Origin of the sequence: Streptomyces sp. NPDC048291 (assembly GCF_043201715.1) — a bacterium.
GTDB lineage: Bacteria > Actinomycetota > Actinomycetes > Streptomycetales > Streptomycetaceae > Streptomyces.
Genome location: NZ_JBICZC010000028.1, coordinates 12,516 through 68,932 on the forward strand (window position 1 = coordinate 12,516; position 56,417 = coordinate 68,932).

Annotated in this window: 49 protein-coding genes; 3 read left to right on the plus strand and 46 right to left on the minus strand. The window is 71.7% G+C overall.

What is annotated here, in order from left to right:
* Positions 1-1,996: tetratricopeptide repeat protein (locus ACGF5O_RS47620; protein ID WP_393816207.1), on the plus strand; the 1,996-nt coding region annotated here is incomplete at its 5' end.
* Positions 1,997-2,070: 74 nt separating this feature from the next.
* Here ACGF5O_RS47620 and ACGF5O_RS47625 read toward each other — a convergent pair.
* The 22 genes from ACGF5O_RS47625 to ACGF5O_RS47730 all read right to left on the minus strand — a co-directional run bounded on the left by ACGF5O_RS47625 (position 2,071) and on the right by ACGF5O_RS47730 (position 27,309).
* On the minus strand, positions 2,071-5,565 hold the full coding sequence (locus ACGF5O_RS47625) for a hypothetical protein (protein ID WP_393816208.1): 3,495 nt from the start codon (positions 5,563-5,565) through the stop codon (positions 2,071-2,073).
* Positions 5,565-6,017 (minus strand): TadE/TadG family type IV pilus assembly protein, encoded by a 453-nt coding sequence (locus ACGF5O_RS47630; RefSeq protein ID WP_393816209.1) that lies wholly within the window; start codon positions 6,015-6,017, stop codon positions 5,565-5,567. Before ACGF5O_RS47630 ends, ACGF5O_RS47625 begins: the two co-directional genes overlap by 1 nt.
* Complete coding sequence (locus ACGF5O_RS47635) at positions 6,017-6,469, minus strand: TadE/TadG family type IV pilus assembly protein (protein ID WP_393816210.1); 453 nt, start codon at positions 6,467-6,469, stop codon at positions 6,017-6,019. The genes ACGF5O_RS47630 and ACGF5O_RS47635 overlap by 1 nt, the downstream gene beginning before the upstream one ends.
* 5 nt (positions 6,470-6,474) lie before the next feature.
* Positions 6,475-6,900 carry a TadE/TadG family type IV pilus assembly protein gene (locus ACGF5O_RS47640; protein WP_393816211.1) on the minus strand — a complete coding sequence of 142 codons (426 nt, stop codon included), beginning with the start codon at positions 6,898-6,900 and terminating at the stop codon, positions 6,475-6,477.
* Complete coding sequence (locus ACGF5O_RS47645) at positions 6,900-7,139, minus strand: hypothetical protein (RefSeq protein WP_393816212.1); 240 nt, start codon at positions 7,137-7,139, stop codon at positions 6,900-6,902. Before ACGF5O_RS47645 ends, ACGF5O_RS47640 begins: the two co-directional genes overlap by 1 nt.
* A gap of 42 nt (positions 7,140-7,181) precedes the next feature.
* Complete coding sequence (locus ACGF5O_RS47650) at positions 7,182-8,066, minus strand: type II secretion system F family protein (RefSeq protein WP_362657779.1); 885 nt, start codon at positions 8,064-8,066, stop codon at positions 7,182-7,184.
* Entirely contained in the window at positions 8,063-9,016 is a 954-nt protein-coding gene (locus ACGF5O_RS47655) for a type II secretion system F family protein (RefSeq protein WP_393816213.1), read from the minus strand. The genes ACGF5O_RS47650 and ACGF5O_RS47655 overlap by 4 nt, the downstream gene beginning before the upstream one ends.
* Positions 9,013-10,485, minus strand: coding sequence for a CpaF family protein (locus ACGF5O_RS47660; protein ID WP_393816214.1), 1,473 nt, complete (start codon positions 10,483-10,485; stop codon positions 9,013-9,015). The genes ACGF5O_RS47655 and ACGF5O_RS47660 overlap by 4 nt, the downstream gene beginning before the upstream one ends.
* Complete coding sequence (locus ACGF5O_RS47665; RefSeq protein ID WP_393816215.1) at positions 10,475-11,302, minus strand: hypothetical protein; 828 nt, start codon at positions 11,300-11,302, stop codon at positions 10,475-10,477. Before ACGF5O_RS47665 ends, ACGF5O_RS47660 begins: the two co-directional genes overlap by 11 nt.
* Complete coding sequence (locus tag ACGF5O_RS47670; RefSeq protein ID WP_393816216.1) at positions 11,302-11,934, minus strand: SAF domain-containing protein; 633 nt, start codon at positions 11,932-11,934, stop codon at positions 11,302-11,304. Before ACGF5O_RS47670 ends, ACGF5O_RS47665 begins: the two co-directional genes overlap by 1 nt.
* A gap of 96 nt (positions 11,935-12,030) precedes the next feature.
* Positions 12,031-12,921 carry an ATP/GTP-binding protein gene (locus tag ACGF5O_RS47675; RefSeq protein ID WP_393816217.1) on the minus strand — a complete coding sequence of 297 codons (891 nt, stop codon included), beginning with the start codon at positions 12,919-12,921 and terminating at the stop codon, positions 12,031-12,033.
* Positions 12,867-13,466, minus strand: a complete 600-nt coding sequence (locus tag ACGF5O_RS47680; protein WP_393816218.1) for a hypothetical protein — start codon at positions 13,464-13,466, stop codon at positions 12,867-12,869. The genes ACGF5O_RS47675 and ACGF5O_RS47680 overlap by 55 nt, the downstream gene beginning before the upstream one ends.
* Positions 13,467-14,248: 782 nt before the next feature.
* On the minus strand, positions 14,249-15,163 hold the full coding sequence (locus ACGF5O_RS47685) for a replication-relaxation family protein (protein WP_362657800.1): 915 nt from the start codon (positions 15,161-15,163) through the stop codon (positions 14,249-14,251).
* Positions 15,154-17,781 carry an ATP/GTP-binding protein gene (locus ACGF5O_RS47690; RefSeq protein ID WP_393816219.1) on the minus strand — a complete coding sequence of 876 codons (2,628 nt, stop codon included), beginning with the start codon at positions 17,779-17,781 and terminating at the stop codon, positions 15,154-15,156. Before ACGF5O_RS47690 ends, ACGF5O_RS47685 begins: the two co-directional genes overlap by 10 nt.
* Positions 17,757-18,407 (minus strand): hypothetical protein, encoded by a 651-nt coding sequence (locus tag ACGF5O_RS47695; RefSeq protein WP_393816220.1) that lies wholly within the window; start codon positions 18,405-18,407, stop codon positions 17,757-17,759. Before ACGF5O_RS47695 ends, ACGF5O_RS47690 begins: the two co-directional genes overlap by 25 nt.
* Positions 18,404-19,552, minus strand: coding sequence for a C40 family peptidase (locus tag ACGF5O_RS47700; protein WP_393816221.1), 1,149 nt, complete (start codon positions 19,550-19,552; stop codon positions 18,404-18,406). Before ACGF5O_RS47700 ends, ACGF5O_RS47695 begins: the two co-directional genes overlap by 4 nt.
* On the minus strand, positions 19,549-22,428 hold the full coding sequence (locus tag ACGF5O_RS47705; RefSeq protein ID WP_393816222.1) for a hypothetical protein: 2,880 nt from the start codon (positions 22,426-22,428) through the stop codon (positions 19,549-19,551). The genes ACGF5O_RS47700 and ACGF5O_RS47705 overlap by 4 nt, the downstream gene beginning before the upstream one ends.
* Position 22,429: 1 nt before the next feature.
* Positions 22,430-22,783: a hypothetical protein gene (locus ACGF5O_RS47710; RefSeq protein ID WP_393816223.1), complete on the minus strand. Its 354-nt coding sequence runs from the start codon at positions 22,781-22,783 to the stop codon at positions 22,430-22,432.
* Positions 22,780-25,473, minus strand: coding sequence for an ATP-binding protein (locus ACGF5O_RS47715; protein WP_393816224.1), 2,694 nt, complete (start codon positions 25,471-25,473; stop codon positions 22,780-22,782). Before ACGF5O_RS47715 ends, ACGF5O_RS47710 begins: the two co-directional genes overlap by 4 nt.
* Entirely contained in the window at positions 25,470-26,045 is a 576-nt protein-coding gene (locus tag ACGF5O_RS47720) for a hypothetical protein (protein WP_393816225.1), read from the minus strand. Before ACGF5O_RS47720 ends, ACGF5O_RS47715 begins: the two co-directional genes overlap by 4 nt.
* Entirely contained in the window at positions 26,042-26,383 is a 342-nt protein-coding gene (locus ACGF5O_RS47725; protein WP_393816226.1) for a hypothetical protein, read from the minus strand. Before ACGF5O_RS47725 ends, ACGF5O_RS47720 begins: the two co-directional genes overlap by 4 nt.
* Complete coding sequence (locus ACGF5O_RS47730) at positions 26,380-27,309, minus strand: conjugal transfer protein (RefSeq protein WP_393816227.1); 930 nt, start codon at positions 27,307-27,309, stop codon at positions 26,380-26,382. The genes ACGF5O_RS47725 and ACGF5O_RS47730 overlap by 4 nt, the downstream gene beginning before the upstream one ends.
* A gap of 702 nt (positions 27,310-28,011) precedes the next feature.
* Here ACGF5O_RS47730 and ACGF5O_RS47735 point away from each other — a divergent pair.
* Together ACGF5O_RS47735 and ACGF5O_RS47740 are read left to right on the plus strand one after the other, a co-directional pair.
* Entirely contained in the window at positions 28,012-29,451 is a 1,440-nt protein-coding gene (locus tag ACGF5O_RS47735; RefSeq protein ID WP_393816228.1) for a hypothetical protein, read from the plus strand.
* Positions 29,448-30,902: a hypothetical protein gene (locus ACGF5O_RS47740; protein WP_393816229.1), complete on the plus strand. Its 1,455-nt coding sequence runs from the start codon at positions 29,448-29,450 to the stop codon at positions 30,900-30,902. The genes ACGF5O_RS47735 and ACGF5O_RS47740 overlap by 4 nt, the downstream gene beginning before the upstream one ends.
* A gap of 145 nt (positions 30,903-31,047) precedes the next feature.
* On the opposite strand, the gene ACGF5O_RS47745 is transcribed toward ACGF5O_RS47740, so the two are convergent.
* The 24 genes from ACGF5O_RS47745 to ACGF5O_RS47860 form a co-directional block, all read right to left on the minus strand.
* Positions 31,048-32,301, minus strand: coding sequence for a DNA cytosine methyltransferase (locus tag ACGF5O_RS47745; RefSeq protein WP_393816230.1), 1,254 nt, complete (start codon positions 32,299-32,301; stop codon positions 31,048-31,050).
* Between the two features lies 1 nt (position 32,302).
* On the minus strand, positions 32,303-33,400 hold the full coding sequence (locus tag ACGF5O_RS47750; protein WP_393816231.1) for a phosphoadenosine phosphosulfate reductase: 1,098 nt from the start codon (positions 33,398-33,400) through the stop codon (positions 32,303-32,305).
* A gap of 83 nt (positions 33,401-33,483) precedes the next feature.
* Entirely contained in the window at positions 33,484-34,326 is an 843-nt protein-coding gene (locus tag ACGF5O_RS47755) for a hypothetical protein (RefSeq protein ID WP_393816232.1), read from the minus strand.
* A gap of 159 nt (positions 34,327-34,485) precedes the next feature.
* On the minus strand, positions 34,486-35,199 hold the full coding sequence (locus ACGF5O_RS47760) for a hypothetical protein (protein WP_393816233.1): 714 nt from the start codon (positions 35,197-35,199) through the stop codon (positions 34,486-34,488).
* A gap of 71 nt (positions 35,200-35,270) precedes the next feature.
* Entirely contained in the window at positions 35,271-35,525 is a 255-nt protein-coding gene (locus ACGF5O_RS47765) for a hypothetical protein (RefSeq protein ID WP_362657847.1), read from the minus strand.
* 29 nt (positions 35,526-35,554) lie between these two features.
* Positions 35,555-36,484 (minus strand): hypothetical protein, encoded by a 930-nt coding sequence (locus tag ACGF5O_RS47770; RefSeq protein WP_393816234.1) that lies wholly within the window; start codon positions 36,482-36,484, stop codon positions 35,555-35,557.
* A gap of 248 nt (positions 36,485-36,732) precedes the next feature.
* Positions 36,733-37,917 carry a hypothetical protein gene (locus ACGF5O_RS47775; RefSeq protein WP_393816235.1) on the minus strand — a complete coding sequence of 395 codons (1,185 nt, stop codon included), beginning with the start codon at positions 37,915-37,917 and terminating at the stop codon, positions 36,733-36,735.
* On the minus strand, positions 37,914-38,786 hold the full coding sequence (locus tag ACGF5O_RS47780; RefSeq protein WP_393816236.1) for a hypothetical protein: 873 nt from the start codon (positions 38,784-38,786) through the stop codon (positions 37,914-37,916). Before ACGF5O_RS47780 ends, ACGF5O_RS47775 begins: the two co-directional genes overlap by 4 nt.
* 82 nt (positions 38,787-38,868) lie before the next feature.
* On the minus strand, positions 38,869-39,861 hold the full coding sequence (locus tag ACGF5O_RS47785) for a hypothetical protein (RefSeq protein WP_393816237.1): 993 nt from the start codon (positions 39,859-39,861) through the stop codon (positions 38,869-38,871).
* 112 nt (positions 39,862-39,973) lie between these two features.
* Complete coding sequence (locus ACGF5O_RS47790) at positions 39,974-41,458, minus strand: hypothetical protein (protein ID WP_393816238.1); 1,485 nt, start codon at positions 41,456-41,458, stop codon at positions 39,974-39,976.
* Positions 41,459-41,496: 38 nt separating this feature from the next.
* Positions 41,497-42,120: a hypothetical protein gene (locus ACGF5O_RS47795; RefSeq protein ID WP_393816239.1), complete on the minus strand. Its 624-nt coding sequence runs from the start codon at positions 42,118-42,120 to the stop codon at positions 41,497-41,499.
* Between the two features lie 82 nt (positions 42,121-42,202).
* A complete protein-coding gene (locus ACGF5O_RS47800) occupies positions 42,203-43,753 on the minus strand; it encodes a ParB/RepB/Spo0J family partition protein (protein ID WP_393816240.1) in 1,551 nt (516 codons plus the stop codon).
* Positions 43,754-43,924: 171 nt separating this feature from the next.
* Positions 43,925-44,539 carry a hypothetical protein gene (locus tag ACGF5O_RS47805; RefSeq protein WP_393816241.1) on the minus strand — a complete coding sequence of 205 codons (615 nt, stop codon included), beginning with the start codon at positions 44,537-44,539 and terminating at the stop codon, positions 43,925-43,927.
* Positions 44,536-45,162, minus strand: a complete 627-nt coding sequence (locus ACGF5O_RS47810; protein ID WP_393816242.1) for a hypothetical protein — start codon at positions 45,160-45,162, stop codon at positions 44,536-44,538. The genes ACGF5O_RS47805 and ACGF5O_RS47810 overlap by 4 nt, the downstream gene beginning before the upstream one ends.
* A gap of 115 nt (positions 45,163-45,277) precedes the next feature.
* On the minus strand, positions 45,278-46,528 hold the full coding sequence (locus ACGF5O_RS47815) for a DUF6573 family protein (RefSeq protein ID WP_393816243.1): 1,251 nt from the start codon (positions 46,526-46,528) through the stop codon (positions 45,278-45,280).
* Positions 46,529-46,618: 90 nt separating this feature from the next.
* Positions 46,619-47,230: a hypothetical protein gene (locus ACGF5O_RS47820; protein ID WP_393816244.1), complete on the minus strand. Its 612-nt coding sequence runs from the start codon at positions 47,228-47,230 to the stop codon at positions 46,619-46,621.
* Positions 47,231-47,334: 104 nt separating this feature from the next.
* The gene (locus ACGF5O_RS47825; protein WP_393816245.1) at positions 47,335-48,228 is read right to left on the minus strand and encodes a methyltransferase; all 894 of its coding nucleotides are present in this window, start codon (positions 48,226-48,228) and stop codon (positions 47,335-47,337) included.
* A 130-nt stretch (positions 48,229-48,358) separates the two neighbouring features.
* Positions 48,359-49,531 (minus strand): hypothetical protein, encoded by a 1,173-nt coding sequence (locus ACGF5O_RS47830; protein WP_393816246.1) that lies wholly within the window; start codon positions 49,529-49,531, stop codon positions 48,359-48,361.
* 55 nt (positions 49,532-49,586) lie between these two features.
* Positions 49,587-50,393: an LPD29 domain-containing protein gene (locus tag ACGF5O_RS47835; RefSeq protein ID WP_393816247.1), complete on the minus strand. Its 807-nt coding sequence runs from the start codon at positions 50,391-50,393 to the stop codon at positions 49,587-49,589.
* Between the two features lie 80 nt (positions 50,394-50,473).
* Positions 50,474-50,731 carry a hypothetical protein gene (locus tag ACGF5O_RS47840; protein WP_393816248.1) on the minus strand — a complete coding sequence of 86 codons (258 nt, stop codon included), beginning with the start codon at positions 50,729-50,731 and terminating at the stop codon, positions 50,474-50,476.
* A gap of 92 nt (positions 50,732-50,823) precedes the next feature.
* A complete protein-coding gene (locus tag ACGF5O_RS47845; protein ID WP_393816249.1) occupies positions 50,824-54,852 on the minus strand; it encodes a DUF3560 domain-containing protein in 4,029 nt (1,342 codons plus the stop codon).
* A 122-nt stretch (positions 54,853-54,974) separates the two neighbouring features.
* Complete coding sequence (locus tag ACGF5O_RS47850; protein WP_393816250.1) at positions 54,975-55,610, minus strand: hypothetical protein; 636 nt, start codon at positions 55,608-55,610, stop codon at positions 54,975-54,977.
* A gap of 114 nt (positions 55,611-55,724) precedes the next feature.
* Positions 55,725-56,009: a hypothetical protein gene (locus tag ACGF5O_RS47855; protein WP_393816251.1), complete on the minus strand. Its 285-nt coding sequence runs from the start codon at positions 56,007-56,009 to the stop codon at positions 55,725-55,727.
* Between the two features lie 68 nt (positions 56,010-56,077).
* Positions 56,078-56,215, minus strand: a complete 138-nt coding sequence (locus tag ACGF5O_RS47860; protein ID WP_393816252.1) for a hypothetical protein — start codon at positions 56,213-56,215, stop codon at positions 56,078-56,080.
* Between the last annotated feature and the right edge of the window lie 202 nt (positions 56,216-56,417).

Below are 56,417 nucleotides of genomic sequence, written 5' to 3' on the forward strand. Positions count from 1 at the left end.
CGCCGTGGCGCTGACCAAGGCCGGTGCCCACGAACGGACCGAACAGATCACCCGCACCCTCCCCGACCCGTACCAGCGGGTGCGGGCGCTGACCGAAGTGGCCGAGGCGCTGGCCAAGGCCGGTGACCATGGCCGGGCGGTCGTGGTGGCCGACGACGCCGAGCAGATCGCCCGGACCGTCACCGAAGAACACCAGCAGGTGTTTGCACTGACCGAGGTCGCCGTGGCGCTGACCAAGGCCGGTGCCCACGAACGGACCGAACAGATCACCCGCACCCTCCCCGACCCGTACCAGCGGGTGCGGGCGCTGACCGAGGTGGCAGAAGCGCTGGCCAAGGCCGGTGATCATGGCCGGGCCGTCGTGGTGGCCACGGACGCCGAGTACATGGCCCGCGCCTTCCCCAAGCCAGTGTGGGTGCAGACCAGGGTGGCCACGGCGCTGGGCAAGGCCGGAGACCTTGAACGGGCCGAGCAGCTCGCCCGCACCCTCCCCGACCCGGACGATCAGGCGAGCGTGCTGACCGAAGTGGCCGAGGCGCTGGCCAAGGCCGGTGAATATGAGCGGGCCGAGCAGATCGTCCGCACCCTCCCCAAGCAGGTGTGGGCGCTGACCAGGGTGGCCGAGGCGCTGGCCAAGGCCGGTGAATATGAGCGGGCCGAGGAGATCGCCCGCACCCTCCCCGACCCGGACGATCAGGCGAGCGTGCTGATCGAAGTGGCCGAGGCGCTGGCCAAGGCCGGTGAATATGAGCGGGCCGAGCAGATCGCCCGCACCCTCCCCGACCCGCGCAGGCAGGCACAGGCGATGACCAAAGTGGCTGGAGCACTGGCCAAGACCGGTCATCATGGACGGGCCGTCGCGCTGGCCGACGACGCCGAGCAGCTCGCCCGCACCCTCTCCGACCCGGATCGGCAGGTGTGGGAGCTGATCGAGGTGGCCGAGGCGCTGGCGGTTGCTGGTGACCATGGCCGGGCCGTCGCGGTGGCCGGCGACGCCGAGCAGCTCGCCCGCACCCTCCCCGACCCGGACGATCAGGTGCGGGTGCTGATCCGCGTGACCCAGGTCGGTGACCGCGAACGGGCCGAGCAGATCGCCCGTGCCCTCCCCGACCCGTACGAGCAAGGGCGGGCGCTGACTGAGGTGGCCGTGGCGCTCGCCAAGGCAGGTGATCACGAACGGGCCATCGTGGCGGCCTGCGATGCCGCACAGATTGCCCGCGCCGGCAATGACCCGTACGGGCAGGTGGTGGCCCTGGCCAAGGTGGTCGTGGCGCTGACCGTCGCCGGTGATCATGGACGGGCCGCCTGGGTGGCCGGCGAAGCCGAGCTGATCGCCAGCACCCTCACTAGGTTGTACCAGCAGGTGTTCGCACTGACCGCGGTGGCCGTGGCGCTGGCTGAGGCAGGTGATCATGGCCGGGCAGTGGTGGCGGCCGACGTAGCCGCGGAGCTCGCCCGCGCCCTCTCTGACCCGAACCATCAGGTGCGGGCGCTGATCGAGGTGGCGGGAGTGCTGGCCGATGCCGATGATCGTGGCCGGGCCCTTGCGGTGGCCGGCGAAGCCGAGCAGATCGCCCGCACCCTCCCCGACCCATACCATCAGGTGCGGGCGCTGACTGAGTTGGCCGGAGTGCTGGCCGATGCCGGTGACCATGGCCGGGCCGTGCTGGTGGCCGGCGACGCCGAGCAGGTCGCCCGCACCCTCACCGACAAGGCAACCCAGGCCGAGGTGCTGACCGAGGTGGCCAGGCTGCTGGCCCAGGCCGATGGCCATGAACGGGCCGAGCGGATCGCCCTCTCCCTCACCGACCCGCACCAGCAGGCGCGAGCACTGACCCAGGTGGCCGGGGAAGTGGGTCTGCCGCGGGCTGGGCACTTGTTGGCGAAGGCATTCGCGCTGGGGCCGTGGATGACGCCCCTGCCCGTGTTGGCAAAGATCTGCCCGCAGGAGGTGCTCCGAGTCGTTGACGCGGTGTACCCAGGCGATCGTTCATGAGCCACAAAGAACACCGCCACGGCGCAGACTGTGAATGCGCAACTGCACCCGCCTGCGCATCGCTCGTCAGACAGCTACAGCGCCTTGCGCGCGGACCCGCCCGAGCCGTTCAGGAGCTCGTGGATGAGGTGTGAGGTTTCGGTCTCCAGTGAGCAGTCGAGCGCGTGGTTGACTTGCTGGATGCGGGAGATCGCCATGTGCAGTCCCTGGCGGTTCCCGGCCGCGTGCTCGATGCGTAGCCAGTCCCGGTACAGGAGTTCTGCCGTGTCGTCGACTTCGAGACCGGTCGTGATGGCCTGCCGGGCGGCGCTCAGGTCGTGGTGCGGGCCGACAGGCGTGCGGTAGGTGGCCACGGTGTGCGCCACGTCGATGATGCGCGTGATCATGTCCTGCAGGTACGGCTCGGCCCAGGGGAGGGGGTTGCCCCCGAAGGGCCGGCCGCGGACCAGGGCGAGCGCCTTCTCCAGCTCGGTGAGACCGGAGGGGCCCAGCGGCAGGGCGCGTTCGACGAGCTGCATGAACCGTCCCCAGTCACAGCGCACTGCGGGAGCGAGCCGGTAGGGGTCCTCCCCGGAACTGCGGCGCGGCACGTAGGGGTTGCCGGCGGGGTCGCTGCCCAGAGATCGGCGCAAGCCCTGCATTCGGGCGTTGAGGGTGCTCGTCGACCAGGGGCTCACGGGATCCATGTCGTAGCACAGTGCGTCCGCGCTCCGGCCAGGCCGGAAGAAGAGCAGCGTGGCGAGCTGCGCCATCCGCGGGCCGTGGCCGGTGCTGTCCACACCGGTCACTTCGAGGGGGCCCAGCACCCTGATTTCCGGGGCATGCAGATCATGCGTCTCGCACTCAGCTGCCTCGGATGGTGAGCCGTCCGTGACGGCAGGCTCGGCGTCGTCTTCGGCGCCCTCACGGCTCTCGGTGCTCGGGGCGACCGGCAGGGAGGGGGACGCATCGTTGTCCTCCTCGGCCTCCGGGGCTGGCGCTGTCGGGGGCAGGAGACGCAGTCCCGACGGATCGGTGGTAGCGGCGAGCAGGGCAGGAAAGGCCTGGCCGCTCACGGCTGTTGCCGACGCCTCGGGGGGAGACGCGGCCGTCTCGGGATCGGCGGCCGCCGCCGCAGGATCGAGCGGCTGCATCGCGGGGGCCTCGTCCGGGACGTCCTGCCACGGGCCCTCGGCCGGGTGTGCCGGCTGCGCGGACACGTGCAGCGCCGTGGTGATCTGAAGGTACGCGGCGTGCTCCAGGCGCTGCACAATGATCTCGATGCCGGCGGAATCGAGAAGCTGCGGTTCGCTGACCGAGGCGTTGAGGATCTCCGCGTCCGGGAAGTGCGCGGCTGCCGTGCTCGCTGGCGCGATGAGGGTGACGGGTACGGTGCCTGCCTTGTCGATGACGTCGGCGAACTGCCAGGCCATGTCCGATTCCAGAGACGACGCACACAGCAGCAGGTAGGGCTGATGGCTGGTCTCGGGCATCTGGTGTGCTTCCAGGAGGCGTTCGCTCAGGTCGCGGAGCGCGTGCGTGGCCTGCCGCATGTGGGCGATGCGCGCCGTGGGCAGCAGCTGCGGCAGGTCCTCTCCGAACCCGATGGTGACGACTTCGACTTCGCCGGCCCACGGGCTCATTGCGAGTTCCAGGGCGAGCGAGGTGCACACCTCGGTGATGTGGAGCGGATTGCCGTCCAGCAGCAGGGCGGGCACTCGGGCGAGGTTGAGCAGCAGCAGGTCGTCCGCTGAGGTGCTGCCGATCGTGACCAGCCCCGGGTACGGAGCCGGTACGTCGCGCGCGGCGTCCTCGTCCAGGAGGACGGCGCCGGAGTCCAGGACCCACCAGTCGCCTTCCCCGGACACGAAGGGTGTCAGCGGCTCCTGGGCCAAGTCCTCGGGCAGTACTTCGACGGTACGCGCACCGATCCGTGCGGCCCGCAGCTGCGGCAGTATCGCGGTCTCGTCCGACATCAGGTGGTGGGCGAGGGTCCGCAACGCTACGTCCAGCCGGACGGCTCCGCCCGGTTCGGCGGCCGCCGCCAGGGTGGCCTCGGCGGGAGATGTCTCCGACGCGATCGCGATCGTCTCGCCGGGCCGCCGGCGGCGGCGTTGCAGCGTGCGCCGCAGGGCGAGTGCACCGGTGACAGCGGCGGCTAGGAGAGCACCGGCGCCGAGAACGGTGCGCAGGTCAAGCGGGCCGTCGGCCGGTGCCGACACCGGCGACGGTGCGGCGGTGGGGGAGGACGCAGAGCCCGACGCCGACGCCGACGCCGACGCCGACGCCGACGGCGACGGCGGTGCGGTGGCAGTGGGGGAGGGGGCCGCGGAGCCTGATGCCGGCGGTGAGGCGGGCGTGGAGGCGCTGGTGCTGGGCTCCGGCGTTGCGGTGGTCGCTTCGGAGGGAGAGCCCTGCTCCTGCCCTGGCTGCTGGGCAGGCCGGCTGCTCGGCACGCTGGGAGCCGACGGCTCCGGAGCGGTGGTGTGGCTCGGCGCGGGAGTCTGCGTGTCCTTGCTGCTCGGCGTCTGCTCGCTGCCTGGCTGCTGGGCATTCGGGGGAGCGGTCGACCGGCTGTGGCTGTCGGTTCCCCCGCCGGAGCCTGTGCCGCGGGGCGGCTCGGTCCGGTCGGGCTGAGTACGGGGCACGGTGACCTGCTGCCCCGGATAGATCATGTCCGGGTCGGTGATTTCGGGGAGGCCGTGGGGCTGCGGTCTGCCCTCGCTGGCGGCGAACAGCTCCTGCCATTCGCCGCCAGCGCCGAGCTCCTCCTTCGCGATCTTCGACAGGTAGTCGCCCGAGTGGACGGTGACGACGTGCTCGCTCCCCTCGCCGGCGGCCGCGGGCTCCCCGCCGAACTGGGTGCGCACCCCCGGCGCTGTCCCCGCCCTCTCGGGCATCTGAAGCTGCCAGCCGGGCTGGAGAAAGCTGTTCGCACGGAAGACCGTGCCGTCGACCATGGTGTGGCCCTCGTTCAGGTCGGCGATCTCCCGCCACCGTTCGCCGTCGCCCAGTTCGTGCTCGGCGATGCCCCACAGGCTCTGTGCAGGCCGCGTTTCGCGCACCGTGTACACCGGCCGCGACGGCGACGTCCTCGCGCTGGACGGCGAGGCCTGCTCGGCCTGAGCGGCCGCTGAAGCCTGGGCTGTCTGGCCGGGAACGCGGGCTGCGGAGGTGGCCGGTGCGGCCTGGGCGGGCGAGGCGAGGGCCGAACTGGCGGGCAGCATAACGAGGATGCTGCCGATCAGCAGGGCGGCCGCGCGCTGGGATGCGCCCAGGCCGCGCGGGGCGTGCCAGGTACGGCCGCGCAGCTGAGCCATCAGCTCGCGTGCGGCGCAGAACGTGAACTGCGCCCATCCGATCCAGCCGACCGCGACGAGGAGCAGCAGGAACGCGGCGCCGGTGTCCTGCTGGTCGAGCAGGTGCGTGATGTCGTCGTGGGTGGATGCCCAGATGACCGGGGTGACCCAGGCGAGGAGCAGCGGCAGCCCGGCGACCGCGCCGGTGAGCACCAGCAGGCTCACGACGGCCTTGGATACCCGGGCCAGGGTGCGGCCTGCCGCCGCGGCGGGGGAGGGGGTGGTGCGCATCAGTTTCCTTCAGGTGCGGTGACGCCGTGCAGGAGGGTCGCCGTGCCGTGGCCGGTCACCGACAACGATCCGATTCCGACCGCTGACAGGAACGTGGTGGCGTACGAGCCGGTGACCGTGACCGTGAGGGTCTTGTCGTCGCCGGACACGCTGACTGTGCCGGTGGCGCTGGCGGAGCGCAGGTAGGACTGGGCTGCGGCGGTGGCGGCCTGCGGGTCGACGACGATTGCCTTCCCGTTGATCGCGTCGGCGGGATCGATGGCCTGCCCGCCGGCCCGGGCGGCTTCGCCGGCGATGTAGTCGGCGCGTTCGGTGGCACGCATCTTGCTGCCGCCGTCGACGGCGATGCCGATGATCCCGATGAGGGCGACGACGCAGATGGCGACGAACACGGTGACACCGCCCCGGTCGTCCGGCTTCTTCCGGCGCAGGCCGAGTAGACGGTAGATCATCAGTCGCCTCGCTCCCGGTACTGGTCCACCACCGAGGTCGCCGTCGATGTCAGCGTCTTGGCCCCGGGCACGCCGGGAAGCAGGAGGTCGGACAGATTGACCGTGCAGACCACGGTCGCGGTGACTGTGCCGACCTGCCCCACCGGCACACTGAGACCGCTCGTGTTGATGGTGACCCTGGTCGATGCGCACGTGATGCCCTGGTCGTTGAGGGACTCGGAGGCTGCCGCCCGGGCGGCGCTCTGGGCGGCGTCGGCGGTGCGGTGGATGGACGCCTCCCGCGCCGCGTCCTCCGCAGCGCTGTCGATCTTCGCGCCGGAGGTGACGATCCTGCCGCCCGCGATGGCCATACACAGGAACATGATCAATGCCGGGAGGACGATCGCTGCTTCGATGGCGGCGCTGCCCTCGTCGCTGCGGAGTCTGCGTGCCCAACAGGCCACTGTTCGCATGTGCTTCACCCTCCGGGGACGGTCCAGCGCTCCACAGGGCCGGACGCCGACTGCGTGATCGTGAGCCCTGGAACACCCGGGATCATCGACAGGGCCGTGCCGGACACCTGGACGCGCACCCGCTGCCCGGTACTGCTCGCGGCGACGCTGTATCCGCGCAGGCTGTCCCCCGCGGTACGGCCCAGCACGCTCCGCGCCTGGGCAGCGCCCTCGGCGGGGCTTGCCTGGTAGGCACGCGCGGCGGTCAGGCCCTCGCGGGCAGCGGTCAGCGCGATCTGACGTGCGTAGTACCACATGGAGGCCTGGATGACGGCGATGGTGGCGAGCAGTACGAACGGGAACACGATCGCCATCTGGATGGATGTGTCCCCACGGTCCTCCCGCCACCGCCGCCCCCGCCACCAGTCCCTCAGCCTCGCCGGCGGTCTCATCACAGGCCGCTGAGCTTGCCGTTGTACTTGGCGATCACCACGGCGATGGTTCCGGCGATCAGGACGGCGCCGGTGACGGCGGCCACCCAGATGATGACGGTCGTGGTGGAGATGTCGCCACGGTCCGGCCGGCGGGCGGCCTCCTCAAGACCCTCCTGCACGCGCGCGGTCACGCGGAGGACCGCACCGTTGGCGCGTGCCCACACAGCACGGCGGGTGCGGGCTGCGGTGTGCTTCATGTTCCGGTACCTCTCTGAAGCGTTGAACAAGTCGGGTTGGTATCAGACGGTCAGCATGCGGATCACCGCAGGGAAAGCCATCAGCAGCATCACCAGGACAGCCAGGAGGGCTCCTGGGGCGGTCATCTTCTCGCTGGCGGTGTTCGCCTCTGCGGCCTGGTCAGCGAGGAGTTCGGCGTTGAGCGCGGCGGTTCGGGCCCGCAGCGCCTTGTAGACGGCGGCGCCGTCGGTGGCTGATCCCCGCATGATGTCGGCGACGTCGTCCAGGACGGGCAGGTCGTACTCGGCGGCCAGCTCGGTGAGCGCCTGGTACGGGGGAATCTTCTCCAGCCGGGCCCGGCGCAGCGCGCCCTGCAGATAGAGGAAGGGCCAGCCCTCACCGACTGCGGCGGCCTTCTCCAGGGCCTCGGCGGGGCCGGCGTCGGCGGCCCGCTTGAGCGCGACCAGGTCGAGGTAGGCGGACAGCGCGTGCGCGAATTCCTCCCGCGCCCGCTTGGCCTGGTCCCGTACGGACAGGTCAGGCGTGATGAACAGCAGAGCCGCGAGGATGAGTCCGACGACGCCGGGCACGTAGAACGGGAGTCCCACGCCCGCGATGATCCACGGGATCGTGGCGATCACCGGGCAGAGCAGGCCCAGGGCGGCGAGCGCGGTCTTCTTGAGCATGAACTGGCCCGGCCCCTGCCCCAGCAGGGCCAGGTTCGTGGTGGGGACCCGTACGCCTGGCAGGCGTACGAGGCGGGCCAGCAGCCACCGCCCCCATACCTCGTCGCGGTCCAGTTCCGGCTCGGGCATCGTCAGCGTCGCTGGGGCGCTCCGCTTGAGGGCCGGCCCCAACGCGGGCTGTGGCTGGAGGAGCTCGCGGATCAGCAGGGCGGCGCCGGCGCCGACCGTGCCGCCGGTGAGCACAACGGGGATCAGGTTCACGGGGTTGCTCCTTCCGGCTCCCGGGCGGCGACCGGCAGGTCCGGCTCGGGGGCAGGTGCGGGCAGCCGGACGGCGCTGGCCGGGTCGGTGACCAGGAAGCGGGGGATGCGGCGGAAGTGGCCCAGCTGCCGCATCAGGGCGAGCACGCCGACGAATCCGGCCGTCAGGAAGGCCAGGACGAGCTGTCCGAGGAGCGTGGAGTACGGCTTGGTGTAGCTGGGCACGAAGAAGCCCGCGACCACCACTCCGACGGTGATGATGGTCATCCACCGCACCGTCGTCCTCGGTTTGGCCCGGTCGGCCTCGATGGCACGCTTTCGGGCGACCTCGTCGCGGACGGTGTTCGAGAGGTCCTCCAGCGCCTGAGCCAGGCCCGGGCCGCGGTCGTTGACCGAGAGGATGAGCGCGGCGGTCACCTTGTCCGCGGTGACGTCGTCCAGTTCGTCGGCGAACGCGCGCAGCGCTCCCTCAGGGCGCCACCCCAGACGCAGCCGGTCGGACAGGTTGACGATCTGGGGGGCCAGTGCGTCCGGCGCCCCCTGACGGCTGGTGATCATCGCTTGTTCCAGGCCCATGCCCAGCCGCAGCAGGCCGGCCAGCCGCTGCGTCCACTCGCTCAGGCCCTCCAGCTGCCCGATCCGGTCCTTGGCCATCTGCGCGGGGGTGATCAGCCACGGCACCCCGACGACGGCCGCGCCGAGCAGAGCGCCGCCGACGAAGTTCCCCGAGGCGAGCCACACGACCACGAAGACCACGACGGCCGCGATGCTGAGGGTTCGCCGGCGCAGCCGGGCGTCCTCGCTCTGAGGGTGCGAACTGTGCAGGGCTGCCTGCCAGCGCTGGCGCAGCGGGGCCCGGCGCGGCGCGGTGGTGCCCACGAGACCTGCGATGACGCCGATCAGCCCGCCGACCACGGCCATGCCGCTGAGTAGCGCGAACAGCAGGATCATCGGTGTACCCCCACCTTCAGCGGCAGCGGCGCCGGCCAGGCCCCGTAGGGCTGCTGGAGCAGGGAGGAGTCGAAGCCGACGCGGCGCAGGTCGTCGATGCACGCAGGGTCCATGCGGGGCACCGCTCGTACTTCGCCGAACTCGGTGCCAGGGGAGAAGACCGAGTTGGTGGCGGGCCGGCCGTTCTCGCCGATCCCGGTGAGCTCCAGGACGTGGGAGACGTAGCGGTGGCGTCGGCCGCCGATCTGCGTCTCGTCGGTCATGTCGACGTACACGATCATGTCGAGGCCGTTGGCGGTCTGCCGGTAGGCGAGCTGCTCGGAGAGGTTCTCCTGCGCGAGTGCGTACAGCTCGGCGATCCGGTCGAAGATGATGTCCGGGCGACGCGCGTGGATCGTGCACAGGTTGCCGCCCGACCCGTTCGTCAGCGCCTGCATCATTGCGACGACCTCGGGGCCGCGGACCTCGCCGACCACGATCCGCTCCAGCGACATCCGCAGCGCCGGATGCATCAGGTCCAGGAGCGTGACCTCGCCGGCGCTGCGGCCGGTGACGTCCTTCTCCCCGTTGGACTCGCGGCCCACCAGGGAGACGACCTGCCGGTGGTAGCCGTTGGCGTGGGCGAAAAGTTCGTCCTCGGTCTGGATGGTCGCGAACCGGGTCTCCGGGTCGAACTCCTTGAGCATCGCCCGCAGCAGGGTGGTCTTCCCGGCCTTCTGCTTGCCCGCGATCATGATGTTCTTCTCGGCGCGGACTGCTGCACCGAGGAACTCGCGCAGGATCGGGTCGATGGTGCCCAGCCGGACCATGTCGTCGAGATTCGCGTGGGAGACCCGGTGCCGGCGGATGACCGCGTAGGTCATCGGCCCGAGGCCGGTGATGGCCTGGAGGCGGGAGCCGTCCTGTAGCGACAGGGCGAGGGTGGGGCTCGCGGTGGAGATGGTGCGCTCGCTGTGCCCGGAGCCCCGGGCCAACTCCCGCAGCAGCTCTAGGAGTTCCTCTTCGGAGTCGGCGATCGGCGCGACCTGGCGGCGTTCGCCGTCGCCGAAGTCGAGCCACACCTCACGAGGGCCCTGGATGATGATGTCCTCGACCCGGTCGTCGTCCAGGTACGGCTGGAGCCGGCCGGCCCGAAAGAGGATGTCGTACACGGCGCGGCGCAGGGCCTCGTCCTGCTGCGGCGTCATCGCCTCGGCGTCCGACCACAGTGCGACGGCCTCGGCGATCCAGTTCAGGCAGCGTTGTTCTTCGCTGGCCCGGTCCATGCCGGGCTGGGACTTCAGGAGCTCTTCACGCTGCTTGGCGACCTGGGATGCGATGTCGCGGGCCACCCGGTGGTCGACGGTGACCTGCGGCGCCGCCGTCCCCAGGACGTGGGTGCTTGATGCGGCGCCGGCGGGCGCGGGCGTGCCGTTGGCCTGCGGCAGTGGTGCCACCGTGGGGTCGGGATGCAGGGGCCTAGCGTGCACGGGTCACCTCTTCGTCTGCGGCGTGAGCGCCGCGTGGATCGAGGCGGGCCCGGCGCAGAGCAGCCCGCTGGACCAGCGCGGTACTGCCCGCGCGAGCGGCTTTCATCAGCGGCGACTTGGTGAAATGTCGCGGCTGCTCGACGCCGTCGGACAGCACGCGGGCGTCCTTCGGCGCGTAGGGCAACGTGGCAACCACGGGCACCTGCAGCACGCGCTGTACTTCGCCCGCGGGATACGGTCCTTCACTGATCATCAGCACGCCGATGTCGCCGACGCGCTCCTCCAGCGCACGTACCCGGCCCTCTGCCGCCTGCAGACAGCGCAGGGTGTTGCGGACCACCACGAACGTGGCGTCGGCCTGCTCGGCCAGCACCCCCGAAGGCCCGTACGCTCCGCGCCGGCCGAGGTCGATCAGGACGTCGTGGCCGTGCTCCGCCTCGATGCCGCGGAACATCTGCGCCAGCATCTTCCATACCTGGCCGAGGCTCGCCGACTGCGCGGGATCGGTGATGCCGGGCAGCAGCAGCCGGTCGTGCGGGGACTCGTTCTTCCCTTCGTCGCTGCTCAGGTCGATCAGCTGCCTCCAGAAGGCCTCGCCGAACTCGTTCTTGCGCGCGGCGACGCTGAGGTTGCGCAGGCCGTAGCGGTCGCCGAGCGTGCCCTGCAGCAGGCCGTGCAGCACGGCTCCGCCGTCCGGGTCGCACTCGGCCAGGATCATCCGCCGCTCCGCCTCCAGCGGCCACGACAGCAGCAGAGCGAGGGCACTGGTGGTGACACCGGGCGCTCCGCTGCAGCCGGCGAGCGCGATCACAGCCATCAGCTGCCGTCCGGAGCAGCGAGGACCAGGCGTAGGGTGCCGGCCGATTCCCACGCGGCGGCCGTGGGACCCTCGGCGGCGGCCGTGGCCACGTCGACGACCACGATGCCCGTGCCGGGGGCGGCGCCGGACGCCTTCACGACCCGGCCGTCGATCGTCCGCGGCGCAGCATCGGAGCCGGTGCCGGTGTCCGTCGTCCCCTGAGCCGGGACGTGCACGAGCTGCACCTTCTGGCCCGGCACCAGCGCGGTGGCCGGGATCTCCTTGGGTTCCAGGCCGATCGGCACCAGCTGTTCGCCGGCCTTCACCAGCGAGTCCTTCGTCACCTGCGAGGGAGCCAGCAGAGAGCCCGGCTTGAGCTCCACGGCGGCCCGCTTGCCTAGGACCGACTTCACGTTGTCGGCGCGTACCGCCTTGACCGCCGGGTCCAGGGCGACGGATGCCCTGCCCAGGTCGCCCTCGGTCAGGACCTGGCCAACCTGGACGTCCCTGACGACGGTCACGACGTCCGTGCGGTTGCCGACCTGGATCAGGAGGACGGCAACCCCGGCGCCTCCGGCGGCGATCAGTGCCAGGGACAGGGCGATGACACCGGGCCGTCGCCTGCGCGCCGACACCCGTGGAGGCGCCACGGGTCCGGCTACGCGTCCTTGCTGGGGGACTCCGTTCGAGCCGGCTGTCTCTACACGTTCTTGGGTCTTGCTCACCGTTCTGTCCTTCCGGCGGCGTTACCTGACGACCTGTACTTCGCCGACTGCCACCTGCACATTGGTCTGCCGTACCTCAGTGAGCTGGCCGGCCTGTCCGCCGCCCTGCCAGTTGATCGTCCATGTCGAGGTCGCTGTGACCTTGAACGTGCCGTTGGCCGCCGAGGTCTTGGAGTACACGTGTCCGCAGGTCGGTGACTGGGCCATGCCCTCGGACGATGTGTAGGGAGTGCCGGGGCCGTTGCAGGTCACGGAGGAGCCGTCGCCCATCGACCACACGATCTTCGACACCTTCGCGGTCGCGGTGACGGTGATCCCGCCCGCGGTGGCCGAGGCGGTGTTCGGCCCGTAGGTCGTGGCGCTCTGGTTGACCCACATCCACATCGGGACGCCCACGGTGTACGTTCCGGCCGCTCGGGGGCTGGCGATGTCCGGGCCGAGCAGCGTCATGGAGTCGACCGCACGTTGCGCCAGCTCCCGGGGGTCCACCTGCGGCGCCGGAGTCTGTCCCAGCGGCACGACGACAAAACCGTCCGGGTTGTTCTCGCCGCCGTCTGTGCACCCGTAGAAGTACACGTCGTGCGTCTTGGGGTCGGCACCCTTCCAACCTGGCCATGCGGCGGGGGGCTTCGGATCGACCTTCTGGTACTTGCACTCCGTCTTGTTGTCGCCGCTGTCGCCGCCTTGCGAGCCACCTGCCTGCCCGCCGCTGCCGCCGGTTTCGTCACCGTCGCCGGCTTCGACGCAGAACTTGATGACCTGGCACTTACCGGCTCCGACGCCCGGACCATCGCCGGCGTGTGCGATACCTGCTGAGGCCAGCGCGAAGGCACCGGCGAGTGCAGCGAGGCGGAGGGCTAACAGGCTTGCTCTTGAGCGGTCAACTTCGTGACCATCCACGTCTTCCCCCACTTTTCGAGACTTGCGGTGCTGACGTATTTGATGAGCCGCGTCGTGGGCAGCGGGACCGGCTTCTTCGTGGCCTTGTCGGTCAGGATCCAGTGCGTCGTGTCGATGCAGTCCGTCACCGTGGCCGTGGGGATCTTGGCGGCGGTCACCTTCAAGACCTTGGGACTGATCACCGGCTTGCCCGTGGTTACCTGCCCGTCCTTCCGCATGACCTCAAGGTCGTGCTCAATGTCGAACAGGGCTCGCAAGGTGGTGTTCTTCTTCAGATCGGTGCCTGCCGAGGAGGCCTTGCTGTAGGCCTCGGTCTGGGCGTGCCAGGAGCTGGTGTAGGCCGCGAGGACGGCGGCGTCCTCGGATCCTGCGGTGGAAGTCGCGGACGGCGAGGCGGCCGATGGGCTGGAGCTGGGTTTGGACGATGTGTCCGAGTCGCCGCTGCTACAACCGGCCATAGCCACCAGGCTGCTGGTGATGAGCAGCGCGGTTGCGTACTTCCGGGTGTGAACAGCGGCGGTCCTGCGCCCCTTGGAGCGTCGATTCATAGCTGTCACGTGGTCTCCCCGTACGACGCGGTGCGGTAGACCGGTGCCCCCGGCCTCCGGCATGCGGCTGCCCAAGAACCGCGGCCTGGTCCAGCTGCGGTGATCCGTTTGCGTGATCGCAAGGTTACGCATATGCCAGTCAACTTCCCAGCGTGATATTTGAGTTGACGTGCGCAACTCAGGACGTAACCGGTCACTTTCGAAACCGGATGTCGCTTTGTAGTTCTGTGGCCTCTTCCGTTGTGCCCGTCTGCCGTCGGACGTGTTCGCGGGGTCGAACGGACCCTGTGGCTCCGTATGCGGTGAGAACGAGACCGCCGCACGGTGGTTCTTCTGGCGGCCTGCCTGGGTGGGCTACTGGCCACGCACGCGTGCCTGTGGGTCCGACTCGCCTGCGGGGTGGGGGAGTTGCCGTCCTCGCCGCTGTCGGGGTGGCGGCCATACGGTGATCACGTCGCCGTCGAGGGTGACGTGCCGACCGGGGAAGCGGTCTCGTACGGCCCCCAAGTCGGTGAGGGTGAAGTCGCCGCTCCCGCGGAGTACGCACGCCTCTCCGATGTGTGCGACGTCCAGGGTTCGGGTCGGCCATCGGATGTCGGATCCTGCTTCGTGTGTGCGAATGCTGTCGGTGTCATGCGGCATGTGGCGTGTCCCAACGCGGTTGTCAGGGGCGGCGGTTTCGGAGCCGACTTGGTTGTGCACAAGTAAACTAGATGTTCGCGTGCGCAAATCTCAAGTGGTGTAGGCGAGCGATTGCGAGGCTGTGACATCCAGAGCCGGCGAACGCGGCGTCACAGCTCGGTCCACGACCGGCCCGTGCCGCCGGCCAGCGGAACCCACACATCAGAAGTGGGGCCGTACTCGTCCAGGTCCTCCAGGACGGCTGCCCCTAGCGGCACCTCACGGGCCAGATCAGCCACGATCGGGTGGTGGGCGACCATGGCCTTGAGGTCGCTGATCCGGTTGTCCATCGTCCGGCGCGAAGCACCAGTCAGCACGACCAGGACCCGGGGGAACACCGGGTACCAGCGCAGCCACCCGGGGTTGCCCGCCTGGCGGCGCCGGCCGATGGGCTGGGGCTCGTACGTCCACAGCCTCGCGTACTCGATCAATTTCGCTGCCAGGCGCTCGCTGCTCATGGTGGAGCGGTCGACCTCGACGAACGCCCGCAGTTTCCGGCGCTGCTGGCCCTCGACGAGGGTGTAGTGCATGACGGCGTCGGCGACGACCCGCTCGCCGTCCCCGATCGCGTGGAACACCTCCGGGGTCCAGTCCAGGTGGCCATGCTCGTCGCCTCGGCGGCGCGCATCGGCGACGAAACACAGATGCGCACGCAGGACGGTCAGGGTGTGCGGGGTCTTGAGGGAGGCGGCCGTCGCCGAGGTGATCGGGTACGGCGGCCGGCCTCGCAGTGCCGGCCAGTCCCTCGTGAGGCGGGCGCCCTTCGGCGTGAGGTACCAGACCCGGGTGCGGCTCGACTGAGGCAGCACGACGAAGTCGACGAGGCGGTCTGCGAGCAGATCGTTCAGCTGCTCGGAGACCGCCTGGCGGGAGCGGTCGGGCCGCAGCAGCACGTGCAGCTGGCTGGTGGAGGCCATCCGGTGCTGGGCGAGCGTCGCCATGAGCTGGTGCTTGAGCGGTTCGACGGTGCTGGGCGTGAGCCCCGACGTCGCACGCTTCTTGCTCCGGGTGGTGGTCAGGTCCATTCGTTCTCCTTCGAGAGGTCAACGGCAGCGCCGGAAGGGGCGTGGTCGGCGAGGAATGCGGTGACGCGGCCCAGCTGTTCGGCAGCCCGGCCGGTGAGCTGGTCCAGAGGCAGAGCCCGGGCATTCGCCTGGGCGGTCCGCTCCAACTCGGGAACCTGCTGCGGGCGGGCCTGGGCCGCGAAGACGTCGTCGAGGTGCGGGCCGCGCAGCTGCATGGGCCCCACCCGGCGGCCGTGCACGGTCATGGAGGCGTAGTGCTCGAACCGGTCCATGGTGGCGACCCGTTCAGGGCTGGGATCGTCTCCCCACTCGGCCGTGATCGGCGCGATCGCCGACTTCGAGCCTGCCGTGGTGGCCAGGGTGGAGGCGTTCTGCAGCAGAGACAGCCGCACCGCGCCGGGGAGCCGGGGCAGCAGCTGGGTCATGCCGTGGATGTGGACCCGGTACTTGCGCAGGTCCTCGAACATGGCGGCGATCGTCTCCGGGGCTGCGCCGGTCAGAGTGATCAGCTCGTCGAGGTAGGTGCGGAACGGCACCCGCCTGTCCTCGGGGGTGTCGCGCCGGGAGCGCGCGGCCCGTAGCAGGTCCCGGGCGAGGAGCGCGGTCAGCAGGCGGTCGGTGGGCCCGTTACCGCCTGGACACACCCACACGATCATCCGGGAGTCCATCGCGGCGCGGATGTTGTAGACCCCGGTCGGCTGCCCGAGAAAGGCCCGAGTGACGGGGTTGGCTGCCAGCCGTGCGACCGGGTTGAGGACCACGGCGAACGCGTCGGGCGGCAGGGCCGGGAACACCGCCTTCCACCAGGCGCGGGTCTCCTCGTCCAGCCGGCCCGCCACGGCGGCGAGCGCGGCCTTGCGGAACCCGTCGTCGGTGAGCAGAGCCCGTACGTGGAAGATCGTGGCCTGGTCCTCGGGCCGGCCTGCCTGGCAGGCGGCCTCGTTCACCGCGACCAGTACGGTCAGCGCGGCGGTGAGGATGGTCAGCGCCCGCGGGGCCGTGGCGTCGTCCCAGGCCAGCGCGGAAGCGTAGGCGTCGGCGACCGCCTCGACGACCTCGTGGGCCGCCTGCCCTTGGTGCATCCCGAGCGGATTCCACGAGCTCACCCGCGGATTGGCGCCCAGAGCGTTGAGGTCGACCAGCGCGATCCGTTGCATCAAGGTGTCGTGGGCGAGGAACGGCATGGCCCGCGGCCACGAGTCGCGGTGCGGGTCGACGACCATCAGCCCGCCGCCTGCGTGCGCCCAGCCGATCGCCTGCGCCAGGGCTCGCTCCGTCTTCCCGCCGCCGGCCCGGCCGACCCCGACTTCGAACAGGGTCTCCTCCGCGTAGGTGGCCACCAGCCGCTGACGGCCGTCCGGGCCCCGGTAGATGCCCTGCAGCAGCAACTCGGGATCGCGGAACGCGAAGGTGGGCAGGTCACCCGCGAGGACCGGCAGGCGGCAGTGCACCGTCGGCGGCTTGAGCAGACCCGTCAGCTCATCCAGCCGCACCCAGTTCGCGCGGGGCGGCTGGCAGTGCCCCAGTTCCCAGCGGCGTTCGAACCCGCTCCGGGTGGGCCAGTGGTCGGCGCCGAGCCGCCAGGGTCCCAGCCGCCAGCCGCGCATGGCCCACCGGGAGCGCCCGCCGAACACGTCGAGGGCGGCCTGGAGCTGGGCGAGCCGCGCCTCGGCCCGGCCCTCGGTGTTCGACGCACACATCACCAGCAGCTGGACCCGTACAAGGTGATCGTCCTCGGCCAGTTTGCCCAGCGCCTCGGCGGGCTCCACCCGGCGCGGCACCGGCGGCATCACCAGGCGCCGCCCGGCACCGGAAGCGGGCCTGTCCGTGAGCATCTGCTGCAACTGCCAGCCCAACGAGTCCTCGATGCCGGAGGCGTCCTGCCGCAGCCAGCGCGCGGCACGCTGGGCCTCCCGGCGCTCGGACCGGCGGGCAGCCCCCATGAGCTGGAGACGGCGTGCCCGCAGAGCCCACTTCGGGGCACGCTGGATGTCGAGCCGGAGCTCGGCGAGGTCGCCGAGCTCGGCGCGCAGGTCGGCGACGGCGTCGATGAGCGGCTGGAGCGGGTCGGGTGCCAGCGGCACCTCCCGCAGCGGGGCAGTGGGCTTGCCCCGCAGGATGAACTCGGCACGCACAGTGTGCTTGCGCGGCTCATCGGCGATCGGACGGGCCCGGTTGACCGTGACGTCCGGCCCGAACGGCGTTATCGACAACAGACGTTCACCGCCCGCCGGGCCCTCGATCCGATAGCGCAGTGGCGTACTGCCGTCCGCGCGCAGCCGGATCTGCACGGCCTTCGCCCGGCGGGGCACCCACCAGGGCATCGAGGTGGACGCGCGTGCGAGCTGGACCCCACGCCGGAAGATCTGCTCAAGGCCGGGGTCGAAGTGCCGGGTGGCAGCGAGTTCGAGCGCCATCCGCTCGGCCGACGCCTTGGCCGCGAGCCGGCGTACGACGAGTTCACCCGTCCCCCAGCACAGGGCGATGACCAGGGCCAGCAGGTACCAGTGGTCGTAGAGCCAGTCCGCGGCACCGACGAGACCGGTGACCAGACCGAGGACCTGGCCAGCAGCAGCTTGATCGACGTGGTCGCTCAGGTACGGGGCTGCGGAGTCCACGTGGACGCTCCTTTCTGCGAAGCTGTTCGCTTGAAGTGCCAGTCGGTGATGCGGAGATCGGTGAAGGTGCCGCCGCGGTCCGTGCCGGCCCACACCAGATGGACGACCGCCTTGTCGGGGCTGCCGTCGCGGCGGGCGATCGCGGCCTGGACGCGGAACCGTGCAGTGGAGAACGCCGGGGCGACCGCCTGGCCCGCGTCCGGGAAGAGCCCGGGCCACTGGGCGCGGCCGACTCCGGTGGCGTCCGCACGCAGCAGTGCTCGTCCCGCGGTGAGCAGCTCACGTTCGTCGTGAGCGGGAAGGTCGGCAGGCCAGGCCTTCTCCAGCGAGCTCTGGACGGCCTGGTCGCCGGCCACACCCTCGCCGTGCGGTGGCAGAGGCGACTCCGCGACCGGTGGCGGCGACGCGGTGCTCGTCGCGGAGGGCGTCGTACGGACGGATGATGGCCGCACGACAGCGGGCGCTGCGGAGACCGGCGACGAACGCGGATCGGACGATGCGGCCGGCGACACGACCGGGGCTGCTGCCCCCGGACCATGCGGCACGCTCAGCAGCGCGATGCCGGCGACGGCGAGCACGACGGTGCTCAGAACGAGCAGACGCGGCGGGTGCGGGGGAGTGGTCACAGCAGCCGTGCTCCCCCCGCGTAGCCGGACATCGTGCTGACCGCGTCCAAGCGGACGGCGGTGCCCGGGCGGGCGGCGTTGATCATGCGACCGTTCCCCACGTAGATCCCGACGTGGTAGATCGTGGAGTCGCGTCCAGGGGCGTAGGCGAAGAAGACCAGGTCGCCCACCTTGAGGACACCGGTCCCGAGGCTGGAGGGGATCCGCTGCCCGACACCGGCCTGCGCGGCCGCGGTCCGCGGCAGCTGGACGCCGGCCTTCGCGTAGGCGTACAGGGTCAGTCCCGAGCAGTCGAAGCCCTTGATGGCGGTGCCGCTCTTGCCACTGGGAGAGCAGCAGATCCCGTACGACGGGCCCTGGGCGTTGCCGCCGCCCCACGAGTAGGGGACACCGCGCTGGGAGAGCGCCGCCTCGATGACGGTGCGGACCTTCCCGGTGACGTTCGTCAGGTTCGGGTCCTCGGCGGCCACGGTGTACTGGTCGATCCAGCCCAGCACGTTCGCGACGTACTCGCTGGAGTGGTTGTACTGCAGGATCGCCGCGTTGAGCTGGGCGCGCTGGGTGAGGTCGCGGCCCGTCCCGCACAGGTAGATGGCAGCGCCGAGCGCGGCGTCGTCGGCGTTGTGCGGGTCGGCGACCTTGTCGCCGTTGGCGTCCTCGCCGATCGACGCCCAGGTGGAGGGCAGGAACTGGAACGGGCCGACCGCGCGTTCCCCGGTCGAGGTGCCGTCCCAGCGTCCGTTGTCGGTGTCCGCGACGGGGGTGGTGTTGCCGCCCTGGCCGGAGCCGTTGAGGAGCACTCCGTAGATCTTCGGGCGGATGTCGCCGTTGGCGGCGATGCTGTGGCCGATGGCGTGGTTGGACTCGACCTTGGCGATCCCCGCGAGGATCGGCCAGCGCATGCCCCGACACTTCGGCACGTACGTTCCGACCTGCTGGACCGCCCTCTTGTAGGCGGTGAGCATCCGCGCCGGGATGTCCGCGGCGCTGCCGCCCTGGGCGATACCGCCGTCGTCCTCGTCCGCCTTCAGCGCCACGTACGCGCTGATCGCGTTCCCCACCGGTGCGGCGCAGCACACGGCGGCGAACAGCAGCAGCACCATCACACAGCACCAGCGCGTCAGACGGCGTCGGCTCTTCCTCACTCGGGATCACCGTCCTGCGGAGGCTGCTCCTGCTCCTGGCGCAGGAGCTCGGCGTCGGCCGCGGTCCGGCGCAGCAACTCCTGGAACCGCCTCCTCGCCTCGTCCCGCGTGCTGCCGCTCACGTTTCCGCCACCGGGAAGGACCGCCCCGGGCCCGCCGGGTACAGGGCGACGCCGCGGCGGGCCGCCCCGAAGCCGCGTCGGGGACACCGGCGGGGCGGTCGGCCCGCTGCCCGCACCTGCCGCGGGCGCGCGAGGCGGAACCGGCGCCGAGGGCGGAGCGGCAGAAGTCGCCGGGAGGGGGCCGGAGCGGCGCGTGGGCTGGGACGACCGGCCGGCTGCCGGGGAAGGCGGGGCGGGGGGAGCCGTGGGAGTGGACAAGCGGCGAGTGAACGGCACGGCACCCCCGCGATCGTCCGCGTCGTCCCGCATCGTCCGTCCCACATGCCGGCCGGTGTCAGCCCAGGCCCTGCCGTCCTCGCGAACGGTGTTGCCCCACACCTGAAGCTGCTGGTGGGCGTCCTGGGTGAACCGGGATCCTCCCTCTCGCGCTTGACGGACCGTGACCGGCAGACCGTAGGTCGCCCCGTACGCCGTCCGGCCGCCCCGGTTGAGCAGGCGGTATCCGCGGTAGCGCACGAGCCGGTTGTGGGCGCGCGTGGCCAGCAGGGTGCGGTCGGAGTTCTGGTCGTGTAGCACCTCGCCCGACCGGCGGTTGACGATCTGGCCGTCCTCGGTGCGGTAGCGGTCCGGCGGACCACCAGGCCGGAGCGGACCACCGCCGCCGAAACCGCCGTTGGGCCCCCCGCCCTCGTCGCCCCCGTCCGGGCCGCCGGCGTGTGCATCGCCGTTCGCCGTGGGCCTGCGCCACCTCGCGAGCTGCTCGTCGTCCGGGCGGCGGCCGATCAGCAGCCCGTACGCTCCCCGTAGCCCCAGCCGGGCCCCAAGCCCGCCCACCGCTGCGGCCGCGGTCAGCGGGGCGAGACCGCGTCCCGCTTCCGCGGTGGCGTCGGCGAGAATCCCGCCGGTGTCCACCGGCATACCCGCGCCGTCGAACAGCGAGGTGAGCGCGCCCATCAACCGCTGACGGGTGCCGAGCGTCCCGTACCGGCCGCCGCCGGCGAGCAGACGCAGCCCGCCCCCGTATCCGCCCAGCGCGGCAGGAGAGTTCATCGCGAGCGCGGCACCCAGCTCGGAGGTGTCGCCAGGCATATGAGTGCCGCCGACCTTGGCGTAGCGCATCCGCATGGCCATGCGCCGGCCGAAGGAGGTGATGCCAGTGAGCAGCCTGCGGTGTCCGGCCGCCCCCGCGATGGCCAGCACGTCGATGAGCAGGATCCGCTCCACCATCAGGTCGGGCCCGTTGGTGACGGTCGCGTCGATGGCGATCCCGAAAGCCGGGATGAACGCGCAGATCCCGACAACGGCCATCATGGCGATACCCCACAGGGACAGCCACTTCCACACCGACTGCCGTGCCGGGCCGGGCAGCATGCCCGCCACGAACGTGACCCCACCGACCGCCGCCGCACCCACGCACACACCCTGAGTGCCCAGCAGCACGATCGCGCTGGACAGCAGCATCCCGCAAATGAACAGCGCGGCGATCAGCAGCAACAGGGCTCCGCCGACCCGCCACCACGTGGGCTCCTCGGCGTAGGCGGCACACGCCTTGCCGACATCCCCGGCATTCTTCATGTCAGCGAGGAAGGCGGCGAACTCCCGATCATCCTCACTGGTGATCGCCGTCGACGCGCTGAGCAGATCGCTCCCGGACGTCAACCCCGGCAGCCCCCCGGCGGTGCCGGCCTCACACAGCGCCTTGCCGGGGCCGCTGATTCCATCGCAGTTGTCCTTGCTGTCCCCCTCGCAGTACTTCTTCGCGGGCCCGTGGAGCAGGGAGCAGGCGTCCTTCTTCTTGTTCTGCTCCTCGCAGTACTTACGCTGCGGCGTGGCGAGCGAGTCGCAGTCCGCCGTGCTGCCGCTGCCGTCTGCGCTGCCGGAGGCCTTGTATCCGCCGGAGACCCACTTGAGATGAACGGCGTAGGCCTTGAGGTCGGACTTCTTGGCGGGGTCAAGGATGCGCCCGTACTCCAGCAGCATGTAGGGCTTGACGATCAAGGCGTTGGTGATGGAGTCCTGCAGGGGCCGGGCCACATCTTCGGCAGAGACGGGGGCTTCGTCTTCCTGTTGCAGGCATTTGAGTTCGGCGTTGCCCGCCATGCCCGCGCACGGGTCAGTGCTGGCGATCTTTCCGCGCCAGTCGTAGGAGTTGACGCTCTGTTGGGCGACCTCGGCGGCCACTTGCTGGGCTTGGCCCAGTGGTCCGTCCTGGCCGAGCAGGGTGTCGGGGCGGATGAGTGCGGACGCGGCGATCGCCCCGATGAGGAGGGTGAGGAAGATTTCCCCCAGACCGCGACCGACCCGCCCTCGCACGATCATGAACCCGGCGAACACGAACGCCCAGGCGAGCAGGAGACCCTTCAGCCCGATCGTGTCGACGACCACGCTGTCGTAGGTCTCTGCGACCTTCTGCGCGGGGCGGGCGAGGACCTTCAGCAGCGGGAACCGGAGCGCGACCTCGACGGCCCACCCGGCCAGCCCGACCAGCAGCCGGATCATCGTGAACAGCCCTGACAACCCGAACGCCAGGGCCTGCCCTTTGAAGTTGACGATCGAGCCGCCTGAGGAGCTGAGGTCGTACCCGTTGATCGGCACGCCCTCGGAGGAGGTGATGTTCAACGGGGCGAGGAGGTCTCCGGTCTCGCTCGTGCTGCTGGCCGCGTACACGACCTGGGTGTTGACGATGAGGAACACGCCGGTGAACAGGGCGACGAAGCCGGCGGAGCGCAGGGTCGTACGATCTGGGCGGAACACGTCAGCGCCGCCTCTGCCGAGCCGAGGGCTGCAGCCGCCACACCACCAGGGCGGCCACGCCTGCACAGGCCGGCGCCAGCTGCCACGCTGCACGGGACACGGCGTGCCGGTCCGGTGCAGCCTCGGCGGTTGCGGTGCCGCGCTCGCAGTAGGCCTTGGCCGGGCCGACGATCAGGGTGCAGGGGTCGTGGTGTGCGTCGCCTGCGTCGGCGGCGAAGGCCTGCCCGGTGTGGGGCCACCACGCATCCGGCAGGATCACCCCGAGGACGACCGCGCCGAGAGCCACGATGATCAGGGTGGCGATGCTGGCTGCCGTGGCGATGCGCCGGGAGCGGTCCCAGGACGCGGCGGTCATCCGACGTGCTCCTTCGATTCGACGTTCACGGCCCCGCCGGCATCGGCGCCGGCCGCGGCGGGCGCGGCCGCACTGGGGCGGCGTCCCGGTGTGGTGGTGACGGACGTGGTGATACGCGCGATGCGGGGGATGGAGACCTTGATGCGGCCGGTGTTCTGCCGGGGGCAGGTCAGCAGGAACTCGCCCTCCCGGCCCCGCTGGCCGACAGGGGACAGACCGGTGGTCACCAGCCGCACCAACGCCGCGTCGCTCGGGTCGAGCCCGACGAACTCCAGCCCGCGGCGGGCGCGTTCACGGTCCGTGGTGCGGGCGAGAGCGCGGTAGGCCATCAGTCCTCGGTCGGGGCCGAGTTCCTCCGCGTCATGGGATCCGGCGAGCAGGCCGGCGCCGTGCTTGCGGCCGTCGTGAAGGATCTCGTGGACCAGAGCGGTGCCTTCGGCCGACGACGTCAGCCAGTACAGCTCGTCCGCCACGACTGCGGTGAACCGTTCCGGGTCCTCGAAAGCCGTCTGCCGGGCGATCGCGGCGATCAGGTAGAGAACGGCGCGGCCGATGAGCGCCTCCAGCGGCTGCTGGTGCAGGACCTCGGGCTTGTCGAACGCGGCCTTCGGGGGCAGCTTCAGGCCGGTCGTGGTGATCACGATCATGTCGGATGCGCTGGAGGCGTCCAGCCGCACCGGCGGCAGCGTGGGGTCGAAGACCATACGGGCCAGCGAGTTGCCGGCCACGACGCGGATGAGACCGGCGAGGGTGGTCGCGGCGTCCTGCCGCTTGCCCACCTCGCTCGTCGCCATCTCCTCCAGGACCTCAAGGACGCGGTGCATGGAGGGATCCGGGCCGGCGGCGGCCTGCTCGACCGCGTGGTGCAGGACCTCGCCACTGGTACTCATCGGGCCGATCCCGAGCTGCAGAGTCAGATACGACAGGGCGTAGTGGCGGCCTTCAGGGCCATTGAACATGCGCAGCGGGTCGATGCTCACCTCGGCGCGCGCGGCGTCGATGATCTGGGCGCGGCCCCTCGCCGCGGTGCGGGCGAAGGTCGCCCACTCGCGGACGGGGGTGCGGTCGATGCAGATCGCGCAGCCCCCGCGCGCCCACACCGCCTCCGCGATCAGCTTCTGCAGGACGCTCTTGCCGGCGCCGAGATCCCCGACGATTCCCATCGAGGCCGAGGCGTCCACCTTGGGTGCGTCGGCTACGTTGATCATCACGGGGCGGGTCGTGCCGCTGTCCAGGTCGATGCCGAGGAACATCCCGTTCGGGTCGCCGACCTCCGCGGTGGTGAAGGCGCCGCCCAGCGCCCAGTCCTCGCTGACCTGATGCTGGGTGAACTCCCGCACCACGCCGGGCCGTACGGTGCCGGGCAGTCCCAGGGTGAACAGTGCCTCCTGCAGGCCGGCCGGGCGCACCGCGCGGTAGTCCGCGCCGCCGAGCAGCGCGGTCAGGGCGCGGGCCCGGGCATCGCACACGGCGGCGGTCGGGCCCCACACGGTCAGGACGGTCACCGACTGGACCTCGACCTCGACGGAGGTACGGGACAGCCGGGCGTCCAGCTCGCCGAGGTCGCGCGCTGCCTCGGTGAGCGAGGCCGGCATGCCGGTGGGCCGGGCGTCGTACTGGTCGGCCTGGTCGACCAGCTCGTTCTTCTTGCGCCGCACCTGGTCGCGGGCCTTCTCCGCGGGCAGCAGCGTGAGGTCGACGGTGTAGTCGACGGGAAAGTCGAGCAACTCCAGCTGCGCGAACAGATCCGCCGCATCCTGGGCGATGGCGGGCGGACACTCGGCCAGCGCCAGCTGCGCCTGGTAGCCGACGCCGGCGTCGGACTCCACCTGCAGCCAGCGCCGCCCCAGCGGCGAGCCGGTGTTCAGCCGCCACCAGGCCGTGCGGCCCGACCGGGTGATCCGGCCTGCACTCTTGAGCTCGTCGGCATCGTCGAGTTCGGGATCGATGCCGCCCTCCTGCAGCCGGACCTGGCCGAGTTCGGCGTAGCTGGGGGAGCGCAGCACGCCGCCCCTGAGCTGCCCGCCGTACAGGTCGCTGCTCTCGGCCTCGGCGAGCAGCGGTTCCGCGAGACCGCGGTGAAGGGCGTGCTGGATCATCCACACGATCTCCGCCGGACGGGCGGGACGGAAGGCGAGGCCGCCGGCGAGCGCGGCCTCCACCCGGGAAGCCTGCTCGCGGTAGGCGTTCACCTCGCGCCGGGCCACCGGCACGGGCGTGATGCCCAGCATCGGCGCGATCTCCGCCCATGCCGCGCCCACGGACGCCGACACCTGCAAGCCGGTGCCTTCCGTCTGCAAGGGCACGGCCAGCCACAGGGTGCGGCGGTGCATCTCCTGGTCGTCCAGCAGGCCCAGGGCGGCCTCGACGTTCTCCACCCACGGGTGCCGGCCCGCGCCCGGCGCCTGCTCGGCCGGCTCGATGCCCTCGATCATGCGCAGGGCGATCTCACCCGGGTCGACCTGCGCGCACAGCCCGAACAGGCGCGGTGCCCCGGACAGCGAGCGGATCAAGTGAGTGATCTTGGCCAGCTGTTCGTCGCGGACCGCCGCGGGCAGGTAGGTGCCCTGCACGGTGTCCTCACGCTGGCCCCGCGCGTCCGCTCCGGGGTGCAGGCGATAGAGGGCCCACACACTGCCGTGTGTCGACCACACGAGGTGCCCGGCGATGTGACGGATCGGAACCCTCACCGGACACCCCCACCGTGCTGCGCGAGCGCGAGCAGCTGCTGCACACCCGACACCGGCCCCGCCGGCTCTGCGGGAACAGCCGGCTCCGGGCGGCTGCGCGGCGCGGAGGAGCGACGGGTGCCGGGCGGCTTCAGCGGCGCTCGATGTGCGGGCCGCCGGGCGAGCCTGGCCTCTGCCGCAGGGCCGGGCACGGGTGCCCCTTCGATGGTGAAACCGCCGAGCAGGGGGTGAGGGGCGCGGTCGCGGGCGGCCCGCCCGCCGATCCGGCCTCCGCGCGGCTGCCAGCCGAGCAGTACCCAGCCGAGGGCGGCCTGCAGCGGGGCACGGCCCCGGATCTTCGGCCGGCGTACCGCCCAGATCGCCAGCAGCCACGCGACGATGGGGATGGGCCCCATCCACGTCCACCAGCTGATCGTCTTGATCAGGAGGAAGCCGCCGCCGACGGCGAGTGCGATCTGCGCGGGGGTGTAGGGGCCGAGCGGGATCTTCCAGTCGGCGACCTTGCCCAGGACCCAGGGGTGACGGCGCGCGGCGGTGTAGTAGCGGCCCACCCGTGCCGCGGCCGCGGTCACAGCCAGCCTCCGACGCCCGGAGAGTGGTCACGGGACACGGGGAGATCGGACCGGACGACGCCGGGCGAGGCCGGTGCGCCCTTGGCCGGGTTCTTCACCTCGTCCTCGAACATGTTGGCGAGGCTGTCGCGGGAGTTGTACAGCCCGAGCGCGATGATCATCAACAACAGGGCGCCGATGCCGGCCTTCAGCGAGAACTTCTGGACCATGACCACGACGACCAGCACGAGGAGACCGGCCTGCAGGCCCTTGGTCGCCCACTCCTTGAACATGTCGATCCAGCTGTTGCCGAGGTCGTTGAGCTGCCCCGCGAGCATCAGGGAGTGCACCGTGTTCACCGGGCACCTCCGCCCTGGGCGGTCCCGGACTCCAGCGCGGCGACTTCCCACCGGCCCGAGCGGGCCTTGAGGGTGAGCTCGTAGGCCAGCGGCCACCGGCCGCCGGCGTCCTGGGCCTCCACCCGGACGAGGACGCGTACCTTCGTGCCGTCGGCCGGCACCTTCTCGGCGGCCGCGGCCTCCTCGGCGGCCAGGACCTGCTCGATGGAGACCGCCGTGTACGGGGCGGGGGAGACGGCGGTGAGGTTCACCCCGGGAGCGAGGTAGCGGTCGACCTCTCCGGACCCGGTCAGATACGCGGCGAGGAACTCGCCGAGCGCGGAGGACAGATCACCGTCCGGGACGCTCACGCCATACGGCGACGCCGGCACCTCGGCCCGGGCCGGGCCGGCCACCACGCCGGGCACACCGGTCACCGCGAACGAGGTACCGGACCGGTCGGCGGCCACCGGCACGGCGTAGTAGCGCACCGAGCCGCCGGAGTACTGCGCAGCCACGGTCACCGACCACGCCCCAGTGCCGCGCTGCGCACTGCGCACCGCCGTCACCGACTGCGGCGCCGACTGCGCATCGGCGGCCGGCTCCGGCAGGTCGACGTCCGGCGCCATCGACTGCGCAAGCCGCGCCTGCGCACTCGTCTCGTCGCCCGCGCTGCTGCGCAACCAGGCGCCAAGGAACACCTGCGCATAGCCGCTCGGGTTGCCGGCGGCCGCAGTGCGCACCGCGGTGGGCTTGTCCGAGGTGGCCGCCTGCACCGTGGTCGGGGTGGAGGCGACGGCGACGCACAGGGCGATCGGGCCGGCCGCGATGACGGTCCAGACCGCCACGCGCGAGAGGCGGACGCGACGTCGCATCGCCTCCAGGCGGGCGCCCGCCACCATCGGAGCAGCGGCCTCGCTCTGTGAGGCCTGCAGGCCAGGGGACATGTTCAAACTCCCAGGTCAGGACGAATGTTGCTGACCTTGAGAAAACCCGTCGGCCCCGACCCGACCACCGACCACCAGACCCCGACCACGGTCACGATGGGGACACGAAGCCCATGGTCGGGGTCATGGTCGGCCCGACCACAGGCCCGACCACGGGCAGGCAACGAACCGGCGGTCGTGCCCGCCCCAGAGCCTTCGGCCCGACCGCCGCTACGCGGCCGCGGTCCGCGCAGCCGCCGGGCTCGCACTGATGCGCAGCCGGATGCCAGTTACGACGTGGCGCGCGGCCGGCGTTGCGCAGAGCCTCCCCAGACCTGCGCAACGAGGATTCGGGAGGCGCCACATCAGATGCGCAGCGGGCACGCACTCCGACCGCGCAGGACCCACGCCCGGTTGCGCAGCCGCCGTGCGCAACGCCCGCCCGAGGGCTGCGCAACCGGACTGCGCACCTTCCGGGAAACCGCGCTGGAGATGCGTGGTCGGCCCGACCATGACCCCGACCACGGCAGGTAGACAGCCTCCGTTGCCGGATCGTGACCGGTGGTCGGGGTTCGTGGCTGCCGGACCGGTCGGGGCCGGCGGGTGATCTGTCGGCATGAAACGCACGCACCTCCCCACACCCGGGAATGGAGACGGCCCCCCGCCGGCGGTCCCGGCGTCCTGCCCCGGCTACGGCGCGCAGCCCGCGTCCAGGGCACGGCGGTGAGTCGTTTCGGGGCGGGGGTCCGCCGGGGTGTGATGGCGGCCGACCGGTTCACGCAGATCGCGAACGGACTGTTCCGGGACAGTCGGTTGTCGTTCAAGGCGAAGGGGATCTTCGGGTACGTCAGCACCCACCGGGACGGCTGGCAGATCACCATCCCCCACCTGGTCTCGCAAGGCCTCGACGGACGGGAGGCGGTCCGCGCCGGCCTGAAGGAACTGGAGCGGTACGGCTACCTCGTCCGCGAGCGCCTGCGCCGCCCGGACGGGACGCTCGGCGAGGTCGTCTACTCGATCACCGACCGTCCCGCCGTCGTCGAGATCTCCGCCCCAGGGGCCACCTCCGCCCTTGCGATCGAGGACGAACGCGACGCCGGTTTCGGGGCGGGGGTCCGCCGGGGTGTTATGGCCGCCGATCAGTACACGCAGATCGCGAACGGACTGTTCCGGGACAGCCGGCTGTCGTTCAAGGCAAAGGGGATCTTCGGGTACGTCAGCACCCACCGGGACGGCTGGCAGGTAACCGTCGCCGAGCTCGTGCGCCGAGGCCGCGAAGGCGTCGACGCGGTCACCACCGGGCTCAAGCAGCTGGAGCAGCACGGATTCCTCTGCCGCAGCCGCGACCGCAACCCCGACGGCACGCTCGGCCAGGCGCTGTACTTCATCACCGACCTGCCCGCTCTGGAAAACGCCACGTCACAGCCAGAGTCGGGTTTTCCAGGATTGGCTGAGCCAACGTTGGCTGATCCCGGCACTAAGAACACCAACAGAAAGAAGACCAACAGAGAGAACACCAGCCCCCTCCCTCCGTGCCGCCCCACCGGCGCCGCACGCACACCGGGACGCCGGCACCAGCCGGACGCAACGGCCACGAAGGCCGAGCCCGCAGCCGATGAGATGCACCCGGGGATCCGGCTGCTCCTCGACCTCGGAGCGGCCCGCCCCGACCTGCTGCTGACCGGGAAGACGCTCACCGATCAAGGCCGCATCGTGACCGTGATGCTGGAAGCCGGCTGGAGCACGGAGCACCTCCGGCACGTCATCGCCGACCGGCCCCTGCCCCACCCCGTCCGCACGACGGTCGGCGCGATCATCGCCGCCCGCCTGCGCGCCGCCCAGGCCTACCCGCCGCCCGCCATCGAGGCCGACCACCACGACCAGGCCGCCTGGGACGACCCGCCGCGCCGGCGGAACCCCCACTCCGCGGCCGCCCGCACGGTGAGCGAAGCACTCACCTACCGGGCCCTCGTCGAATGCGCCGGCTGCGGCCGTCCAGGGACCGCCCCCGGCGAGGACCTCTGCCCGGCCTGCCTCGGCTGGCCGCTGTGCCGCACGTGCCCCGGACCCACACCGCGACGCGCCCACCCCCACGGCGACGGCCGCTGCACCACGTGTGCCTCCGCCCTGACCGACCACCACCTGGAAGGAAGCAGCCCGTGACCGACACCCTCCACACGCCACCGCCGACCGCACACCACGAGCGCCCCTTTGCCCGCGACTCGGGACGGTGGGAGAAGGAATGCTCCCGCGCCCTCAGGACCGGACACATCCGCGACCACACCTGCTCGGCAGCCTGCGAGCCCGTGATCGTCTACGAGCGCACCGGATGGGGCTGGTTCGCCTGGACGGTACCCGCAGACGGCAGTTCGCCGGCCATCCCCCACCAGATCGGGGTACTCACCCCGGCCGCCACCCGTACACAGCGCCTCGCCCTGCGCTGGGTGACCCGGCGCCCCGACCGGCGTATCGCCGTCGGTGCTCTCCCCGGCTCGCTGCGGTTGTCCACCGCCTCCATGGCCCTCATCAGCCTGCTCATTGGCCTGATGGCCATCCACCGCGGAATCCCGGTCACCGTTGCCCTGCCGGCCATGCTCCTGGCCCCCCTGGTCGCCGAGTACCTCCCCGACCGGCTGGACGCCTGGGCCCGCGAATACGTCCGCACGGTCGCAGGTGACGGCGCCTGCCGCTACCTGCACCGTCTCGCCGCCTTGCACACCGTCCTCGTCCAGGCCGCCGTCGGCAGCGACCGCTACGAGCTGCGCCGCTCGGCCGAGCTCGGCCACGACCTGCTCTGGGACACCGCCGATCTGCTCCAGACCCAGGACACCCGCTCAGCCTCCGCCTACCTCATCACCCGCGAGCGCCTGATGGTCCAACTCGTCCACCAGGTCACCCAGATCCTCAACCACACCACGGAGGACGGCCCGGCCGGCTCGAACCCGGACTCCGACCCCGCGCAGCCCACGGATCCGCACCCGCAAGCCACGCGGCCGGCAACCGACCCGGCACCTCGGCACGCACCCACCCCACTCCTGCAGAAAGGAACACCGCACATGCCGCAGCCCGAGCCCATCCCGATGACCCGCTCCCGGGACGTCTACCTCCTCTTCGCCCACGAGCCGTACCACCCGGTCGGCGCCCAGGAGATCAACACGTCCGTTGTCGCGGCAGCCTCGCTGTTGCACCCCGGCGTACGGCAGCCCGACGGCGTTCGCATCCACGACCACCTTGTCCGCGGCCGTCGGCCGAGCGAGATCGTGCCGCTGTCCACGCTCACCCACGAACTCGACGGTGGCGCACGCTGGACGGAGGTCGGCGACTGGGAGGCCGTGACCCGCGACCTGCTGCAGCTCATCCGCGACAACGAATGCGACGCCCTCAGCCTGGGGCTGCCGGTTATCGCTCACGCCCTCGCGTGCGCGGGCCCGCACAGCGAGGTCCGCACCATCGACCCCACGTCCGGAGCACAGCGTACGTACGGGCCCGCCGACCGGATCGAGGTGCTTGTCGAGGTCGGCAAGCACCTGGCCTGGGCGGAAGCGGGATCCCCTCTGTGGCCCGGCCACGGCCTGCTCACTCCACTCGCTGGCACCGGACAGGAACCCTGGTGACTCGGGCACGGATCGCTCCACGGCCCACCGCTGAAGGCAGGAAGCAACCTCTGGCGGACACAACACGGCGCCCCAGGCCATCGCCTGGGGCGCCGCAGCGTTGCGCACCCGCGCACGAGAACTGCTCACTCGGACGTCTGGGCCGTCAGGACGGTAGAATCTTCAACGTTTCCAGAGCTGTCCAGGTGGCGACCGTTACGGGTACCGCGTCGCCCACCTGGAGTTTCCGAGCGGGCTCCTCACCGGCGAACTCGTGATGCTCGGGGAATCCCTGGGCCTCGGCGTTCTCCTCGACGGTCAGCGGCCGGTACTCGCACGCGTCGATGTTCATGTTCGGGGCGGGACGCGCGAGGTAGTGGTGGGCGCCGCCCTGAGCGGTGACCGTCCCGATCGGAACGTCGAGGGAAGTCGCGCCGCCGTGGTTGCGGCGGGTGACGATGAACGGCTTGCCGCCGAACAGCTTGTGGCCCTCCACCACGCCGGCACGGGCCGCAGGCGCGTACGCCTCGAACTCGGTACGGTCCTGGCGGCCGTCGCCGAACCGGTGCCCGCGCACCGTCTCATCGATCACCTCGCCGATGCCCCGGACGACCGGCTCGACGCGCGCATGGCGCCGCTGGGTCGGGCATACGTAGTAGTACGAACGCTTCGCCAGGGAGGCGCCGCTCTTGGGCATCCTGCGCAGGTAGGCGCCGATGCGGCGGCCGCGGCCGTTCTGAACGCCCGGCCAGTGCTGGATGCCCCGTACCGGACCGCAGTTCGGGCAGGTCGAGAGGGGGCGGGGCTGCAGGTCGGGCACTTTGCCGACGTCCTTGCGAACCATCACCCACACGAGCCGGTCGCGGTACTGGGGGACCGGGTCAAGGACGGTGCCGTCCGGCATCTCGACGGTGACGTGAGCTGAGTTCACGCAGGCCAGCGTCGTGTAGTAGCCGTGGCGACCGAGGACGTCCCACACCCCCAGCCAAGCGTCGAAGAGCCGCGGGTTGCGGGTGAAGAACCCGGGCACGTTCTCTCCTACATAGGCCAGCGGTTCGTGGACGTCGGCGTAGCGGATGGGCTCCCACGCGGTCATGCGCGTCTGCTCCCACCGGTTGGGCCTCCCCTGCGTTCCGTCGCCGACGTCGAACTCCAGCTGCACGCGGGCCCTGCTGTTGCCGCCGGCAGGGGTTGCTTCCCGGCAGATCGGTGAGCCGGCCAGGACGTCCGCGTAGGGCAGGGTGCGCATGTCGATGGTCTGGATCGCTGCTTCTCGCGTGTAGAGGTCCGGGACGTTGGCGCGGGCGGTCTTGATGGCCCACGGATTGTGGTTGGCGCCGAAGAGCGGGGTGTATCCCGCGTTCATGAAGCCGCGGCCGTCGCCCCAGCCTCCGCTGAACAGGTGGCCAGAGGTGTACACGTCACACCTCCCGGTCCGTAACAGGGGCGGCCGCGCCGCCTGCTGCGCAGCTGTCGCAGCCGCCGGGCAGAGCATCCGCCGCAGAAGCGGGACGGACGTAGCGAGCGCGCTTGGCGGGCTTCTTCAGCGCGGCCTCGACGGCACGCTCCATGGCGTCGAACTCGGGACCCTCGTCCTCGATGACCACCCCGGGATCAGGGGCCTTGGCCCGGCCCGCCCGCTCGATCAACTCGGCCATGCTGGTGTTGGGGTTGAAGGGGACACCCCGTACCCGCTCGACGAGCGCATACAAGTCGGCCAGCCGAGGCCTGCGCCGCACGGCGAGCAGGAGGTCCCGCTGGTTGGCGAGGACGCACAGCGAGCACGAGCAGCGGCTGGAGCCCATCCAGTCGCCGGCGCCGGGGCGGGAGTCGTAGCACCACTGGTGGGGAAGGCCCCGCTCGTCCGTCCAGTCCTTCACCTCCTGGGTGGTGACCTGGTGCGCCGGGGACCACTCGTGCACGATCCGGGCCGTGTTCTCGGTGGTCGTACGCAGCGCGGGCCGCTTCTTGCGGTCCGCGCTCTCGTCGGCCCTGATCCCCAGGACGTTGGCGCAGACCGTCGGACGGCCGAGCCGTTTCTTGCGGTCCCTGACCATGGAGCTGAAGGCGCCGTAGATGGGGCCGGTCTTCCAGTCGCTCCGGCAGGGCAGTACGCCCTTCCACGGCCAGTCACCGCGCTCCGCGATGTAGGTCAACAGGTCGTAGGGGACCCGTTCGCCCTCCAGTTCCCGGGTCCGGCGGACTTCGATGTGCCGCTCGGGAGGCACCCCCAGGGCGCGGCTGTGCAGGGCCGCCAGCTCGCTGCTGCCGGGGTAGCGGATGCCGTCGACGGTGACGGCGGGCCACTCCAAGGGGCCGAGCGAGGCGTGGATCGTGTAGACCCGGTCCTCGACGCCGGCGGCGCGCGCAGTGTCCAGGGCCAGGGCGGCGGCCCGAGGGCCGTCCTTCCCGCCCGAGAGATTGAGGATGTAGATGTCGACCTCGTCCGGGACGAGGTCCGGTACGCGGGCGGCTTCGTGTTCGTCGGGGAACAGGCCGAGCTGCAGACTGCCGCTCATGGCGGAATCTCCTTGTGAGCTGGGTTGGTGGCCTGTCGGCCGGGCGTTGCCGCGCCCGGCCGACAGGTGATGGGGCAGGCGCCTCAGGCGCGGGACTGCCGGGGCTCGTCCCGGAGGACGGGCGCGCCGCCGTGCTGGCGGGCGTACTTGATTACGGCGGCCGTCAGTGCCGCGGTGTCGGCGGCGCGGGTCCGGATCCTGCGGGGAGAGCGGTAGACCTCGACGGCTCCGTCGCCGGCGCCGACCCAGACGGCGAGCCACTCGCCGGGGGCGGCCTCAGCGCACCCGGAGCCGTCCTTGTGCTCGTCGGCGGGTGTGCCGCTGATGGTGATCTCGGAAGCGTCGGCCAGCGGGACGCGCAGGCACGGTCCCGCCTTCTCGTGGCTGGAGATCCAGCCCAGGCCCTCGGACTCCAGGCCGCCCACGAGCGAGGTGGTGAAGTCGTCCGGCAGGTCATGGAGTTGGACGTCACGGGTGTAGTGGGTGAGGGTGATGTCGAGGATCCGGAGAGTGGAGACGTCGACATGGACGGCGTGGGCGTGGCCCTGCGTCTGGACGGTCCACTCGTAGAAGTAGCGGACGTCGTCACCAGTGCAGAGCACGGCAGGACCGTGGCCGGTCAGCGAACCGTCCTCCAGTACGCGGGCGAACCGGAAGAACCGCTTCACCTCGAACGCGCCGGCCGGGAGGCCCGGCAGCGGCGTCCGCTCGCCCGAGCCCGGCAGGTCCGCGAAGGTGGCGAGGGCGGACGCCTGGACGAGCGTGTGTTCGGTGAACCCCACTCGGGCGGTCGACGGCTTCGACGACCAGAACTCGTGGTGGTGGACGGCGGCTGATGCGTGGAGCGCCGTCGAGCGGTGCACGGACCCGTACCGGTCGTAGACGGTCACCGTCCAGTACACGGTTCGGGCTTCTGTTTTGATCACGTCTGCTCCTGTGTCGGCTGGTGGCGCCCCAGGTTGCCGCCTGAAGCATAAAATCAATTATACGCTCTTTCTGGTGTGGCGCAACCCCCCTTTCTGGAAGGGCGTGCAGGTCAGCGCCTTGATGCAGCGTGGCGGTGTCGGACTGGACGCGGCAGCCGTTCAGCTGTGCTGTACGACGAGGTCAGCGCCCTCATCCTCGGAGAGCGCCGTGTGCTGGACCGTCACCTGCTCCAGCACCGCGTACAGCGACTGAGCACGCTGGCTGCGCGGGCTGCCGAAAGCTTGCCGACCGGTGGTGAGCAGTAGGAGCCAGTGTGCGCCGGTCATCCGCATCCCGGCGGCGGCCCTCACCGCGGACAGCAGACGCCGGTTCTCCCGCGCCGCAAGCGACCCTCGTGCGGGCGACACCAGCTCCTGTGCAGGCCCCCGGAGCTGCTGGCGAAGATGCAGCGGCACCGTCTCCCACGTCGGGTCGGCCGCCCCGGGCAGCAATCGGCCCTGGGCGGCCCCGGACTCGGCCAGCCGCGCGGTGGCGGGGCCCGGAAGCGTGCGTTCGTGCTCCTGATCCAGCCCAGGCTCGGGTGAGGAGGAGGACTGGTCACCGACCGGGGCGTCGGTGCAGGTGTGGTTGGCCGGCGGCCCGACATACGCGCACCCTGGGCAGCGTACCCAGCCCGCCTCCCGGACAGCCGCCTTGACCACCGAGCACTCCGGGCCGAACCCCGCCACGACCAGCTGGTGCGGCAGGCGCGATTCCTTCACAGCGCGCAGAGCAGCGGCCGCGGTGACGTCGTGGCCCTGAACGAACCACCTGCCCATCTCCGCTTTCTCGCCGCACCCGCAAAAACAGCCCCGTTCCCTCTTCTCCGTCACGACCCGGGACCCTAACGGCTTCGGCAGCCCCGGATCGGTCAAGCCACGCCAGCTCGCCTGAGACGCAGCAGCTACAGCGAGGGCAGGGGGCCGGTGGGGTCGTCGACGCCGAGGAGAAGTACGTGGTGTCCGACGGTCCGGACGGTATCGCCGGTGACCTGCTCGACATCAAGGCGCAGCCGGACGCGTCCGGAGCCTTCCCCGTTGGCCGAGAGGTCGCGTTCCAGTTCGTCGTCGAGGCGGTCCAGGGCGGACTCGGCCGCGGCGTAGTCGACCAGGCCCTCGGCGAGGAGCTGGCGGGTGAGGGTGTCGCGTACCTGATACATCGGGGCTCGTTCCTCAGCTGGTGGGGCGGTCACGGGGTGGGGTCGGTGAGCTTGGAGCGTGCCGCGCCCACTGCGCGCGACCAGACATCGGGGCTGCCGCCGTGCTCGCGGGCGAGGGAGGCGGCTAGCCCGCGGACGTCGCCGCGCTCACGCAGGGCCGCCAGGGCGATGTCCGCCCGCCGATCGGCATCCGAGAGCGCCGGCGCGACCGCGGCGTGCTGCTCGCGGGCGGTGTGCACCACATACTTCCAGGACCGCTGCGGTCCGCCGTACTGCACACTGAGCTCCCTGGCCAGGCCCGGGTGGTCGCCGCTGCGCTCGATCGCCTCGGCGGCGTACCGGATCGCGAGATCCGTGGCGGTCAGTGGCTCCTCGCCGGCGAGGGCGCCCAGCTCGGCCGCGAGCGCTTCTTCGAGGGCGGAGGGCCGCCCGACGGGCGCCTCGGCCTGCGCTCCGGGCCGGCGGCCGACCTTGCCGAGCTTGTCCCCGGTGCGCTTGGTGTCGAAGTCCTGCAGGTCGCCGACACGGAAGGCCGGGATCAGGCGTCCGGTGGGCCCCTCGACCTCGCCGACGGAGTCCGGGAAGTAGCCGGGATTCGAGACGAGGTACTTGCGGATCGCCGAGGCTCGCTTGAAGCCCAGCAGCTCGGCGGCCCTGTTGATGGAGACGACCTCTTCCGCGTCGAGCTCGTGCAGCGCGGGGTCGGCCTTGAGGACCTTGTCCTGCTTGTCCTGCTGGAACCACCTGTAGAAGTCCCGGAACTGCTTCTCGTCGTAGAAGTCGCTGCCCTCGATCCGCTCCTTCTCCGGGTGGCGGTGCTCCGCGGGCTGCTCCAGCCGGATCTTGTACCAGCGGGCGGCGCTGCCGACACTGGCGCCGGTGAACTCGCGGATCCAGTCGCGGTTGACCACCGCTCGGCCGCCGACGACGCGGCGCTGCGGGTTCAGGGCGTTGGGCATTGCGCTCTCCGGTTCGGGTCGCGGCCCTATACTGAGGGCCTGCTCCTCTTGTCTGTCCGGTGTTCGCACCGGCAGGCGGGTCGGGTTGGTGTGGTGGTCGGCGGGACGTTCGGCCGGGGTTGCCGCCCTGGGTCGACACCCTCGTGAGAGGGTGCCTTCCGCCGCCCACCGTTTTTACCGCGCGCTGTACATAATCAATATGGCGCTCTTGCTGTGCGGCTGTCAATCTCGCCGGCGTCCCGGGCCTGTCACGACCGGCTGCCGCGATGCTCAGCCCAGGCCCGTTCGAAGTGCGACACCTGCTTGTCCCGGACGTAGAGCGGGGCGGTCACCATCAGTTCCTCCACGGTCGGGAGGGCCGGGCCGCGCCGCTGGACCCACGCCCGCACCCGCCCGTAGCGCTCGTCGACCTCGACCGGCATGCCGTGCCGCGCCGAGACACTCCGCAGCCGCCGGCCGAGGGCGGACGCCCGGCCCACGTCGACCCTCTCCACCGAGCGCAGCGCCCGGCCGCGCCGGGTCGGGTCCGCCTTCGCGACGGGCAGGATCCGCCGCACGTGATACAGCGCCCACGGGCCGGCGAGCTCCTTCTCGAAGGCCGCGAGAACGGGACGGTCGGCGGGGCGGTCCGGATCGAACTTCTCCAGCAGGCTGTCCCGGCCGAACAGCCGTGCCTTCGGATTCAGGCTCACCGACGTGTACTCCAGGCGCAGCACCCGCCCGGCGATGTCCGGGTGGGCGCGCATCCGGTCCAGGTGCGCCGCCATGGCGCCCATCGAGATCGGGAAGCAGCAGAAGGTGCAGTAGCTCTTCTCCCACCGCACGCCGAACCGCTCGTACAGGAACGCCTCGCACCGCTCTCGCCCCCACCCCCATTCGATCAGGGGATACACGCCCTGGCGCAGGGGGTTCTTGCTCGCGCCCCGGTCGCGGAGGCTGCGGGGGATCTCGTCGGCATTGAACCCCATCACCTGACGGAACGGCCGGCCGCCGATCTCCTGGGCGATCAGGGCGTCGCCGACCTCGCCCTTGGCGTGGAGGCTGCACAGCCTGATGCCCCCTTGTTGAGGAACGGTGCCGTTGGCCTCGTACTCGTCCTCCTCCAACGTCCACGGGCCGCGCCGGACGATCCGCTCGGGCCGGCGGGAGTCGTCCATGACCACGATCTCCAACGCGCGGCTGGCCCGGGCGACTTGAACAAGCCTGACACGGCGCTCGCGCAGGAGGGGCAGCACATGCTGCTCGGCGTGGGCGTAGGTGTTCGGCCACTCGCTCCCCGTGATCTGGTGGATCACCATGGTGCGGGCCAGATCGACGCCATGCGCGGGCGGGTCCTCCAGCATCTTCACCAGGTATGCGCTGCTGTCGACGCCGAGGCCCCAGTTGATGACCAGCTCGGTGTCCCCGGTGCCGGCGCCGGAAGCGGTGGTCATGCCGCACCTCGCTGGTCGGCCTTGGGATAGGGGTAGGAGGTGGCGGTGAGCCGCAGTCCGGTGCGCGGACCGATGCCGGCGGCGTAGCGGTGGTTGCCGCCGTGGGCTACGCCCCGCGCGCCGACAGCCTGCAGGGCCTCCTCCAGCCAGGCCCGGCCGGGCTCGTTCTCGTCACGCGGGCGGGCGCCGAGAGCGACCAGGCGCCGTTCGACCCCTGCGCGGCCCCGCTCACCGTTGCGGACCTTGGACATCGCGCGGTCGTGGAGAACGGACCCGTCGGGCAGCAGGGTCAGGCGCCGCGGCCGGGTCTTGCCCAGGTACTCCATCCCCTTGGCCTGGTAGATGGTGCCGTAGTGGCCGGGGAAGACCAGCTCGGGGCCGTGGGCGGTGAGGCGTGCCCTGGGCTCGGGATCGCTGTGCGCGACGATCCCGCGGATCCCCCGGGCGGCTGCCAGGCGGAAGGCGCGCGCCTGCAGCCACGTCTCCGCGTTGGCCGGTACCTCGTCCAGCAGCACCAGCCTGTTCAGCTCCAGGGACTCCTCGTACGGAGTGAGCCGGGCGAACACCGAGGTGAGCACGGCGACCTGGGTCGGGATCCCCAGTGCGAGCACCCCCACCAGACTGCTCGCCGGCGGCGCGGCGGTGTCGAAGAGGCCGTAGACGAAGCGGACGGCGGGCCACGAGCCGCTGTAGTGGTGGGCGCGGACGAAGGCTCGCGCCGTGTGGACCAGGTTGTTCGGCATCTCGCGGACCCGGTAGCGAGCCGGATCGAAGCCGCCCTCGCCGGTCGGCCTCCAGCTGTGGCGGCGGTTCCTCCACCGCTGGCAGACGGCGCCGGGATCGAGCGGCGGCTGTTCGTACGCTGACATCACAAGGGTCCTCTCGGGGCGGTGAGTTGGTGAACGGCGCCGGTCCGGGGTTGCCGCCCCGGACCAGCGCGGTCGGCCGTGGTCAGGCCGTGGGGAGCATCAGCTGGCGGGGAGCGTGCAGGACGTCCAGGACGCGTTCGCGCCAGCGCATCGCCCAGTGCACGCAGTTGTTGCAGCTCTTGTGCCGGCCCTCGCACTGGGGGAGCGGAGGGTTCCAGCGGGCGTCGCGCGACCAGGCGAGGGAGTCGGCGGAGGCCAGGTATCCGGCGCAGGATTCGAGCGCCTTCGTTTTGAGGCCGAAGCCGTGCAGGCGGCGCAGGCCTGCGCCGGCCACGGTCGCGAGGACGGCTTCGACGTCCTTGACCGACGTGCGGCGGCACACGGAGCCGACCCCGACCAGCGGATAGTCCGCGAGCCGGACACCGCGCTTGTCGTACAGGTCCAGGCAGGCCTCGTAGTCGGCCGGGCGCCAGCCCTGGACGCTCGGGATGATGTCGATGCCGGGGTCCTCGGCCATCAGGTCGATGAAGTTGCCGACGGTGCGGTCGATGTGCTCGCGCACCGACAGCCCGGTCTTGGCGACCATGTCCGGCTCGCACATCCAGTCCTGCGGCCCGGCCCAGACCAGACGCCCGATCCCGTCGCGGAACTGGCGCAGCTCGCGGACGTAGGCGTAGGGCCCGATGGTCCAGCCGCCGTGCTCGCCGAGCTCGGAGAACGCGCCCGAGTCGCACACCCAGTCCTCGGCGGCGCGCGGCAGCGTCACCATGCCGGTCAGCACGTTGCGCGAGAGGCACATCGGTACGCCCCAGGTGGACAGCCACTTGGCGCGGTGCCCGCCGAGCCAGAACATGGGCCCCTCGGGCGGCGACGCGCCGGGGTGGAAGCCGAGGCCGTACTCGCAGTGGCAGACGCAGCTGCCCATGGCGCAGAACCCGCAGTCCACGCACTGTTCGTGGTAGCAGTGACCGCAGGCGTAGCGGGTGACGGGCGTGCAGGTGCACGTCTCGGGATACAGAGTGCCCGCCGCCGGGATCGACGGTTGCCGGGCCGGGGCGGTGAGTACGGCGTTCACGGGTACGTCCCTCGGGTTGGTGAACGGCGCCGGTCCGGGGTTGCCGCCCCGGACCGGCGGTGGGGGTGGATCGGCCAGCGGCCTGGGCTTCCGCCCGGTGGCTGGGGCCGCGTCAGGTGTCGGTGCCGGGCGGGGCGCCGCGGTCCCAGGGACCAAGGACGGTCCGCGGCTCGCGCGCCCCTCGTCGGCGCTCGCGCCGCGCGGCCAGCAGCAGGTCGAGGATCCGACGGCCCTTGACCTCCGCCTGGTGGCGCAGGGCCGGGGGGATCCGGACGGGGAGCAGCACCCGCTTCGCCCGCAGGTCGATCTCCAGCGTGACCTCGCGCACCAGGATGTAGGCGTGCTCCCGGCCGACGTACAGGTTCAGCCGGGCCTCAACCCGGTGGTCGACCGGGACGAGCTCTACGTACTCGTTGCCCCAGGCGCAGTTCTGGAGGTCGGGGGAGAGCCGCACCCGCGCGGGCACGGTCCGGCCGGTGGGCACGTCGAGGGTGTTGAGCGGGGCGGTGGGGTCCCGTTCCCGGCGGGTGACGTGCTCGTGGAAGGGGTACCAGCCGGGCCCGTAGAACACGGCCGTGCGGTCCAGGACGTATGCCCAGTCGCCGAGGCCGAGTTCGACACCCCAGGAGTAGCGCCTGTCCTTCGGCGCGACGTGAAGGTCCAGGGACGGGGCCTCCTCGGGCGGCGGGGCCGGGGTGAAGTCCGGGGGTGCGGGCAGGTCGGCGGGAGTGAACGTCGTGCGGGTGTTGCCCATCTCGCCGGGGCCGGCGGCGCTGGTGCTGACCACCTTGCGCACCATGCGGGGAACGGCGCGGTCGCGTGGGGTGATCCGCAGCGCGACGGCGGAGCCGTCGGCGGAGATCAGCTCCTGGAAGTCCCAGTCCGGCCGCTGTGCGCGCAGCTGGAGGTGAACCTGTCGCAGCGCCCGCGAGATGCGGCGGCCCAGGGGGTCTTCCGGGTCGGGACGCAGGTCGGCGGGCAGGACGAGGGCGGCGGCCGGGTGCCACCGGTCGGCTACGACCTGCCACGGCCCGGGCATCAGCAGCGCGGCGGCCTCGTCGGCGAGCTGACCGGCGTCGGTCAGTTCGCGCAGGACGGCGGCGGTGAGGCGGGCGGTGGACGGGGCGTCCCACGGGCCGTCCAGGACCAGGCTGAGCCCGCTGCCGGGGCGTCCCAGGGTGACGCCGAGCCGCCGGCCGTCCAGCCATGCCTCGGCGTGACCGAACTCGACGAACAGGCCCGGCTCGCCGGGGCGTTGGAAGGGCGCGCCGGTGGTGAGCAGCCGGGCGACGGCCCCGAGCGGCGGGTGGACGTCGCGGGCGTCGGGCAGGGCGGGGGCGTAGCGGGTGACCGCGTCGAGAATGCGGGACGCTGCGGGGGTCGGCGCGTAGGCGCTGAAGCGCGCGGTGCAGATCCGCGCGGGACCGGTCGGAGACGGCGCGGCCAGGGCGGCCTGGAGCGGGCCGTGCAGCTCCCGGGTGCGCAGGGTCAGCCGGTAGCCGCCGGGCAGGTCGGCGCTGGTGCGGCCCCGGCCGCTGAGCCGGTGATCCACGACGGTGTCGGAGATCGCGTAGGTGGGGGAGACGGGTTCGAACATGGCGCGGGCCTCCACAGACGGCGGTGAGCGGGGGGTGGTCAGCGGGCGATGCGGGCCCGGGCGCGGTCGGCCTGGACGTGCACGGCATCGGCGTGTGCGGTGGCGCGGACCTGGTGGGCCCAGTCGGCGGCGCGCCGGGCGAGTTCGGCGAGTCGCAGGAAGGCGGCGTCCTGGTGGCGGCGGGCGAAGTCCATGAGACGGGCGTGCTCGGCGGTCAGCTCGTCGGCGGCGTACGCGGCGATCGCCTCGGCGCCGTGGCGGCGGGCGATGCGGCCGAAGGGGCAGGCGCCTTCCTCCTGCTCGATGACGGCGACGTCGGCGTCGGGCCAGCCGGTGTCCTCGTCGCGCGGGCCGAGCTGGATGTGGAGCACGCACACCGCGTCGGGGTCGTGCAGGGCATCGGCGTGATAGCGGAGGTGCGGCCGGGGCACGGGGCCGGTGGCGCGTTCGGTGTGCGACCGCCACAGGTCGGGGGCGGGGTCCTCGTCGTCCTGGCGCAGACGGTGAAGGTAGGAGACCAGGGCGGGCAGCTGCCAGGCGGGGGAGCCGAACGGCGCGGCCGGCATGGCGAGTGCGGTCCGGGCGACGAGTCCCGTGTGGTTGCTGACGGCGGCCTGGGCGACGAACAGGGGCGTGCGAAGGGACAGTTCGGAGCGGAGCATGGCGGGGCCTTCCGGGCGGCGGCGCGCAGAAACGGGGGAGGGGGCCCGGGCCGGACCTGACAGGTCCGGCCCGGGCGGCGGGTCAGGACGCGTCCTCGGCGCTCGCGGCGCCGTCCGGGGTGCCCTCGTCGGCCTGGCCGTCCGCGTCGGCCAGGTCCGGCTCGCTCTCCTGGTAGGCCACGTCGTCGGCGATGGCCTGTTCGACGCCGGAGAGCGGGTAGCCGATCTCGCCGAGGAACGTCAGCCACGTGCGGGCGTCCTCGCGGATCTCCCGCAGCTCAGGCACGGAGGAGCGGGCGGCGCGGTCGGTGCGCCACGTCCGGACCTCACCCATCCGCTTCTCGAACGTCGCGGCCAGCACCGCGAAGTTCAGCAGGGTGAGCTTGGCCGGGGTCGCCGACTGGGCGCGCTCGGCGGGCTGGTCGTAGCCGGTCAGCTCCTTGACCAGCTCCCGGCGGCCCGCGTCACCCACCCACTGAGCCACCGGCTTGGGGCAGGTGAGCAGCTGCACGGTGATGAACGCGGCGAGCGGCTTCGGCGCGGTCTTGCGGCCGAGCAGCTCCTTCAGCCACCCGTGCCGGGCCTTCTCGGCGGCACGGTAGGCCTTGTTGCCCGCCATGACGTACTCCCGCGACGGCTCCGACGACGCCACCGCGACCGGCTTCCCGTCGTCCTGCGCGCCGCTGCCGCCGCCGTCCTCCGTCTCCGGGGCGTCCTCCTCGGGCGGGTAGTGGCCGAAGCCGTCGGGGTCGGTGCAGTAGTAGTCCACCTCGCCCGGCTCGGCGGGGTTCACGGCCCATGTGGCCACGTGGCCGGGGCAGTCGGCGTGCGCCTCGGTGCTCATGGGACCGCCGTCCGGACCGTCCAGCTCGCTGACCGGCTCGGCGGTCGGCGGCAGTGAGTCGGCGTCCTCGACCAGCCGCACCCCGGCCGCCTCCAGCTCGGGGCGGACACGGTCACGGGCGAGCCGCTCCTCGCGGTCGTCGCGCTCCCACTGCGCCTGGAAGTCGAAGCGGCCCTTGGCGTAGGCCTCCAGAAGCCGGTCGACGGCGGCCGGGTCGTCGTCGAACTCACCCAGCACGCCCAGGACTTCCAGGTCCAGGTCGTACGTACCGGCGTCGGCGAGCGCCGAACGGGTCCGCTTCCCGACCGACCTGGCGGTCTTCACCGCCTGGGACACGTCCTTGCGGGAGCGGCCGGTGAGCTGGGCCACCCGCGTCTGCTTCATGCCCGCGTCGACCGCGCCGAACAGGGCGTCGGCCTTCTCCAGTTCGGTCAGGCCCTCGCGGTAGGCGTCGTCGTTCTCCAGAAGCTGATCGATGAAGTCCTCGCCGGCCTCCCGCAGGGCGGGGTCGAGCACGTAGGCCGGAACCTCGATCTCGTCCCGCTCCTCGTCGGTGTCCTTGGTGGTCCGGGCGGCGGCGTAGCGGCGGTGGCCCATTTTGAGCTCGTAGGCCGTGCCTTCGTCGTCCAGCGGGATGACGACCACCGGGACCTTCACGCCGTTGGCGGCGACGGACTTCAGGAACGTGTCGGTGAGGTTGAGGTTCTCCCGGACGTTCAGTGGGTTGACGCGGATCTGGCCGAGCCGCAGGGTGACCCGCTGCAGCGGTGTTGTTGCGGTGTCGCTCACGGATTGCTCCTCGTGCTGATCGGGTTGGTGTCGAGCAAGTTGCCGCTTGCTCATGAAATCAATTATACGCTCTTGCGGGGGAGGGGCAACACCCTTTTTCGAAGCGCGATAATCGGGCAATCACACAGGTCGGGGTGCCGTGCGCTCCGTGCTGTGCAGGGCGCGGGGTGGTCAGATCTCGGTCACCGTGACGGGTGGCAGGCCCATGTGGGCGGCCCATGCCTCGGCCGCGTCGTGCAGGCTGCGAAAACCCGTCGGCCAGAGGGAGTTGCGTGCCCGCTCCGTGGCGTAGACGTACGTGAACACCTGAGGGCCCAGGCCGTGAGCGTTCTGCAGGCGGCCGGTGAGGTGGGGGTGCTCGGGGCACCAGATGCGATAGCGGCCGAGGGCGCCGAGTCCGTCGCGGAACACGTCCCCGTGCTCCAGGAGAACGGCGACCGGCTCGGGCCGGGGCGCGGCGGCCCGCACACCGCCCCCGGTCAACGCGGTCACGAACCCGGCGTCGCGGAGGTGGGCGGCGACGTCGGCGCGTACCCGCAGCCAGGTGTCGCGGGCCGGGCCGGGACGTGGCGGCTTGCCGTGATGCTGACCGATGAGCAGCGTCACGTGGGCGGTGCCGTCCTCGCTCGAGTGGCCGACGGATACAGCCACCTGCGCGGCGGTGAGCCGCTGGCGCTCGGCGGCGGGGAAGCGGTTCGTCGGCAGGGCGCGGCGGGCGGCACGGACGTACCAGGCTGGTGCGCCCGGCCGGAAGGGGCACCGGCGGCATGCGGGAGGCGTGCTCATCGTCCGTCCTCGCGCGTGCCGGCGGAGCGGTCGCCCGGCGCCGGTACGGTGCGGCGGCGTACGTCTCCGTAGGCCTTCAGCACGGCCGCTGTCGCCTCGTCCCCGACGTAGCGGAAGGTGACGATGTTGTGCCCGTCGCCGAGAACCTGCGCGGTTACCCGCTCGGTCGTCCCCCGCCTGGAGTACTCGACGATCGGGGACGGTTCGGTGCGGATCACCTCGGCTCCGGGGACCAGCGTCATGAGGTGACCTGCAAGCGCGGCCCGGGATTCGGCATGCCGACGGGCCTTCTCGTTGGCCGCGAGCACCAGCGGGTAGGTCTCGTTGTAGACCGGCAACAGCTTGGTGCGGACGGCATGTTCCAGCGCCGGGCCGCCCCGGTCGGCGCGCATTTCGGTCGTGGGGCGGTGCGCCTCCGTGAGGTTGTACGACGTGTCCGGGTACGCGACGGCCGCGCGGACGTACCCCTCACGCCGCGCGGGACGGACCGTGATGCACCGCCCGTCGGGGTGCTCCAGAACGGCACTGGGCGTGCCGAACGCGGTGGACGGGTGGGCGGTCCAGCCGCCGCCCTGCATCAAAGGCGCGGCCTCTGCGGCGAGTTGGTATGCGATGGACGGCATGACGGGGCCCTTCCTGTCGGGTTGGTGCTGGATGAGTTGCCGCTCATCCGGGGGACTGCGGCGATGTGATCGGCCAGGACCCCGGGGCGGTGGCCCGCCCCGGGGGTCTCGGCGGTCAGTCCTCGTGCGGCTCCATGATCGTGATCACGGGCTCGCCGTGGTCGCCGGGCCCGATCGCGCATACGAGCTGGATGCGCAGCGCCTTGCGGGTGCGGCCGTCGCGCGGCACCCGCCGCAGGTCGACGGTGACCCGGTCGCTGTCCCCGCCGCCGCGCCGGATCGCCGCCCGGGCCATGTTCAGCACGTCCCACAGGCGGCCGCGCTCGTCCTGCGGCACCTGTCGCTCGCTGTCGCCGTCGTTCCAGGCCACGCAGCCCTCCCACACGGCGCTGGTGAGGGCGACGGGAACCGTGAACCCGGCCTCGCGGGCCAGCGCGGCGTCGACGGCCGTGAGGACACCGTCCGCAAGGGCCTGGGCGCGGGTGTAGGCGTGGATGATGTCGCCCGGGTCGGCCAGGGGCACCGACCGCATGGCGTCGCCGCTGACGTCGGGATCGCCGGTGACGGCCCCGTCGTGCAGGGCTGCGTCGATCCGGGACAGCACGCTGTCACTGCTCGCGCGGGCGGTGCGGGGCGAGCCGCGGTGCTCCTGCGGCTCCTCAGGGGAGCTGCCGCCGGAGTCGGCGGGGGCGGAGTCCGGGGCCGGTGGGGCGGGCAGCGCCCGGTGCCCGGGGCCGGCGGGCGGCTCGGGGGCGTTCTCCTCGGCCGTCATCGCGGCGTGCACCGTGAGCACCGTTTCCAGGCCCCGTACCCTCCTGGTGTCCCCGCCGGTCACGGCCTCGGCGCGCTCGCGCTCGAACTCGTCCCGGATCTCCTCGTGGCTGAAGCCCTGGGCGAGCTTGACGCGGACGGTCTTGCCCACGAGATCGACCGCCAGGTCGGGCAGGTGTCCCAGTCGGTCACCGCCCGGCATGCCGGAGGCCTGCCCGCGCCGGACCAGCGTGCGGGCCGCGATGTGGTCGCGTACCCGGGCTGGTTCGGGGGCCCGGTGCCCGGGCGGTCGTCCGGGGGCGGCGGTGGGCGTCGCGGGACGCTCGGCGGCAGTGGCCGGCGTGCTGTCGCCCGTGGCGTCGGGGGCCTCGGCAGTCAGGACGTAGAACCGGTTGGAGTGAACGTGGACCGTCCACTTCTGCCCGGGGGTGTCCTCGGTGAGCCGGGCGCGCGGTGTGCTCTCCCACGCTTCGAATGCGGTCGCCGGGTCGACCGGCACCATGGTGCCGCTGTCGGAGTCGTAGGCGCGGCAGGCGCGGGCCGTCGCGCGGATCTTCGCCACGCGGTTGGTCCAGTTCCGGCGGATCGTGGTCATGGTGGTTCCTCCTGTATCGGGTGGTGCCGGATGAGTTGCCGCTCAATCCGGTAGGGGGCCGGGCGCCGTGGCCGGCGCCCGGCGGGGTGGTCAGGACCGGGCGGCCGAGTCGGCGGTGCGCAGGGCCTCGCGGGTGGCCTCCAGCAGCGGCACGGAGATGCCGCCCGCTTCCAGGTCGGCGGCCGTCATGCGGCCCGCCGTCAGGTCGCAGGAGAGGTTGCCCAGGCAGATCAAGAGGGCGCCGAGTTCGTAGCGCAGGCCGTGCGGGGTGACGGTGCGCGCGCCCACCAGGAACCCGTGGCGGTCGTAGGGGGCGGCGTTCACCAGGTCGCGCACGGTCGGGTAGTCGTCGGAGGTGCACCCCCGGAAGCGGGTGGCGCGCAGGAAGGCGACCATGGCGCGGTCCATGCGGAAGGTGCCCGGCTTGGTGTGGTCGTCCTCGGCGGCGGCCTCGACCAGCCGCCTCACGGGCTTGGTGCTGCTCCAGCCGGAGTTCGACGGGGTGGTGTCCCTGCCGTGGGTCTCGGCGTTCCGGACGTGCGCGAAGGTGCTGTAGACGGTGGTGCCGCCCGGGCTGCGCTCCTCGTGTCCGGTGACCTTCTCTACCAGCCAGACAGGTTCCGATCCGGGCCGGTAGGCGGTGAAGTCCTCCCGGTCGAAGACCAGCATTCCGGCGGTGATGTCGTGTCCGTAGGCGCCCATGTGCGGCTGCCTCTCTGCTCGGTGTGGGTCGGTCGGCGGCCGGTGAGTTGCCGCTCACTGGCAAAATCAATAATACACTCAAGCGGGAGGTGATCAATGCCTTTTCAGAGCAGGGTGTCCCCGCCGTCGCCGAACCTGGCCGACCGCGCGGTCGGGGGCGCCGCGCTGGTGCGCGGGGTCTTCGGCCTGCGCGGTCGGCTCGCCCGGTCTTCCCGCTCCGCGCGGGCGGCCTGCTCGGCCCGGGCCTCCAACTCGTCCTCGTCGCGGTTGTGCACCACGATTTCGACGGCCGGTGAGACGTCGCGCCACTGGTCGCGGAAGAGGTCCGTAGGGATGCCGGGGTTGGGGCGGAGCGTGATCCCGGTCTCTCGGCGGAAGCGCTCATACGCGGCAGAGTCCTGCCGGACGAACCCTGTCTCGATGCGGAACGGGGCGGACTCCCTCGGGATGATGAACGCCCCCCGCCGCGCGAGCGTCCCGGCGACCGCGATCACGTGGAACTCGAACAGCGGGCCCCGGTACCCGGGGGCGTTGCCGCTGCGCTTGATCCGCCCGAACGGCGGGTTGCTGATCGCGCAGTCGAACGGGCCGAGATCCATGCCCGGAACGTCCAGCACGTCAGCACAGATCCACTTCGCCTCCGGCAGGACGCGCCGCCCGACCCGTACGTACTCCGGGTCCTTCTCCACGCACACGATCTCGCGTGGCGGCAGGCCCTCCCAGCGCCGGGTCCAGTAGTCGCGGGCGTGCCAGGCCAGGCGGCCGATACCCGCACACAGGTCGATGACACGGTCCCCCGGGATCACGTGGTGGAGCTCGCCGGCGAGCTCGGCCGGTGTGAAGAACGCGCCGTCCAGGGTGCGGCCCATGTTCGCGGACTCGTGGAAGTGGTCGAGAACGAATTCCCGCTCCTCGTCGGTCAAGTCCCGGTCGCTGTCGACCAGTTCATGCGCCCGGTTGTGCTGCTTGGTCTGCTCCTTGCTGAGCTTTCCGGCCATGACGTGCCGCCTTTCGGGGTGGTGTGGGGGAGCGGTCCTGACACGGTTGTCCGGACCCCTCACGGGCGGTCGTGCGTGCGATCGGGAGATGGCTCCTGCGCCCGTGCTGCCTGCCAGCAGGAGGAGTTCGTCAGCTGTCGGTCGGCGGCTGGAAGCCGCTGCACAGGCGTCCCCACCCGCGAGCGGGGTCGTGCTCCTCCGCATACCGGCCGCACGTCCCGCACCGTGGCCCCCATGCCTGGGGTGGGGCGGTGGGCTCGGCGACGTACACGTCCCCGGACTTCCAGGGGAAGCCCCCTGCGGCGAACCTCACGGACTCGTCCGGCATGAGCAGTGCCCAGCCGTCCGGCCAGTCGATCGGGCCCGGGCGTGTGGCTTGGGAAACCGCCTCACGGACGATCGCTTGCGTCCAGAGCTGCGGGATGCGACCGTGCCCGGTCACGCGGTACGCGGCGGCCGTGATGTACCGCTCCGGGTGGGTGATGATCACTCCGGAATCGCGGTCCGGCGTGAAGGTGATCGCTGAATGCCCGCTGGTCTGGCGGTAGATGATCGTCTCGTCGTCGGTGATGGTGGCCTGGCTGGACAGCCAGAATCCGAGCGATCCGCCGAGGAAAGCGCGTACCGCGCCGCCGCTGAGTTGAGGCCGACCGTATCCGGGGGCCTCCCGCACGGGGAAGCCGGTGCCGTCGTGGTGGACGGTCTGGGTGTAGCGCGCGTACATCCGCGCATCGCGCACCGCGATGCGCGGACGGGGCACACCGTCGTACCACTGCGGCAGCGGCACAGTCTCCAGCTCTGTACCTGGCAGCGGACTGCCGGGCCGGATCCATCCCGCTTCCTTGCCCGCGCGGCACATGGCGCGAGCCTCACGCACCCACGCGAGGAATTCGCCGAAACCGCCGGCGTAGCGGCCGTTGCGCTCGGACACCTCTGCCCAGTAGGTGGCGCCGTACCACACGCACCGGGCGGTGAGCTGAGCGGTTGTGGTCGGCGTCGGGAATGCGCCGGTCAAGGTGATCGTGCGGACGTGGGCATCTTCCACGATGCCTTGGGAGGTGACGGTGACATCCCACCCGTTCGCCATCGCTGCCTCGACCAGCGTGCGCGCCCTCCCGGGTAGCTCGGCGACCTCGGCGGCGGACGGTGAGGCGGGACGGGCCGCGGAGGTGTCTCCGGTCGGCTCGGCCCGGGGGCCGGCTCCGCCGTCCGTCTCCCACGCCTCGATGGTGCCGGGGTCGGTGACGGCGGTGCCCGGGTGCGCGCGATCGCCGGTGGGCTGAGAGGGGAGGTGCGTGGACATGGGGGCTCCGTTCGGTGGGCCGGGCGCCAGCGGCGCCCGGCCGTCGAAAGTCGGTTCAGGCGGTGGGGGTCGGCTCGGGCTGCGCCGTGGTGACGGTCAGGTTCTCGGCGCGCAGGTCGGCGGCGACCGCGTCCATGAATCCGGTGTCGGCCTGCTGGTCACGGCTGCCGGGGGCGTACCAGTACTGGTTCTTGCGGTGCCACTTGAAGCCGTGGCGCTTGAGGACGTAGGCGGCGCCGTCGCCCAGACGCGTACCGGTGACCGTCGTCCCGTCCTCGTCCGTGTGCTGGAGCGTGAGTTCCTCCGCGCGCTCGTCGCCCTGTTCGCGGGCGTCCGCCGGACGGGCGGCCTGCGCGGCGGCCTGCTCCTTGGCGGCGGCCCAGCGCTGGGGAAGGACGACGTCACTGGCGATCTGCCACAGCTGCTGCGGGGCCCAGTTCTCCTGGATGACGTGGCCGTCGACGACGCAGGCGGCGAGCATGCTGCCGGTGGGGGGCTCGGTGCCGTCGTGGGCCTCGGACCACAGGACGGCGGCGGCCTTCAGGGCGTCATCAGAGACGCCCCGGTGGGTGTTGATGCCGTCGACCAGCGGCTTACCGGTGACCTTCCGGCCCTTGACGGTGACGGTGACCGTGTTGTCGGTGGACTCGTAGCGGTCCTCCATGCCGTTGAACTGCGCGCCCTGCATGGGGCGGGTGAGCTCTTCGACGTCCGCCGTGCAGGGGCCGTCCGTCCAGTGAACGGAGATCCACGCGGAGGCGGTACCGGCGCCCTTGCGCACGCTGAACTTCACGCCGGGGAACTCGGCCCTGAGGCGGTTCCTGAGCTCGGCGGCCACGTGCTTGGTGTCGATGTAGTCCATGCCTGTTCTCCTGCTGCGAGTTGGTGCCGGTGAGTTGCCGCTCAGCCGGTTGTTCAAAATCAATAATACGCTCTTGCTGGTCAGTCGGCAACGAAGACGTCGCGACCGTTGACGGTGATCCGCACCGGGATCGTGCCGCCCGGGCTGATCAGGTCGGCGGGGACTTCGCCGGTGTCCAGATGGACGGACACCACCAGGCCTTCACCGCAGCTCCAGTAGGCGTAGACCTGGGTCCCGCCGGTCTCCAGGCACGGCAACGTGCCCCGCTGCTTCCGGTGCTGGTGCAGAAACCGCGCGCGTCTGTTCAGGGTGGTCGCTCGGCGCTTGCTCAGTCTCATAGCTGTGCTTCCTCTGAGATCCCCTGGGAGGCGGTCGGGCGCCGTGGGCGCCCCGCCATGGGGTGGTCAGGTTGGGGCCGGCGTGGTGACGGTCAGGTTGGCGGCGACGGCGGCAATGAACCCGGTGTCGGGGCTGGCTCTGGGGTGATGTCGCGCGGGTCGGCTGGGATCGCCTCGCCCGCCAGGGCGGCTCGCATCTGCTCGGCCGACATGCGCCCGCTCACCTCGTTGTAGGGGAGCGTGTACGTGCTGCCCTTGTGCCGGGTCTCAGCCGTTGCCGCGCGGGTGACCACGCGGCAGCCGTCGACGGCGCCGACGGTGCCGCCATCAAATGCGGCGTGGATGTGTGGCACGGTCGCCGTCTTGGCGTTGACCCGGGTCACCTCGTACCAGGACCCCCGCCACCGCACGAAATCACCCTTGCTGAAGTCGACCCGACCCCACACCTTGAAACCGCGCCGCTCTGCCTCCTTGATCGTCTCCGCCCAGTACGTCAGCTCTTCGTCGTACTCGGCCAGATGGCGCGTCAGCTCCTCCCGGCGCGCCTCGGACGGCTCGCGTCGCCACACATCAGCCGTACGGCCCTTGTCGTCCACGCCGTCCCGCTCCCGCAGCACGCCGCGCCGCTCCGCCTCCAACTTCTCGATGCGGCGCAGCGTGCGCCCCGGGTTCTTCCGGTACCGCTCGTAGGCGTCCGCCGCCGCTGCACGGGATGCCCAGTAACCGGCCCGCTCGCCTTCGGCGATGCTCTTGCGCATCGCGTTGTTCATGCGCTCCTGGTCCCGGCGGGCGCGCCCTTCCGAATGGTGGCCCACAAGGATCGGCTGCCCCATCCAGAACCGTTCGCCGATCCGGTCCGAGGCATCCCGCGCCGACTGCGACGATGCCGCCGCACGTCCGGCCCGGTCCGCGAACCGCTCCGCCCGCTCCTCGGCCGCATCCACGCGGGCGGCCTCCCGCTCCGCGAACGACATGCCTTCTTCGATCACCACAGCGCACGACAGGCCGAGTGCGCGCACCGCCTCCGCAGCACGGTTGATCTTCCACCGGTCGGCGCCCTTGTAGCGGCTGCCCCGGATGAAGATCCCCGGATTGCGCCGGTAGGTCCAGCCCAGCGGGCGCAACGCTTCCCACACCCCGTCACCCTTGGCGGAGCCCTCAACGGTGGTGCCGTCTTCGTGGGTGTGCCGGATGACGATGTCCGCCGCCTGGGCCGCCTCCTCCGCCTCCGCGACGTCCCCGGGCAGGGTGAGCGCGCGCAGTGCCGCCGGAGAGTGCCCCATGACCCGTGCGGCGCACTCGGCGCAGCGCGGAGCACAGCCGGGCACGTCCCACAGCAGCACCCCGAACCCGCCACACGTGTTTGCCGCCGCGCAGTCACCGCGCCCGGCAGGCTTCGCCCAGTCGATCGGCATAACCGCCACAGCCGCCGCGACGGGGGCCGGGGTATCGACGTCCGGCACCGTGCCGCCCTCTGCCTCCCACACGTCCTCCCCGGACGGGTCGGACACCACGTCAGCCACCCGCGCGGACACCTCGTCACGGGGTGCCGGCGGGGGGAGCTCTCCGCCGTCCCGCGCGAGCGCTCCACCCTCGCCCTCCCACCCGTCAAGGTCGACCGCATCCTCGTGCGTGTCCGGCCGCGCGTCCTCGGCCAGAGCACCCGGCGCCTTGCACTGCTGAGCCACCGTGACGTTCACCGCGTGGAGCGTCGCCGCGGTGTCCAGCCGGGCCCCGTCCACCCATGCACCCGACGCGGTCACGTCGTACAGACCGGCCGACCACACCGCGCGCACTTCCCCCGGAACCTTGCCCGTGGCCCGCCCCCCGGCGCGCACGGTCACCGTGGCGTCCTGGCGCTGCATTGCGACGGTCCACCCGTTCGCCGTCGCCGTCTCGGCGAACGCCACGGCGGCCATGGGCAGCCACACACCGGGCGCCGCTTCCGTCTCCGCCACGACCGGCGCACCCGCGTAACCGTCCTGCCAGTCCTCCAACTGGGCCGCCGTCGGCGCCTTGCCCGCCGCCGGGATCTTCGGCGCCTTCCATGGCTGGAGCAGGGACTTGACCGAGGCAGACGCCTGCCCCTTCTCGATCCCGCCCGTACGTCCGTGCGTCGTCTTCGATGGGAGGTCACGGCCGATCAGCGCCCGTCCCTCGTCACGGGCCGAGACGGCGTCCGCGAGGAGATCAACGAACGCGCGACGCTCCGCCATGCCCGGCGCGTGTTCCATGTCCGGCGACACCTCAGCGCACGCCGGAAGCTCGAACATCACTGCCGCCCCGCCATCGGTCGCCGCCCACGCTCCACGCCCCGCCGGAACGGCACCGGATGCCGCGCGGGCCAGGAACTTGCGACCGGCTGCCGCACGCTGCCCGGCCTCCCTGGCTTCCGACTCCAGCGCGGACAGCTCACGCTCACGCCACCGCACCACATCCCGCGCACCCTGGCGCCGCTTGTCTGCGGCATACGACACCTCACGCGCACGCGCGGACCACGCCCCCGCCGTCTCCTCTGCAACCCACACATCCGGCCCCAGCACACCCGCCGACCGGCGTACTTCCTGGTGAAGGTCGTACGCATCCCGCCGCCACGCCGCGCACGTCTCCGCGTGCTCCTCCGCCACCGTCAGCCGCTCACGCGCCACGGTCAGCGCACGCCGCGCACGCTCCGTCAGCCACGCCCGCGACACCCGCACCGTGCCCTCATACGGGCCACGGAACGCCACCGGGAACACCCCACCCCCCTTGCCGTGGCAGATCACCGGCAGCACCTCAACCGCGCCCCCGTCGGTCTCCCACCCGTCCACCCCGCCGGGGTCCGACACAACGTCGGGCAACACCGCCGGACGCTCCGCCACGACCGGCGCACCCTCGGCCGGACCGGCGTCCGCCGCCGCGGGAGTCGCCACGTCCGGTGTCACGCCGCTACCGGCCGGAGCGCTACCGGCCGGAACCTCGACCGTCTCGGCCGGCTCCTCCCACCCCGGGCGGGTGATGCGCAGCAGGAACGCCGACGCTTCCGGCCGCACCCGCCCAGCGACCGCGCGCGGTTCCGGCGCGCGCTCCGCGCACTCCTGAGCCGACGGCGCGTCAAGTCCGAACCAGCGTGCGACGGCGAGAGCGTCACGCGCCTCCCAACGGGCCGTGTCGACGTCGCCCCGCGTGTACGCGGACTCTGCGCCCTCTGCGCACTGCTCGGCTTCACGGACCGCATCCCGGGCCCTGCCGTACTGCTCGTCCGGCAACTCGTGCCAATCGATGCGCTGAGCAAACGCACGAACCGTGTCCAGGGCAGCGCGCGCCATGCCGACCGATACGGCCGTCTGCGTGTTCTCCTCCGCCCTCTGCGCCGCCAGCTGCGCATGAATGTCGTACACGCGTGCCGTCTCGGCCGTCGCTCGCAGCACCGACGCGGGGCGCTCCGCGATCACGTACGCGATAGCGGCCCCCGTGACCTCGCCCCACGTACCGCGCACATCCCCCGTCGGAAGGGTCACGGTGTGTCCGCCGCCCGACTGGAGATGGAAGCGCAACGGGAACCGCTCACCGCACACGGACAGATCCGACAGCAGGTCGGAGCGCCGGAACTCACCCTCGTAACGGTCGCCCAGCGACCGCGCTTGCATCGCTTCCGGCCACTCCTCCGCCGCCCTGCGCGCACGTTCGACTTCCGCGACGGACGGAGCCTTCCGGGCACGCCCCCGGGGGGCCGAAGTCTCCGCCGCGGTCGGCTGCGTGCGGGCGGTGGGCGCCTCGGCGGCCACCAGGTCCGCGACGGCGCGCCATGCGATGCCCCGGGCGGCCGTCTGGCCGTAGCGGGTGAGGGTGGCGCCGTCCCAGCGGTGCCCCCGGGCGGTGAGCCGCCACACGCAGCGCAGGACGGTTTCCCCGGCCTCCTGGTGGGCGGTGAGCAACAGCGCGCAGTGTCCGGGCTGCGTCTGGACGGCGGCCGTCCATCCGGCCTCCTCGGCCTGGGCGGTGAGGCGGGCCAGGTTACGGGGCAGGGCCATCCCTCGGGCGTCCGCCGTGTGGGGCTGCTCGGCGGTCGGGGCGGTGGGCGCCGGCACTTCGGCAGAGGTCGGGGCCGGCGCGCTGGCGGGGTGCGTGGTCGCGGTCATGTCGGGTCTCTCCTGGTCGGGTTGGTGCCGGGTGAGTTGCCGCTCACACCGGGAGGCAGGGCAGGGGAGGGGGCGTTCCCGCCCGGGGCCGGTCGGGCGACCGGCCCCGGGCAGGGTGGTGCTCAGTTGCGGCGGTTCCGGGGACGGTTGTCCCGGGGCGCGGTGCGGCTGGCCTCTCGGTCGCCCGTCTCGGGCTGGGCCTCGGGGCGGGGCACTCGCTCGGCCTGGCGGTACTCAAGGCCCGGCTCCGTGGGGAGCGGGGCGCCGGTGGGGTCGGTGCTGTACGCCTGCTGGATCTCCTGGGCGGTCAAGGGCCGAAGCCACCTGTTCCGGACAGTCCAGCCGCGTACCCACTCCGACCCGTCGGGGGCGAAGGTGCGCACGACCAGTGCGCCGGTGGAGCACTCGACCAGAGCGGCCGCGAGCACGACGGTGAGGCGCAGGGCTTCGCCCTGATCGAGCGTCACGACGTCGCCGATGGCGGTGAGTTCGTGCTCTTCGACGAGCACGCGTTCCGGGGTGTTGGCGCACGCCACCATGTGGTGGGTGCCGTCCTCCAGGAGGTTCACGACGGCCAGGTACGCATCCGTCGCAAGATCAAGGAAAGCGTGCGCCTCGGCGGCGGTGGCCGCTGCACGCATCGGGGCGGTGCCGTCGGGTGCGGGGGTCCAGCGCATCTCGTCGGCGCTGAACTCCTCGTGTGCTCCCGGGTCCATCCCATCAAGCGTCTGCCGGGTGTGGTCTTCGTACTCGCTCATGTCCCCTGCCTCGGGTGAGTTGGTGGCGAGTGAGTTGCCGCTCACTCGCAGAATCAATAATACGCTCTTGCGGGGGGTGATCGTCAAGCAACAATCACCCCCCGGCGTGGCGACTTACGACGGCTCCACCGGCGTCACGGTGGTACGGAAGGGCATGGTTTCGTCCAGCTGGAACCTGACGCGCCTTGTCTCACCGGTGCTGCTGCGCGTGCCGTAGATCTCCACGGCGGTCAACTCGTCGGCCTCGTAGAACGCTTGCAACAGCGTGCCCTCCCACACCTCCGGCCACGGTTCGCCCTGGCTCGGTGTCCTCGGGCGGGCGAGTGAAGCCAGCTTCCGCGTGGGGCGGCGTTCGATCCTCACGCGCTGCCCTCGGCTGAGCGGTCCCGTGTCAGTCATGCGGTTCCCTTCTCTGGTGCTTGCGGTCCTGGGGAAGGGGGCGACCGGCGGTCGCCCCCTGGGCGCCGTTACCGCCCCCGGGCGGCCCGCTGCTCCTCGGCGGCGGCCAACAGCTCCGTGACCCCGTGGCGGCGTTGGTCGGCCCGTACGCGCTCGGCAACCTGGTCTGCGGACGGCAGTCCGAACCCTCCGTCCTGAGTGAACATGTCGTATGCCTCACGCCACCCGCGCCACTGGCACTCGACGGAGGCACGCGATGCGCACGCGATCGTCAGACCTCCGACGGTCACGGAAAGTGAGCCGACTCCTCCGGCAGGGCTTCGGCGTAGTTGCGTGACGCCGGGTTTGTGCTCATCCGAGGCCGAGGAGTGCGAGGGGGCGACGGGGGTCGCGGGCGTTGTGGCGGAG

Coding starts and splice junctions, on each gene's coding strand:
- ACGF5O_RS47805 (WP_393816241.1), bottom strand. CDS start 44,539: ATGAGCACGCCTCCCGCATGCCGCCGGTGCCCCTTCCGGCCGGGCGCA.
- ACGF5O_RS47710 (WP_393816223.1), bottom strand. CDS start 22,783: ATGACCGCCGCGTCCTGGGACCGCTCCCGGCGCATCGCCACGGCAGCC.
- ACGF5O_RS47630 (WP_393816209.1), bottom strand. CDS start 6,017: ATGATCTACCGTCTACTCGGCCTGCGCCGGAAGAAGCCGGACGACCGG.
- ACGF5O_RS47775 (WP_393816235.1), bottom strand. CDS start 37,917: ATGACCACCGCTTCCGGCGCCGGCACCGGGGACACCGAGCTGGTCATC.
- ACGF5O_RS47835 (WP_393816247.1), bottom strand. CDS start 50,393: ATGGACTACATCGACACCAAGCACGTGGCCGCCGAGCTCAGGAACCGC.
- ACGF5O_RS47770 (WP_393816234.1), bottom strand. CDS start 36,484: ATGCCCAACGCCCTGAACCCGCAGCGCCGCGTCGTCGGCGGCCGAGCG.
- ACGF5O_RS47635 (WP_393816210.1), bottom strand. CDS start 6,469: ATGCGAACAGTGGCCTGTTGGGCACGCAGACTCCGCAGCGACGAGGGC.
- ACGF5O_RS47790 (WP_393816238.1), bottom strand. CDS start 41,458: ATGTTCGAACCCGTCTCCCCCACCTACGCGATCTCCGACACCGTCGTG.
- ACGF5O_RS47810 (WP_393816242.1), bottom strand. CDS start 45,162: ATGCCGTCCATCGCATACCAACTCGCCGCAGAGGCCGCGCCTTTGATG.
- ACGF5O_RS47840 (WP_393816248.1), bottom strand. CDS start 50,731: ATGAGACTGAGCAAGCGCCGAGCGACCACCCTGAACAGACGCGCGCGG.
- ACGF5O_RS47825 (WP_393816245.1), bottom strand. CDS start 48,228: ATGGCCGGAAAGCTCAGCAAGGAGCAGACCAAGCAGCACAACCGGGCG.
- ACGF5O_RS47625 (WP_393816208.1), bottom strand. CDS start 5,565: ATGCGCACCACCCCCTCCCCCGCCGCGGCGGCAGGCCGCACCCTGGCC.
- ACGF5O_RS47845 (WP_393816249.1), bottom strand. CDS start 54,852: ATGACCGCGACCACGCACCCCGCCAGCGCGCCGGCCCCGACCTCTGCC.
- ACGF5O_RS47830 (WP_393816246.1), bottom strand. CDS start 49,531: ATGTCCACGCACCTCCCCTCTCAGCCCACCGGCGATCGCGCGCACCCG.
- ACGF5O_RS47780 (WP_393816236.1), bottom strand. CDS start 38,786: ATGTCAGCGTACGAACAGCCGCCGCTCGATCCCGGCGCCGTCTGCCAG.
- ACGF5O_RS47860 (WP_393816252.1), bottom strand. CDS start 56,215: ATGTTCACTCAGGACGGAGGGTTCGGACTGCCGTCCGCAGACCAGGTT.
- ACGF5O_RS47645 (WP_393816212.1), bottom strand. CDS start 7,139: ATGAAGCACACCGCAGCCCGCACCCGCCGTGCTGTGTGGGCACGCGCC.
- ACGF5O_RS47640 (WP_393816211.1), bottom strand. CDS start 6,900: ATGAGACCGCCGGCGAGGCTGAGGGACTGGTGGCGGGGGCGGCGGTGG.
- ACGF5O_RS47685 (WP_362657800.1), bottom strand. CDS start 15,163: ATGGACCTGACCACCACCCGGAGCAAGAAGCGTGCGACGTCGGGGCTC.
- ACGF5O_RS47655 (WP_393816213.1), bottom strand. CDS start 9,016: ATGATCCTGCTGTTCGCGCTACTCAGCGGCATGGCCGTGGTCGGCGGG.
- ACGF5O_RS47820 (WP_393816244.1), bottom strand. CDS start 47,230: ATGGGCGCCTACGGACACGACATCACCGCCGGAATGCTGGTCTTCGAC.
- ACGF5O_RS47815 (WP_393816243.1), bottom strand. CDS start 46,528: ATGACCACGATCCGCCGGAACTGGACCAACCGCGTGGCGAAGATCCGC.
- ACGF5O_RS47850 (WP_393816250.1), bottom strand. CDS start 55,610: ATGAGCGAGTACGAAGACCACACCCGGCAGACGCTTGATGGGATGGAC.
- ACGF5O_RS47665 (WP_393816215.1), bottom strand. CDS start 11,302: ATGGCTGTGATCGCGCTCGCCGGCTGCAGCGGAGCGCCCGGTGTCACC.
- ACGF5O_RS47750 (WP_393816231.1), bottom strand. CDS start 33,400: ATGAGCGGCAGTCTGCAGCTCGGCCTGTTCCCCGACGAACACGAAGCC.
- ACGF5O_RS47730 (WP_393816227.1), bottom strand. CDS start 27,309: ATGTCCCCTGGCCTGCAGGCCTCACAGAGCGAGGCCGCTGCTCCGATG.
- ACGF5O_RS47795 (WP_393816239.1), bottom strand. CDS start 42,120: ATGCTCCGCTCCGAACTGTCCCTTCGCACGCCCCTGTTCGTCGCCCAG.
- ACGF5O_RS47765 (WP_362657847.1), bottom strand. CDS start 35,525: ATGTATCAGGTACGCGACACCCTCACCCGCCAGCTCCTCGCCGAGGGC.
- ACGF5O_RS47855 (WP_393816251.1), bottom strand. CDS start 56,009: ATGACTGACACGGGACCGCTCAGCCGAGGGCAGCGCGTGAGGATCGAA.